The organism is Desulfogranum japonicum DSM 18378 (assembly GCF_000429945.1).
GTDB lineage: Bacteria > Desulfobacterota > Desulfobulbia > Desulfobulbales > Desulfobulbaceae > Desulfogranum > Desulfogranum japonicum.
On the sequence record NZ_KE386993.1, the window covers coordinates 129,614 to 187,284 of the forward strand.

Genomic DNA, 57,671 nt, shown 5'->3' on the forward strand with positions numbered 1-57,671 from the left:
ATAATTACCTCTTGATCGATACGGCAGGGATACGTAGGAAAGGAAAAACAACAGATAAAATAGAAAAATTTTCTATCTTAAAGGCGTTAAAATCTCTGAGCCGTTGTGACATAGCTCTGGTGTTGATCGATGCGGAAGAGGGGATAACGGAGCAGGATACCAAAATTATCGGTTATACCCAGGACCAGGGAAAAGCTCTGATTATACTGATAAACAAATGGGATCTTCTGTCCGGAGATAAAAAAAGACAAAATTTTCTTCTTGAAGAAGTGCAACGTGCAACCAATTTTATTCCCTTTGCTCCTGTATTCCGCGTCTCTGCGCTGACCGGGACCGGGATTAAACGTCTTTTTCCAGAAATAGGCAAGGTGTATCGTCAGTTTCATGAACGATTTCCAACCAGTGCTTTGAATCGCCTTCTTGAAGCAGCTGTTTCTCATCATGAGCCGCCCATGTATAGGGGAAGAAGACTGAAAATGTATTATACCACCCAGTTGGGAAGTTGCCCGCCAACCTTTGTTATTGTTACCAATGCCCCAAAGGGTATCCATTTTTCCTATCAACGATACCTGACAAATCGTTTTCGGGAAGGTCTGGAACTGGATCGTGTACCGGTCAGATTGTTTTTCAGGGAACGAAGCGGGCGAAAAAAGTAGTAATCACATAGCTGGTCAAGGAGCACGAGCGGCAAGGTGGTCTGGGGGCCTGCAGTGAAAAAAAATTATTATTCGTAATAGGAATTTCGCCCCGGAGCCCAATTATCATGCGATGATCTATCTATCATGCGATGATCTATCGTTGCGTCCATAAAGAATGGTACGCATCGCATGTATGCGAACATGACACCCATGGCCGGAATCTGCTCACAGGTAGGTTCCGGCTTTTTTAGTGATGGCTCAGTTGATTGCTGAGAGGGTGATTTCCGATTGAAAAGGTGTAGAAAATAGCGCAAAATCCAGCGAGAACTAGAGTCATTTCATTGTTGACATGATATTTTCGCTGGGCTGTATTTCCTGCACGGCAATTTCTTCCGGATTCCACTGGTTATAAGGATGTTGATGGAGACAGGCGTTGTAATAGCGAGGAATACCGGTAACTTCGGTGCCTATCCATTCAGGCTTGTTAAAACTCTGGTTTTCGTGGGACAATTCTATTTCGGCTATTACAAGTCCTTCGTTTTCATCTAAAAACTGATCGACTTCCCATGTAAACCCGGCAACATAAATGTGATAACGCTTTTTTACTATAATGGGTTTTTCACAGAGTTCTTCCAGCATTTCAAGCGCATCATCAAGAGGAATGGGGTATTCGTATTCACTGCGAGAAATACCTTGGGTTGCGCCTTTAATCGTTAGAATACCTTTGTTCTCAACCACACGGACGCGGACCGTCTGCCCTTTTCCTGAGCAGATATATCCCTGACGATAATGGATTCCTCTGGCAAGATGTTGCCACCCATCACTTGCCACCAGAAATTTTCGTTCAATTTCTTTTGCCATACTTCCCCCTCAAAAGAAAAGATTCATGAATAACGTTGTGATTTGAGTAGGTTTACAAATTTTATTTTGCCTTGAAAAGGAATATTTTTAATGAAATGCGATAAATAGTCTCTTTCTCTAAGAGAGAAAGATTGACTTTCGCCAAAGCCTTGACTAGCTTCAACGCCTTATGCTCTGCATATTACAGAAGCATGGAGAATGGTGTCCCTGTGATGCTATGCTGATCGGTTGTCTCCGTAAACTCTTTTTCAGGTCGGGGAATTACACACTATGCGAATATGATTGTATATTGTATGTAGCATATGGGATGGCAAACACAGCAAGTGCCTCCTGAACAAGCACGGGTGAGACAACCCATACTATCAACATTTCATTATTGACGTTAAACAAGGTCCGTACTACTTATATCTTGTATATTTCCCGTCAGTCAAAGTCCGTTGGTGAAATACTGCACCGCATCATCGGAAAAAGCTGGTGCCATTGAAAGGACCGGCTGGTTTCCCGAATTCCGACCAGGGGGACGTTATGGAACGATGTAAAAGTACCAATTTTCAAGGTGTTGGTGTGGAAATGATATCCTCTTGACAGGCTGGGTTCAGCTTGTTATCTGATGGGATATAGAGAACATTCACTCCTCTTATGGTGAGCCATGTTTGCAAATAAAATTTCGTCGTTGGCAGTTATTACTGCATGCATTCTGACAACTCCACTGCTGGTCAGGGCTGATGATACGGTCCTGAAGACGATTGATGAGGCTGTAAAACAATATAAGGCCGGTGACTATGCTGAAGCCGCTTCGAATCTTGATTATGCTTCGCAACTTGTCAGGCAGCAGAAAAGTGAAAATATGAAAAAGTTGCTGCCTCCTCCTTTGTCTGGATGGAAAGCGGGTGAGACAAACGCACAGGCCATCGGATCTGCTGTTTTGGGTGGTGGGGTGACTGTCAGTCGTGATTATTATAAGGGAAATTCAAAACTCAGCCTTGAAATCGTATCCGATTCTCCAGTATTACAGTCAGTGTTGATGATGATCAACAATCCCATGTTTGCCGGTGCAGGTGGTGGAAAGCTTGAGACTCTTAATGGCCAGCGATCCATCATCAAATATGACTCGGTTAAACGCAGCGGTGATATCTATGTTGTCGTAGCAAGTAGATTTATGGTGACTGTTAAAGGCGATGGGATTGATCGAACCGATTTGATCAATCTTGCCAAGGCCGTAGATTATAAACAGCTCAGTGAAAATTGACCTGTGAACATCACAAACAGTTATGATTGATCTCCCGGGAAGTGCTTGGCAGGTTTTTTCCGTGTGAGACAGAAGACCCCTGTTGCTTCTGGTAAAGAATTGGCCTTCTTCCCGGTAACAGGGGTTTTTTTATGATCCGGTAAAGAGGTGTACAGTGAGTAATCAAGGAAAACAGCAGCAGGAGTCATTCAACAGACCCGTTACAGATGAGGCTATTTTTAAAGCAGCTAAAGAAGTGGTGGTGAAATTTATAGAGATGGGGCGGCTGACACCTGGCAACTTTGATGAGACTTTTGCAACTGTGTATAAAAGTATGCAGCGTTCGGTGCGTGATAAATGAATGACAACACAACACTTGATCCTTCATTGAACGTATGTCCTGATGAGGTGAATCATATTCATCTCATAGGTATTTGTGGAACAGGTATGGCAGCCCTGGCAGGAATGTTACACACCAGGGGGTATACTGTGACAGGTTCAGATCAGAATGTGTATCCGCCTATGTCCGACTTCCTTGCTTCGCTTAAGATACCTGTGTGCGAGGGATTTCACGCTGACAATTTATCTCCGGCTCCCGACTTGGTTATAGTCGGTAATGTTGTCCGGGCGGTCAATCCTGAAGCTGTTGCTCTTGGAGAATTGAAAATCCCCTATCTCTCCATGCCCCAAGCCGTAGCACAATTTTTTCTCACCGGAAGAAAATCAATGGTTGTTGCAGGTACCCATGGGAAAACAACAACTTCTTCTCTGCTTGCAACCACCCTCCATCGACTCGGGGATACACCGGGGTTTCTTATCGGCGGGTTGGTGGAAGCCTTTCAAAGCAATTTCAATGTCAGTGAAAGTGAATATTTTGTGATTGAAGGAGATGAATACGACACGGCTTTTTTCAATAAAGTGTCAAAATTTCATCATTATATGCCGAGGTATGTGCTGTTGACATCGGTAGAATTTGATCACGCGGATATTTTCCCTGACTTGCAGGCAATTGTTGATTCTTTTGCTCGATTTATCCAACAAATCCCTTCAGATGGTGCATTGGTAGCATGCATAGACGATCCAGTAATAAGAGACTTGATACGGGATGCTCCGTGCCCGGTTATCAGTTACGGACAAAGACCGGAGGCTACCTGGAGAATTGAAAATATCCAGATAAAGGGGCACAATACGCAGGTAAGGGTAACGTATAGGCAGGAACAAGACCATTCTTTTTCACTCCCCATGCCCGGAGCGCACAATGCAGCAAATGCCACCGGAGTTATGGCTTTGCTCTCACATCTGGGATGGTCCCCTGAATCTGTTGGAAAGGCTCTTTCGACTTTTGAAGGGGTAAAAAGACGCCAGCAGATTCGTGGTAAAGTAAGCGGCGTTACTGTGATTGATGATTTTGCCCATCATCCCACAGCAGTCCGGGAAACTGTCAAGGCATTACGGCAGGCCTGGAGTGAAAACCGGCTTCTTATTGTCTTTGAACCCAGAACAAATACCAGTAGAAGAAAAGTATTTCAGCAAGATTATATGAGTGCGTTTCAGGGAGCGGATTATGTCCTGGTTCGTGAGCACGTTCCATTGGCCGATATACCTGAAAGTGAACAATTCTCTTCAAGAAAACTTGTTGAGGATATGCAGCGTCAAGGGCAGGATGCCATGTATTTCCCGGATACTGAGGCTATTTTGGCAGCACTGCATGAAATATCACGTTCAGGTGACGTTATTGTAATTCTCTCCAATGGTGGATTTGATAATATTCATGAACGATTATTGACTCAACTTGGCAGTATTTCTGAGCATATTGACAAAAGGTAATCTTTTTCCATTCCAGCTAGAGGAGTTTTATATGAGGTTAGTGGTGATGAAAGAAGTCCATCCTGGGGAAACCCGTGTTCCTCTTGTACCAACGTCAGTAGCCAAACTGGTAAAACTTGGCGCTGATGTGGTTGTCGAAAGCGGAACAGGAGCAACCCTGGGCATTGAGGACTCAGAATACGCAGAGACCGGAGCTACTATCGGTACGAATAGAGAAGAAATGCTACAGACAGCCGATATCATTCTTCGGTTGCGCAAGCCACCAGCAGACGAAATCAAGTTGATGAAGCGTGGCGCAATTCACGTAAGCTATCTTGATCCGTTTAATGAAAAACAACTTGTTGATGAGTTAGCTCAGGCAGGCGTCAATGCTTTTAGTCTCGAAATGCTTCCCAGAACGACCATTGCACAAAAAATGGATGTCCTCAGTTCCCAGGCTAATCTCGGCGGGTATGTTGCGGTAATTATAGCCGCAGAACAACTTGATCGCATTTTACCCATGATGACCACCCCGGCTGGAACAATAAAACCTGCCAGGGTTTTTATTATTGGTGTTGGCGTTGCCGGGCTGCAGGCAATAGCCACTGCAAAACGGCTGGGTGCCAGAGTTGAAGCCTTTGATACAAGGCCTGTGGTTGAAGAGCAGGTAAAGTCGTTGGGAGCCAAATTTGTCAAAGTGGATCTGGGTGAAACGGGACAAACCAAAGATGGATACGCGGTTCAACTCACGCCGGAACAATTGGAATTGCAAAAACAGGGGATGGCAAAAGCCTGTGCCCAGGCTGATATTGTTATTACTACAGCCCAGCTTTTTGGTCGACCTGCCCCTAGAATTATTGATCAGTCCATTCTTGACCAGATGCAACCTGGATCAATCGTAGTGGATATGGCTGTGGAAACCGGAGGCAATGTTGAAGGTTCCGAGCTTGACAAAGTCATTAACAGCAATGGCGTAACCATCATGGGCATGGGCAACCTTCCTGGACGAGTGGCACGCACAGCCAGTGAGATGTATTCTTCCAATATCTATAATTTTGTGGAACATTTTTGGGATAAAGAAGCTCAACGTTTTACGTTGAAACTCGAGGATGATCTTGTGAAAGGTGCATTGATCACCCATGAAGGTGAGATCTTCAGCACAATGTACAAATCCATAATGAACAAGTGAGGAATCCGATGGAAGCTGTATATTTAACCTTTGTTTTCGTCCTGGCAATATTTCTTGGATTTGAACTGATCTCCAAGGTTCCTTCAACATTGCATACCCCGTTGATGTCCGGTTCAAATGCCATTTCCGGCATCACCTTGATTGGCGCCCTGGCTTCTTTGAAAATGGAAAATCCTGGTTTTGCCACTGTTCTTGGTACTCTTGCGGTCATATTTGCCACCATTAACGTGGTTGGCGGGTACGCCGTGACAAACAGGATGCTTGAGATGTTCAAGAAAAAAGACCAGGGGGAGGGTAAATAGAAATGGGTGCGCTTGGTATAAATTTTTCCTATGTCATTTCTGCCGGATTATTCATTTTCGGCTTAAAAATGCTGAGTTCTCCTGCAACTGCGCGCAAGGGGAATTTGTTATCAGCATTGGGAATGTTGATAGCTATAGTTGCAACCCTGCTTGCAACTGGTCTTGATTACAGATGGATTCTTCTGGGAATAGTTATTGGTACTGCCATCGGGTTATTTGCAGCCTATAAGGTTGAGATGACTTCTATGCCTGAGATGGTCGCGCTCTTTAATGGCTTTGGCGGGATTTCGAGCTTATTGCTGGCGTGGAGTGAGTATCACCAGCAAGGAGAAATATCCTCTTTTTTAGCGGGCGTTACCTTTCTATCCGCCTTTATAGGAGGCGTGACGTTTACTGGTTCAATGGTGGCTTTTGGTAAACTCAGCGGAAAGGTACCGCAAAAGGCTGTGGTTTTTTCCGGACAACATCTCATCAATGGAGCCATATTACTTTCGGCACTGATTGCAGCAGCCCTGTTCTGTGTTTTTCCCGGTTCATGGTTGGGGTATGTATTCTTTATCATTATTGTTCTGGTTGCCCTGGGATTTGGTGTTACTTCAACCATACCCATCGGTGGCGCCGATATGCCTGTTGTCATTTCGCTGCTGAACAGCTACTCCGGTCTTGCAGCCTGTGCCGCTGGTTTTGTCATCTCAAATAATATTCTTATTGTTGCAGGAGCACTCGTTGGTGCCAGCGGAATCATCTTGACCAATATTATGTGTAAAGCAATGAACCGTTCGTTGGCTAATGTGCTTTTTTCAGGATTTGGGACCAAGACAGCATCAAGTGGTGCTGAAGATGGACCACAGGGTGAAGTCAGGCCAGCGACGGCTGAAGATGTATACTATATTCTTGAAGCCGCTGATAGCGTTGCGATTGTTCCTGGGTACGGGTTGGCTGTTGCCCAGGCTCAGCATGTAGTGCGGGAACTCGGAGATTTGCTGGAGGCAAATGATACAGAGGTGATGTATGCTATTCATCCCGTTGCCGGACGTATGCCCGGCCATATGAACGTATTGTTAGCCGAGGCAAATGTGCCATACGATCAACTGGTTGAAATGGACGATATCAACCCACGCATGGACTCGGTGGATGTCTGCGTAGTCATAGGTGCCAACGATGTCGTCAATCCTGCGGCTGCGGAAGATGAGAATAGCCCCATTTATGGAATGCCCATCATCGAAACGTTCAGGGCCAAGACGGTCATCGTCCTGAAACGGTCATTAAATCCAGGTTTTGCCGGAATACAAAACGCCCTGTTTTTCAGGGAAAATACCCGTATGTATTTTGGTGATGCCAAAGTGGCTATCCAGGCTTTGATTGCCGAGTTTAAAGAGGCCAAGTAATAAACAATAATACTTGTCGTATCTCCACGCTGTAAGGCGTGAGGAATACATGAGAACTCTTGTTCAGGAAGGGTGCTGGAAGAGATTTTTTCATCCAGCACCGCCGAGATGTTTTTCTTTGGCGTACTTATAACAAGAGCACAATTCAGGAAATGAATAATGGCAAAAAAAGGAAAAATACGGACTTATTTTTCAGCAGGGGTTGCCTTGCTTGTTTTTTGTGTGTGGCTGGTAATAAACATTCGTGTGGAAGCTGGATTTGCCGGTCCGCTAGAACGGGCCTTTGATGGGTTGGTTGCGGGAATTTTTTTGCTAGTGATCGTTTTTACCGGCTTATGTTATTTTACATTGCCTCCACGATCGTAACCGTTCATCGCTATGTAATAATGCCTGCAAAATCCCAAATCAGTAAACGCTTTCATTGCATATATTCAAAGTTGGCGACCGGATTAGTCTAAACCTGTCCATGAAGCACAGCTGTCTACCTGTGTTCACAGATGTATGACTGCGGGGCCGGATGCCGTGGGATGGTGAAAGAGTATCAACTCATCTCTGGCAAAGGGAAATAATACATTTTATATCAGGTGAAAAGCAGAATCGTCTGGGTTAGTTCTTCAATGGTTTCCTGGTAGTTATATTCATGGTTTCCTGATTTACTGTTCTGTTCGATTGTGTACGCAACATCTGCCAGGTCTGTAAGCCCGAGATTCAGCAATGCACCTTTGACCTTATGGCTGCTTTTGCCAAGAGTTTGCAGGTCTCCTCGGGAATGGATCGGCTGTAGTTCTAGCACCTGGTTGCGAAGAGAACTGAGAAAATTAGGCATGAGTTGTTCTGATTTCTCTTCACTTAGCATATAGGCGGTCCGTATATGCTGCATTATGCGATCTTGGTATGCTGATTTGTCCATTATTAATGGGATGGGATGTAGGGTTCTTGTAAGCCAGCGCCTGTCAGGGAATCGGGAGGGCATATGAAGAATTGTTTTTTTACTATGCATATGCCGTTGCAGGACCAGCTCTGTTTCTATCTAGGGGCCTATCTGTAACTAACTGTTTTTGTTCAGGTTTAAAGCGTGTGGTGAGCTTTGCCACAGCCATATACTTGATATTTGAGAACAAAATTTTGAGTATAAAGCAAAAATTGCGCAAAAAGACCATTTACCGACAGGCACTATCTAGGCGCCTTCATTGTTCTTGTAAATATTTGAGAAAAATTCGAGTCAGCATTTCTTGTTGTCAGCATATCCTATTTTTATAAACGAAGCAAATTTGCCTTTATATTACCTCAGGTGGCTAAGCAGTTGCCTAGTAATTCCTGAAAAATTCGGAGTCATGAGCTGATTTGATGTTATTCCTCATCTGGTGTTATATATATGCATCCTTTGGAACGGAACATAGGACAATTTTTTCATAGACAAGGTCTCCCCGCCGTGGGTGACGGAATTGTTGTTGGGGTATCAGCCGGTTCAGATTCAATAGCCCTTTTAAGTGTACTGGCAGCGTTGGTCGGGCAAATGGAATTGCGTTTATTGGCGGTTTATGTTGACCATGGTCTGCGACCGAAAGAGACTGCAGCAGAATGGTTACATGTTTTTCAGGTTGCCAGCCGGTTTGGAGTTCCTGCAGAACGAGTGTGTGTACAGACAAAAGAGTATGCTGCAGCAAAAAAATATTCTCTTGAGAAAGCTGCCAGACTTTTAAGATATCAGGCTTTTGATGAATGCAGATGTTCTTTTCAGGGGCGGTGGATCGCTGTTGCCCATACAGCGGATGACCAGGCAGAAGAGGTCTTGATACGTCTTTTACGCGGCAGTAGCCGAAAAGCGCTTTCCGGCATGCGATGGAAAAAGGACAATATTATACGTCCGTTTCTGAGTTTGACAAAAAAAGACCTGCAGATATACCTGAATGAAAAAGGAATCTCCTGGTGTCACGATTCCAGTAATGATGATACCTATTTTTTACGTAATCGCATCCGACACGAACTGTTACCCCAATTGGAACGTGAATATGATTCCGGTATACGCAGGGCTTTATGTAAGACGGCCGAAAATCTTGCTGAGGATGAAGCTCTCTTGGAAGAACTCACCAGTGATATGTGGCATGTGCTCCTTCCCATGAATCAAGGGCAAAAAGAGGTGTCTTTACCCTTAACGATTGAACGAAAAATTTTTCTTCAGTATCATTTGTCACTCCAACGGAGATTTATTGAACAGCTTCTTTGGGCACTTGGTACTACCGCCAAATATGAATATATTGTAAAAATTGTAGATGCTTTTCGCCATGGCAGGTCTGGCTCGGAATTACATTTCCAAAAAGGGTTGAGGCTCCAGGTAACCCGTGAGGTTATACTATTTTTATATCCTAAAGGTAGAGTTTCCTGGAGAGGAAGTATCCGCAATAAAGAATAACCGGCATTTTTATCCGCAGAGCGTGCCGATGATAGTTTACCTGCACGCTCTACAATAGTTTTACATTTGAGGGTAAGCAACTCCATGGATAATTTCAAAAAGTGCGTGGGGATCTGAGTTGTTGGCAGCCGCGATTTCTTTCAGGGTCTGAGCAGGAACTACAGTGATATGTTGTTGTTCAAATGCCCGGAGCACATCTTCCTGATTCAAGCCGTAGGTCTGACAAAGATCAGCTAAAACTGTACGGCCCAGTCCGGGAAAGGGTGCTTCCGGAAAAGTGAGCGTCTCACCCGGGGCAAGCTTTGGTGCTTCAGGCTTTATGGTATCGTATACTTGCCTGGGAGTGAGATTGTTCGCCTGGGCAATGTCAAGCAAGGTTTGTTTGGTGTCACTGTAGTTAATGTGTGCCTGGTTGAGTTTGTCTTGAACTTTTTGCAGATCGTACCCCATACGCTTACAGAACATGGTCAAAGAGGAAAGTTCAGCGTGCCCGTAGGGCGGTTCTCCGTATTTAATGGAGGCAGCATCTTTAAAGCCTTCACCAAATTCTAAAATGGTGCTGAATGGCTGAACGTTCAGTAGGGTGCCCACTGTAACAGCCAGTGTGATAATTATGGCCAGGTTGAAGCTGGCAGTGAAAATTTTTAATTCCCTGGCTTTATTTTTGAGATAGGCAAGGATTTGTTTCCAATTGAGAAAAATGTGCAGCAGGCTCGCAAAGAGAAAGAGAAAACCAATATTGATGTGCACATTTCCCCACTGGCGTTTATTAAGCCACATGAGGTGCCAGTCAGACCAGTAGGCGACTCGGCCTTCAGGCTCAATGTACAGGATAACACTGGTCAGCGTCAGGACCAAGAAGGAAAGCAACATGGTTAAAGATGTTATTTTGCGCAGACTCATAGTGAATACTCCTTATGTAGAAATGGAATAACGTAACGTATGCAGGATTTGCGAATGTCATGCAATGGCATTATAACCCGCAGATAACATGTGCATATCTGAAACAAGGGCGAACCTGTACCATGCCTTGCCTTGTTGAACTGGCGGAGGTAACGCAGGGTATTTAATCTCATTACTCTGAGATAAAAACTTGAAAGCGTTGTACATCCCTGACTCTACTGAGGATAGTATTCACCTAAAATAGCCAGTGTCGGTATTCATGTCGAGGTCAAAGTTGTAGATAGTATGAAAAGACAGTGAAAATTGGTATAAGGAAGAAAGAATATTGAAGAATACTTCGAGGTACCTATGGAAAGTGAATTTATTAATCTGTCAGTGCAGCAGACACGCAAATTTATAAAAGAGCACCTTGAACAGGAGTACTTGCTCATTGATGTGCGCCAGCCACATGAATACACCAAGGGGCATATTCCAGGAGCACTCCTCCTGCCTCTGTCAGAGTTATCTGCACGTATGGGCGAGCTTGCAGCAGACAGGGACCTCTTGTTTTATTGTCGATCCGGCCACAGATCCCAGGCTGCCGCAATTTTTGCCGCCAATCAGGCTGGAGCGGAAGGACGCAAAGTCTATAATATGGAAGGGGGAATTCTTGCGTGGGACGGGGTAACTGCAACCAATGTTCCAAATCTGAATGCCTTCGATATGATTGGTCCGCCTTCACAACTGCTTTTTCAGGCAATGGAAATGGAACGTGGGGCTGAGCGTTTGTATCAGGAATTGATGAAACGGTTTCAGCAGCCAATTCTTCAACAGTTGCTGGATGTTCTCGTGCGAGCTGAAGAAGGGCATGCCCGCGCAGTGTACCGCTATTGGGCTGAACAGGAAGATAGCCCTGCACCTTTTGAACTCGTTTACAGGCAGCTGAAAGGTGATATTCTCGAAGGTGGTATCGAGGTTTCCCATGCTCTGGATAGTGTGGAGAAGCAGGCTGAGAGTCCCTGTCGGGTTGTCTTTGAATTGGCATTGGCGGTAGAGTTTGCCGCGTATGACCTTTATCGCAGCCTGGCTCATTATTTTGCAGGGCAAAAGCTTGAAAAAACTTTTCTTGCCATTGCCCAGGCAGAAAAGGAACATATGAGAATTGTAGCTGAAGCCATTGGAAGTTGCGATAACTGACAGCCATTATCCTGTATTGATACACAGAAGAGAGCATGCACAGCCGAACGCGTCTGGAACAGATAAAAACACATGTCGATGTTGAGCAACTTGAGCAGATACTGTATCTGGCTGAAGAGGCGGGCCGCTATTCATTATATGAGCATGAGGCTTACGCTTTTCTCAAAGCATTGGGGTCGGAAACTGTTCCCCGGAGCCTGTTTTTGCCAGTTACTGAAAAACCAAGCCCTGAGCAGTTACAGAGTTTTTCCGGTGAAAAAGTTGTCTTGAAGATTGTTTCACCAACCATTTTTCACAAAACAGAACTCAAGGGAGTTCGTATTGTTGAAAATACCCCCGAGAGTATTCTTGCAACCTGGAGACGTATGATCTATCAGGTTCCTGAAGAATATGCCAGGAATCTGGAAGCTGACATTCTGCCCAGACCCCATGAGTATGAGGGACTGCATGGGGACAGGCTGCTTGAGCAGATATCGGCAGATATTCGGGGGATACTCCTGGTTGAATTCATGCCCCCTGACTCAGAGGCTTTTGGAAATGAATTGATTGTCGGCCTGCGTAATACAAGGGAGTTCGGTATGGTTTTGAGCGCCGGCCTCGGCGGAACCGACACCGAGCTTTATGCTAAATTTTTTCGTAAAAATAGGGCCATAGTTACTGCTGCAACAGCCATGACAAGTGGTTTGGAATTTTTTGATCTCTTTCGTCGGACTGTTTCCTATACAAAGCTTATAGGCCTTTCCCGAGGACAAAAAAGGATTGTTACCGATGAGCAGCTTGTTGAGTGCTTTGCTGCTTTAATAGAAGTCGGCAATCATTTTTCCCATAATAACCCCAGCGCCTGTCTACATATTCAGGAATTTGAAGTCAATCCCTTCGCTTTTACAGATTTTCGTATGGTGCCACTTGATGGTCTGTTACATTTTTGCAGGCCAAAAGTGCTGGTCCCAAATCGCCCGATAGAGAAACTTGATAATTTGTTGCATCCTGATACCATCGGTATTGTCGGTGTGTCTCCGCATCGTATGAATTTTGGCAGAATTATTGTTCGAAATATCCTGCGGCAGGGATTTCCCAAAGACAATCTTCTGATAATCAGGAGAGGGGTACAGGAAATAGACGGTATACGTTGCCTTGACACTCTGGCGGATCTGCGACATCCCCTGGACCTTTTTGTTGTGGCTGTCGGATCTGAAAGTGTCCCAACGCTCATGGACGACGTCTTGCAAAATGGGCATGCAAAAACCATCCTGCTTATTCCTGGCGGACTCGGAGAAACTGATGACAGTCATGAGCGAGCTGAGCTGCTTAAAGAGGCCATTCATGCCTCACGATCACAGGCAAACAGAGGTCCTTTGATCCTTGGCGCCAATTCAATGGGAGTGGTCTCCCGACCCGGGCGCTATGATACCTGGTTTCTGCCAGAGGAAAAGCTCCCAATGCACTCAACCAACCGGCCTTTGCGACGGATTGCCTTCGTAAGCCAGAGTGGAGGATTCATGGGGACCAGATTAAGTAGATTTCCTGATCTTAATCCGCTTTATCTTGTTTCCATCGGCAACCAGACCGATTTGACCCTTGGTGATTTCCTTCATTACTTCAGCAGATCCTCGCAGGTAGATGTTATTGGCGTGTATGCAGAGGGGTTTAATGACCTGGATGGAGCAGCCTTTGCCGAGGCTGTTCAACATGCTGTGTCAGCAGGCAAGGAGGTGGTTTTATATAAGGCAGGAAGAACCCCGGAGGGCCAGGCTGCGACTTCGGGTCATACCGCCTCCCTTGCAGGGGATTATGCTGTATGCGAGGCCTGTATGAGGCAGTCCGGTGCTATTGTGGCCCAAACCTTTGAACAGTTTACTGATTTACTGAAATTGACCTCTATGCTGCATGACGTGCCTGTCCAAGGGAAAAGGATTGGTGGTTTTTCCAGCGCAGGATTTGAGACCGTTGGCTTGGCCGACTATATTCACACAGACGATTACTCCATGGAGCTGGCGCAGTTATCAGAGGAAACAGTACGTAAGCTGGATGCTTTGATGGCCCGTCATGGACTAAGCAATTTAGTAACTGTACAAAATCCGCTGGATATCAATCCTGGAGCTGATGATTCAGTTTTCGCAGAAGTAGCCCGCCTTATGGCAGAAGACGATAATATTGATGGACTTATAGCAGGGCTCATACCCATAACCCCTGCTATGCATAGCCTGCCCGATGGCAGTGAAGCCTACAAAACGGGAATATATCATCATATAGGCTCATTGCGGTCACATCTCACTAAACCTTTGGTTCTTGTGGTGGACGGGGGGACCGAGTTTGATCCTTTTGTTGATGACCTGCAGGGCATCGGGTTTCCGGTTTTTCGAAGCATGGACAGGGCTGTTACGGCCTTGTCTCTGTATCTGGAAATTACATTGAGCCATGGCTGAGAACAATGCCTGTGGCAGGCATGGTCAGCGTGAGGGAGTTCTCCTTTTGCATGGGTTGATGCGAACCTCGCTTTCCATGTATCCTGTTGCCAGACATCTGCAAAAATCTGGCTATGTGGTTGCAAATATTAATTACCCATCAAGAACTGCACCAATTGAAGAACTGGCTAGAAAAGCGATTTCCCCTGCGCTTAACAGGCTCAGGGAGCAACGCGTCAGCAAGATTCACGCTGTCACCCATTCCATGGGTGGTATTCTCCTTCGTAGCTATATGGAAATGGAGGATATTCAGGACTTTGGCAGGGCAGTTATGCTGTGTCCGCCCAACCGCGGAAGCGAATTGATGGATGTTTTCGGGCGATTTTTCTGGTTTCGCAAAGTGTTTGGACCGGCCAGCCTGGAATTGAGCACCAGGGAATGGAGTTTTGTCAACAGACTGCCCAGCCTCGACTATCCTGTGGGCGTTCTTACCGGTAATAGGCCGGCCACCCCTTTGTTCTCAAGGTATTTCAGTGGTGAGAATGATGGTAAAGTGGCTGTAGACCGGGCATATGTTCGAGGTGTGAAAGCATTTCTCATACTTCCCTATGGGCATTCTTTTATTATGTTTCACAGGTCTGTGCATAATCAGGTCAGACATTATTTACAGAACGGATGCTTTTTTCCTGTTTCCTGAATGCGTGATCGCCTGGGGGGAAGCTATCTTTTTCGCAGTTGTCGTTTATCCCCAACGCGAATGGTAAGCTTGATTTTATCAAAGTACTCCAGCAGTGGAATCGAAAATTTACGTGTTAATCCTGTGAGGTCTTTGAACTGCGGAGGGGCGATCTCTCTTTCTTTCAGTAGGAAAGCTTCCAGTTGGTTGTGCAGTTTTGTAATAACTTGTTGATGGTAATACAGCGATTCTGTGATTTTGATCAGGATCTCCTTTTGCAGTAAAAGAGAGATGATCTGCATGATTTGTTGTTCTTTGAAATCTGTAAACTCAGCAAGCACATCTTTCAGGTTTGGCGGCGTAAGACCGGCTGTGAGATACAGTTCAGATATTCTTTCCTGCATATCCTGCTCGTCGACCTGAAGGGTAATGGAATACCCAGCCAGTTTGACCTCGGCTCCGCTCTGCTCTATTTTGCTTTTTTTCTCCAACCCGTTCAGTGCGTATTGGAATAACTTCGCATCTACGAGTGGCTTCAGCTGTGAGCGAAGTTCTTCCTTGGCAGCTGTTTCCTTTAAAGGGTTATCTTTGTGAAACGTCTGGAGATAAGCGAGGATTTGTTCCTGTAATCGAGTCATCACCGGTGCAGCGAGCATGCGTCTGCTTTCAGAATCGACCACTGTGATATCGCCTGCTGAAATGGGTTGCTGGAGCAGTTTGGTCATTTTTTTGCCAAAAATTCCCATGCGTGCATGTAGTTCGGCGCCGGTCAGCCCTTTATATCCGCTTTCCTTAAGAATATGTAAAATCGTACCTGCCGGATCTTCTTGCCTGAACAGGGAAAAAATTTCCGCATTGTGAGCCTGAATCTCAGATGTAGCGCGCTTTCTTTTTGGAGGGGCAACATTAAAAACAACACCTCCCCCAATGGTCGTGACCGGTGAATAGCTTCGCAGGACGTATCGGTCACCTGGCCAGGCGACAACCGGTTCCTGAAGTAAAATCTGGACATCTGTTTCTTCACCAGGAGCCACTTCATCGCTCCGCATGAGCAATACCGTACCAAAGATTTCCCTGGTGCCGATGTGTACGCGTACCCTGGTCCTGTTTTTCAGATTTTTATTGCGGGTGTCAAGATAGGTAAGGCTGCAGTCAAGCAGGGTGGTAACAATCATACTGCCTGGTGAGGCAATCACATCGCCGCGCTGAATATCATCTTTTTCAATACCCTGCAGGTTTATGGCTGTTCGGTGCCCGGCTTCGACAAGTTCGACATCCTTACCATGTACCTGGATACCACGTATCCTTGCGTTGATGGACCGTGGGTAAGCCATAACCTCGGCACCGACTTCAATTCTTCCGGACAGGGATGTTCCGGTGATGACAGTGCCAAAGCCTTTCATAGTAAATACACGGTCAACGGCCAGGCGAAAGGGGCCAAATTCTTCCTGGAATTGAATTGCTTTTACCTTATTATCCAACTCTGATATGACCTGGTCAATTCCCTCTCCTGTTGTTGAAGAGACAGCAAGCACAGGAGCATCTTCAAGGAAACTGTCACTGAAATATTCCCGAACTTCTTCTTCAACCATCTCAAGCCAGTCAGGCTCCACCATGTCTTTTTTCGTGAGAATAATGAGACCATCCTGAACGCCAAGCAGCCTGCAGATATCAAAATGCTCTTTTGTTTGAGGCATGATACCTTCGTCTGCGGCAATAATAAAGGCAACCAGGTCCATTCCCGCTGCTCCGGCAACCATGTTTCGGATGAATTTTTCATGACCGGGCACATCAATAATACCCAGCCTGTGCCCACAGGGCAAATCCAGGTGGGCAAAGCCAAGGACTATGGTTATACCTCGTTGCTTTTCTTCTTTAAGGCGATCAGTATCAACACCTGTTAAGGCTCGGATGAAACTGGTTTTACCATGGTCAACATGACCGGCTGTGCCAAGGATAATTTCACGCATGATCAGAACGATGGATGGAAGAAGAGGTAAACGCCCCACAAAGGAGGCGTTTGGACTTGGAAATAAAAAAATGCATCAAAAGTAGGGGTTGGTCCGTTTTTCTCTGTCAAGAGTTGACTGGGATCCACCATATCCATGTCCTGGCCAGACAATGGTTTCACCGGGAAGTTGCAGTATTTTATTTTGAATTGACTGGGTTAGCTCAGCCATGGAGCATTGCGGAAAGTCTGTTCGGCCCACAGCTCCGACAAACAGAGTGTCTCCGGTAAACAGATTTGGTGCGCTGTAATAACAGACCCCGCCTGGAGAATGTCCAGGGGTATGAATGACCTCAAGGGTTTCCTCTCCAATGGTTATGGTGTCTCCATCTTCAATGATGATATCTGCGGGAGGGGATTCCGGTAGGCCAAGAGCGCTGAAGTACTGCTTGAGTTGCGGATCACTGAAATATTCCACATCAGCCCTGTGCATAACTATCTGGGCACCCGTAGCATCTTTTATCGGGCCATTTCCACACACATGATCAGGGTGTCCGTGGGTGTTGAGGATATATTTGACTTGAAGTTCCTCTTGTTTACAGTAATCCAGAATACGGTCTTCATCACCACCTGGATCAATGATTGCTGCGTGTCTGCTTTTTTCACAAAAAATGATATACGTGCAGACACCCATCATGCCGACAGTGAGTTGGTGCACATGCATAGTTGACTTCCCCCTGATGCTGAGCTGTTTTCATGCAAGAGTTCAAAGACGTTCGTTTGGGTACAGGTGTGGTTGCCTCGCATTGGAGACTGTTTCCACCGGCCTGTAAAAGATTTTCCGTCAAAATCTATTAATGCCACTGCTTGAAAAGGCGGTTTTTCGATGATTCCCAGCCTGCATGGCAGCTGCTATTAGATTCAGGCGTCAGCCGGAGAAAGCTGTTTTCCGACTGACGTCTTGGGTAAAGCAGGACAACCTGTTATTTTTGGCTTCCACATCCGCCGGAACTGCAGGCACAACCCCCTGTATTCAGGGTGTTCAGGGTAACACCTTTTGCGGGCAGACGATTTTCAACGGCTGTAACAACCTTGTCAAAAGCCTCGGTGGCCGGTGTTTTTTCGTCACCGGAAAGATATGGGGTGCCACTGTCACCTGCTGTAACTACTCTGGGATCCATTGGAACCTTGCCAAGGAAAGGCAGATCAAAATCACGGGCAGTCTGTTCCCCTCCACCAGAACTGAATATGTCAACGGTCTGCTCACAATGCGGGCAGATAAACCCTGACATGTTTTCTACAACACCCACAATGGGCATTTTCATGGTTTTACAGAAGTTAATCGATTTGCGTACATCGGCCAGAGCTACTGCCTGGGGTGTTGTTACGACTACAGCATGTACATTGGGAATGGTTTGAGCCACAGACAGAGGCTCATCACCCGTACCTGGAGGGGCATCAACCACCAGATAGTCAAGCTCTCCCCAGTCCATATCGGCAACAAACTGACGGATGGCCTGAATTTTCAACGGACCTCGCCAGATGATCGCCTCATCCCTGTCTTTCATCATGTACTCGAGGGAAACGACTTTCAGGTTGTCGTTATAGCTCAGAGGAGGAATGAGACCGTTGGGATCCTCGGGGGCGGTCAGAGAGCCTGTAAGATTGAGCATGCGGCAGATATCAGGTCCGTGCAGATCCACGTCCATGAGACCGACCTTGTACCCTTTTTTGGCAAGGCTCAAGGCGAGGTTGACGGCCACTGTAGATTTGCCGACTCCTCCCTTGCCACTCATGACCAGGATTTTGTTTTTGATTCTTCCAAGAGATTTGTTAATTGCAATATCCTGTTGCGCGAGATGGGCATCTGCTGAATTGCAGCTGCCAGTTTGTTCTCCACTTCCACAGGATCCTCCACAGGAACTACTCATATTTGCCTCCACTTAGGTTCAAAACAAAAAAATCAGAGTCTCTCTATCTCTTTCGGGCATGTTATCCGTGATGACATACCGATGAATTGTCATTGTTAACAACGCTTTTCCTTTCGTCACAGATAGAACACGATACGAATGGAGAATTGTGTTTCTAGACAAGAATATGCTATATACTCACTTCCCTGCAAACTTCCAGGAATTTTTGGAATAACTCTTTCATTAGAAGGGAAAGGGAGCACTGCATTTCTTTCAAACGCTATAACCTGTACGGATTTCACGTCACCAAATGTTGTGCATTTTAATCTGCTAATGTAATGCCGGAAGCATGAAAAGCAATGAAAAACGCTAACCTTTCGAACTGGTATTCCGGGTGGCTGTTTGAAAAAATATGTCGGTGGTGTACCTGTCGGTTTATCGGGAGCGTGTAGCTGTTACCGCCACTCGAACTGGCAAAAATGATCTTTTCAGAAAACAATATGAAAAACGAGGTTGCGGGTATGACAGCGTTTTTCTTGATTTCTAATTGTCAGAATAGTTATAGTGATTACTTATTGTTCAATTCCTGGTTTGCTTTAGGGAAAGCTTGAATAGCGTATAATCGGTGAATGATGGTTCATATTTTTTAGTTAAGCTATCTTTACTTGCGCACTATACCACTTGTCTCTAGGGAAGCCTCCCGGGAGGCTGTCAGAGAATGCCAGGTAAGACTAGCTTCAGAAGCGATGAGTGTGGAGGAATTATGGATCCGTTGAAAAAGAAACTCCTGAAAGAAATGGGGTTCATGCAGGAGCAGACCGGGCGCATGTTGCGTAACATGTCTATTGCGCGCATGATGCCGATGTCGTCGGCACGGTGGCAGCCGCCCGTTGATATTTACGAGGCTGAGCAATTTGTATATGTATATGTTGATGTTGCTGGTGTTGAGCAGACAGACCTCCAGGTAACGGTCGACGACAGGCGCGTTTATATATGGGGCAAGCGCCAATTACCTTTTCTTGGAACCATTGCCTGCGTTCATCAATTGGAAATTGAACTGGGTGACTTTGAATTGAGCGTTGATTTGCCTGTAGTGGTTGATGTTGACAAGGTGGAATCCAGGTACAGCAACGGTATTCTTATCGTCACCTTGCCTAAACGTCAGAAAGCTGGGAAAGTGAACATAGCAATTACACCTGGAGCGTAATATGGATAATGAGCAAAAGCATGAGCACGTCCTGGACAAAAAAGTAGATCCGACACAACTTGCGGTGCCAGAGATCCTTCCTATTCTTCCGCTGCAGGGATTTGTATTTTATCCTGGTATGGGATTTCCTCTGCAGGTAGCCAGTGAATCTTCTAAACAACTTATCGACGACGTCCTTCTCGGAGACAGGATGTTCGGAATGGTTCCCAGCAAAAGCGAAAATCCCGAACAGGCTGGAAATCCTGAAGGCAGCGACTTATACAAAGTCGGAGTTATCGGGTACCTGCACAAGCTTACCAAGTCACCCCAGGGCTATTATCAGGTGCTGATCAGTGGTACCAGAAAAATCAGAATTAATGAGTATACAGCACATGAACCCTACCTGCAGGCCAGGGTCAGTGAAATTCCCATGGAGTTGACACAGGGAAAAACCATCGAAGCCCTGCTGTTCAATATCCGGGGCCAGTTTCAAAAGCTTGTATCAGCGGCTTCATTGCCTCAGGAACTTGTAGCAACGGTAAATACGTTGGAGAATCCATTTTACGTAGCTTATCTGGTGACCTCTCAACTGAGTTTGAAGATCGAGCAGGAGCAGGAAATCCTTGAGATTGAACCCATGGATGAACTGTTGCACAGGGTTGCCAAGGAACTCAGCGATAGAATGGAAACCGTTGAAATGAGCAATCAGTTGCAGCAGTCCATGAAAAAAGATATGGACGAGCGGCAACGTGAGTTTTTTCTGCGGCAGCAGTTGCAGGCTATTCGTAAAGAACTCGGGGAAGGAGATGAAGATAAGGTCGAAATCAAGGAACTGAAGCAAAGGGTTGAAGAAAAACAGTTAAGTGAAGCTGCACGGGGAGTGGCTGATAAGGAAATCAACCGACTGGAACGGATCTCCCCTTCATCACCTGAGTACACTGTTTCCCGGAATTATATCGATTGGATACTGGATTTGCCCTGGATGGACTCCACCGATGATACCCTGGACCTGGACAAGGCTGAACAAGATCTGGAGCGGGATCATTATGGGTTGAAAAAAATTAAAAAGCGGATCCTGGAATTTCTTGCCGTACGTAAACTCAAAGAAGACATCCATGGGCCTATTCTTTGCCTCAGTGGGCCTCCGGGTGTTGGTAAAACATCTTTGGGACAGTCCATTGCACGTACCATGGGCCGGAAATTTGTTCGCATTGCACTTGGCGGTGTCAGGGATGAGGCGGAGATACGTGGGCATCGTCGTACCTACATTGGAGCCCTGCCTGGTCGTATCATACAAAGTTTAAAAAGAGCAGAGGCCAACAATCCTGTCTTTTTGCTGGATGAGATTGATAAACTGGGCAATGATTTTCGCGGCGACCCATCGTCAGCACTTTTGGAAGTCTTGGATCCTGAACAGAATTCAACTTTTACAGATCATTACCTGGATATTGAGTTTGATTTGTCCAAGGTGTTTTTCATTGCCACCGCAAATGTTTTGGATACCATTCCTGGTCCTTTGCGGGATCGCATGGAGGTTGTAGAGCTTTCAGGGTACACCCAACAGGAAAAAACAGCTATTGCCATCCGGCATCTGATTCCAAAGCAACTGGAAGCCCATGCCTTGACGTCGGATAATCTGGAAATCCCGGAAAGTACTGTAGAGCAATTGATATCGTCATACACACGTGAGGCTGGTGTCCGTAATCTTGAGAGGGAGATAGCTTCTATTTGCCGAGGAGTTGCTGCACGTATCGCTCGTGGACAATTAGAGAAAGTTGTTATTGGCCCGGATGACCTTTATGTATATCTTGGCCCTCTGCGTTTTTTTCCTGAAATGAAGGCAAGAACCTGGGGACCAGGGCTCGCCACAGGTTTGGCGTGGACTCCGGTAGGAGGGCAGATTCTGTTTATTGAAACCTCAAAAATGAAAGGGCGAGGTGGCCTGACACTTACCGGCAAGCTTGGAGATGTGATGAAAGAGTCTGCTACAGCTGCCCTGACCTATATTAAATCCCATGCTGATTCATTGGGGATTGAAGAAGAGCTATTCGCTGAAATTGATCTGCATGTCCACGTCCCTGAAGGCGCTATTCCAAAAGATGGTCCTTCTGCTGGTGTGGCCATGGTCTCTGCATTGGTTTCAGTGTTAACAGACAAGCCGACCCGTCCGGATATTGCAATGACCGGGGAGATTACGCTTCGTGGTGATGTCCTGCCGGTTGGCGGCATACAGGAAAAGGTTTTGGCCGCATTGCGAGCAGGAATCAGGGAATTGATTCTGCCTGTGCTGAATGAAAAAGATGTTTTGGAAATTCCTGAAGATATCAGGGAAGGGGTGATCTTTCATTATCCCAATACTATTAGCGAGGTACTTGCAATAGCCTTAGAGCAAGGAAAATAATACGTATGCTTGGTTGGTTTAAGAAGAAATTTAACAAAAAAGAGCAGGAACAGCCTAGAGATACACTTTCTGAGAGCGTAGATCTGTTCGAAGAAGAACAACAAGTTCCCGCCAGTGTGAAGACTGGTAAACCTTCAATGGAAGTTACAGATGATGTCATTGAAGGGGCAGGACATGACAGTTCCCAGGAATCTCCTGAAGCTTTGCCTTTAGATGCGGCTGAAGGGGGAGTTTCGGAGTCCCACGAGTCTAAGGACTCTGCTTTGATGGAGCAGGAACTTGCCGATGTTTTGGCGGATAAAGGAGAATTTACACCGGTATCTGGTAAGATAACCGAAATTGCCGAACAAGAGACATCTTCGCTTGAGGATGTTGCAGTCGATGCTGAAGAGCCAGGCACTGAAGATGAACAGTCTGCTGATTTTAATCAACCCGCGGAGTTTGAACAGCTACCCAAAAAAGGAGAAGACCATACAGTTTCTGCACCTGGCAGTGAGGAAGAGCACGCTTCGCTTGACATGGAATCTATAACTGAACAGTCTTCACCAGAACCAGAACCAGAACCAGAACCAGAACCAGAACCAGAACCAGAACCAGAACCAGAACCAGAACCAGAACCAGAACCCAGTGTGACCGAAAAAAATCCCGAGAAGTCACAGTCCTTTTTTAAAAGGCTGCAAGAACGCTTGGGAAAAACCAGAGATTCCTTTGTTTATCGGCTGGATACTCTGTTTCTTGGCCGGAAAGAGATTAATCAGGAATTGTTTGATGAGCTTGAAGAAGTTTTAATCACAGCTGATCTCGGTGTGGATACATCCATGGATTTACTTGAGCATGCACGTAAAACTATTAAGCGTGATAAGCTCAGTGATCCCCAGGCATTGAAAGGAATAATTCAGGATAGAATTCTGTCCTATATCACATCCTCTGATCAGGCGGCTGAACTGGTGCTGCCAGACAAGGGGCCGTTTGTCATCATGGTAGTAGGGGTCAATGGCGTTGGCAAAACCACCACCATAGGTAAGATGGCTGCCAAGTTTGTGCGTGCCGGACAGTCGGTACTACTGGTGGCGGGCGATACCTTCAGAGCTGCAGCGATTGACCAGCTTAAAATATGGGGTGAAAGGGTAGGGGTAGAAGTCTCTTCCCAGAAACCCGGTGCAGATCCTTCGTCTGTTGTTTTTGACGGATTGGAGTATGGCGTTGCCCGCAAATTTGATGTAATCATCGTGGATACGGCAGGGCGTTTGCACACCAGTGTTAATCTTATGGAGGAGTTGAAAAAAATTAAACGGGTTATTGGAAAAAAATTACCTGGTGCTCCCCATGAAGTCATGCTGGTTCTCGATGCAACGACAGGTCAGAATGGCATTCCCCAGGCACAACTTTTTGATGCTGCTGTTGATGTTACCGGTTTGACCTTAACGAAGTTGGATGGTACCGCCAAGGGTGGCATCGTTGCCAATATCTGCAGGGAAATGCAGATTCCCGTGCGTTTCATTGGTATTGGCGAACAGATGGATGACTTGAGAGATTTTGATTCACGTGAGTTTGTTGAGGCATTGTTCTCTACAAAACTTGAGGACGCATAAGCGCAAGCTGTTCGTTTATGCGTAATATTTTAGAAAAAAAGCTACGTTTCAATGGAATATCGACAACATAATCAGCCAGGTTGTGGCGGCTGTCTGCTCATAATTGCGCTGGTGGCTCTTGTAACCGGTGGTGCACCTGCACTGCTTAATTTTTTAGGATTTCTCTTTTTTTCAGGAATATTAAGCGTTCTGGTCCTGGTAGCTTTATTTTGGGGATTTACCTATTATATCCAGCGCAAGGTTTCGACTTACGAAGCTTCGCAAACCGAAACGCATAAACGCTTTGTGTATTTGCTGGTGCATATTCTGGTAAAAATAGCCCAGTCAGATGGGCATTTCACCAGAGCTGAGTTAAATACCATCCTCAATTTTTTCCAGTACAATCTCCGTTATAATCAGGATCAGATGTACTGGGTCAAACAGCTTATCAAAGATGCTCGCGATGCAGACGTGAGCATGGAACAGCTGCTTGAAGAATTCCGCACGTCCTTTGCCTATGAACCTCGGCTGATTTTGCTGGAACTGATTTATCAGATCATATACACAAAACAGCCTCCAGATCAAAGTGAACTGCAGCAAGCCAGAAATATTGCGGAATTCCTGCAAATTTCCAGCTATGACCAGCGTACCTTTGAAGCCAAATACACGTATCGGCAGAACAGGAGTACTGCAAACGGTACGGCAGATGAAGCACAATACTATGGCGTGCTCGGTCTTGAGCCTGGAGCTGAATTTTCCGAGATTAAAAAGGCATACCGTAAGCTGTCTATGCAATATCATCCTGATAAAGTATCCCACCTCGGAGATGAATTCAAAGCTGTGGCAGAAGAGAAAATGAAAGAAATCAACGTGGCATATGATTATTTTCGTAAAAAATTCGGACAATAAGCAGATGCGCACCATAATGAAACCGTGCCTGTCTGGAAAGAGTTCTTTATCATGCAGACTTTCCGGGCAAAAACTACATTGACCGTAGTTTTTGCATTTTTCTCAATTGATAAAAGCTATATTGCTGGATAGACACCAACCAATGAAAAGAGGCAAAGGGTCACATGACGATATCTAAAAAGATGAGAGGGTTTGCGGAAAATTCTTCCTGGATTCGCAAAATGTTTGAAGAGGGAGCCAAAATGAAGGCCGAATTTGGCGAAGACCAGGTCTGTGATTTCAGTATTGGCAATCCAGATGTACCGCCTCCAGCCAAATTTTCCGCAGTATTGAAAGAACTCATCAACGATGAACAGCCAGGCATGCATGGGTATATGCCCAATGGTGGTTATCCCTTTGTACGAGAAGCCCTGGCTGAGAGGCTTTCCCAAGAGCAGGAAGTGAATCTTGAACAGGGAGACATCATCATGACCTGCGGTGCTGCAGGCGCCCTGAATGTTATTTTCAAAGCATTATTGGACCCGGGTGATGAGGTTATTGTCCTACGACCTTTCTTTGTGGATTATCATTTTTATGTAGATAACCATGGCGGCGTAGTAAAAGTAGTGGATACAGACGAGCATTTTAACCTTGACCTCAAGGCCATTGAAGAGGCTCTAACAGAAAAGACCAAGGTTATTCTCATAAACAGTCCACACAATCCAACAGGACAGATTTATTCCGCAGAGTCTTTACAGAAATTGGGTACCCTGCTTGATGAGACAAGTGCAAAATACCTTTCCTCCATTTACCTTGTATCAGATGAACCATACCGCAATATAGTGTTTGATGGTCATAAGGTACCGGCATTAATGACAGCCACAACCAATTCCATTGTTGCCAGTTCATACTCCAAGGAACTTTCGGTTCCTGGTGAACGTATAGGCTATATTGCAGTAAACCCTGATATGGCAGAGAAAGGAGAAATGCTCAATGCCATGACCATGGCTAACCGTATCCTTGGTTTTATAAACGCTCCGGCAATGATGCAGCGTGCAGTTGCTCAATTACAGGATCAATCGGTAGATAGCTCTATCTATGCTCGTAGGCTTGATGCTTTCTGCAAAGTGCTTGATAATGCAGGGTTGGAGTATGAAAGGCCAAAAGGTGCGTTTTATCTTTTCCCAAAATCACCCATTGATGATGTCGAGTTCTGCAGCCTTCTTCAGCAGGAAAAAATTCTTGCCGTTCCTGGTCGTGGGTTTGGCATACCCAACTATATTCGACTTGCATTTTGTGTTGATGAGCAGGTCATTAATAAATCAGCCGAAGGATTTAAACGGGCAGTGGAAGCTGCAAAAAAGTAGATCTTCCGGTGTAAACGCTCACCGCGAATTCGGTTTTTATCCGCAAGCCTGGTTATCTGAAAAGCCACTGCAGACTGTTGACTGGAGTGGCTTTTTGCAGTTGTAGACTTCTACTCGTTCATCCGGGCTAATGCTTCCCCCTGGTATCTCTTACAGAACATAATTGTTCGAAATCCGGGTTGCCGGCTATATCCTGTCAGCTCTGCGAATTACATCGCACAGTTCCAGTGCAAGTTGTTGAATCATATTTTCATCTTCGCCCTCAGCCATAACCCGGATAACAGGTTCCGTACCTGACGGGCGTACAAGAATGCGTCCCGCGTTGCCTAACTGCTGCTCAGCCTCCTGCAGCGCCTCAGGAAATCCGGGGATATCATCGGGCGCAACTTTGGAGGACATACGGACATTTTCGAGAATTTGCGGATAAGAGGTCATAAACCCGGCAAGTTCTGAAAGAGGCTTTTTCTTTTTAATCATAATGGAAAGAAGTTGGAGGCCCGCTAGGATACCGTCACCAGTTGTATTATGATCTAGAAAAACCAGATGTCCGGACTGTTCTCCGCCAAAGTTGTAGCCCTTTGCACGCATGCTTTCAACTACATATCGGTCACCTACCTGGCATCGGACCATGTGTCCGCCCATATCTTTCATGGCGTGTTCAAGGCCCATGTTACTCATGACTGTAGCCACCAGTGTTTTTTTCTTCAATTTACGGCGTGCCATGAGTTCTTGAGCACATATGGCCATGATGTGGTCGCCATCAACAATAGTACCTTTTTCGTCACAGACAATCAGGCGATCTCCGTCACCGTCAAGGGCAAGACCTATATCAGCACCAAGTTGCTTTACCTTTTCTGCCATAAGTTCCGGATGAAGAGCTCCACATTTGTGATTGATGTTTTTTCCATCTGGAGCTATTCCCAATGTGGTGACACGTGCACCGAGTTCCTCAAAAACGTATGGTGCAACTTTATATGTGGCACCATTGGCGCAATCCAATACAATGTGAAAATCATCGAGCGTGTATTGTTTTGGAAAGGTATTTTTCAGATAGACGATATATCTGCCCGCTGCATCATCAATGCGAGAAGCCTTGCCCACTTCATCTGCAACAGGACGGAGAGCTGCCATTTTCTGTGAAAAAATGAGATCCTCAATATCTGCTTCCAGTTCATCGGGTAGTTTATACCCGTCGCTGGAAAAGATTTTGATTCCATTATCCTGAAATGGATTATGGGATGCCGATATAACCACACCGGCATCAGCACGCATTGAAGTCGTGATGAAGGCGATTCCGGGCGTAGGCAGAGGACCGACAAGTTGTACATTAACCCCCATACTACAGATACCTGCTGCCAGTGCGTTTTCAAGCATATAGCCAGACAGACGGGTATCCTTTCCTATTACGATGCTATTTCCCTTGTTTTTGCTTTTGACCAGAAAGGCTATTGCACGTCCGATCTGCATGGCTATTTCAGATGTCATGGGGTAGACATTGGCGACCCCGCGTACGCCATCGGTTCCAAATAGTTTTCTCATGATATGTGTATTAGATTTTATAATTTAATTATCAGGTAGTTAAACGTATGATGGGAGTTGTTCAACTAGCAGGAGAAGGTTTGCTCAGTATTACTATTTCTATTCATCATGAGCAAGGGGTTCTTCGGATGATACAAGGCGAACTTTATCCGGAATAACGTTGAGTACAGTTATTGGGGCATGCCCGGGAACCTCTATTCCGGTGACTTTTACTGAAATCAGGCCAAAAGGGGTTTGTTCATCTGCCGCATCGACTGAAGCTCTGAATAACATTGCCAGTTCAGGTGTATCTCTTATGAGGTCCTCAGGGATTCCTGCCTCCACACTGACCATGGCAGGTTCCGTATGCACGGTTCTAACAGTATTGCGAACGTTAATGGGGATACCACGTACGGTTTTATTAAGGATGTTTTCCCGAATTTCGATGTGAGCGGTAACCACGACTTCACCGATCAGCTTCAACATATGTTCATCAAGATCCAGGTGAACCTGTTTCTTGATTGATGTTTTTAGATTATCCAGAGAGATTATTGAGGTCCTCAATGCCGGTTGATTCCCCAGCAGTGATTTGGGCCCATTAACGGACAGGGTATTCGGTTCCAGTACGATATTTTCCAGTGTATAGCCGATATTTGGGACTCCCTCCGTCACTGGATTAATAGGTAGATCTTTTTGAACCAGTTCGTCAACCAACAGTGTTATATTTGTCGGCTGCAGTCTCAGTACGGTAATACCATCCGGAAATGGGATGGAGTCGGAGTTATTGGTAATAACCACTGCACCGGGCTCGACCCGCGCAAGATCAATAGGCCGGGAAACATTTTGTTGACGAACTTCCTGAATAATGCGTCGCGGCGCTCTGATGGAGGCCTCTATATCCTTCTTATACTGATTGGCAATAACCAGGTTGGCTGGTAAATTATGCACTTCAATGGGTACTGTGATGGTTGTGTCTATCTGATCTTCTCCGACAACGAAGTACCAGAGACTTACACCGATAACCAGGGAAAGCAATTTAAGCATCCAGTGTTTGGTAACTATATCGAATGGAGAGGATGTGGTCATTTGGCTACCGGTGGTTTCTGGCTTGAAAACCATCTTCTCCAGGTACTGGCGGCAGGTGGTTTTCTACGCAAAATAGATTGAAGTGCTGAGTGCAGAGCCTTTTCGTCGTGTAAAGTGGCAATTCGTCCCTGGCGAACCAGGGAGATTTCCTGCGTTTCTTCTGAAACCACAATGATAACAGCATCGGTTTCTTCTGAGAGTCCCAGCGCTGCTCTATGCCGCGTTCCATATTTCTTGTCAATGCGTGTGTTGCGCGAGAGTGGCAGTAAGCAGCCTGCTGAATGGATTCGTCCTTTGTGGATAATGACTCCGCCATCATGCATGGGGGAGGAGGGGAGAAAGATGGCAACCAGGAGTTCGTTACGAAGTTGGGCATCAACACGCTGACCCGATTCGATATAATCGCGTAGCCCTGTTTCGCGCTCAATCACCATAAGGGCTCCGATTCGTCGTTTAGCCATGTATGTCGAGGCGCGAACAATTTCTTCAATATCCTGATGAGCCACATCTCCTGATTTTTGAAATGGCGTCCTACCCATTTGAATCAGGGCTCTTCGGATATCCGCTTGAAAAACAATGATGATGACGATAAGAATCGAGCTGAGAAAATTTTTCAGCAACCAGTGAAGTGTAAGGAGATCCAGTTTTCCGGAAATAAAATATATAACAATTATCACCGCGATACCGGCAAGCATCTGGACCGCTCGCGTACCGCGGATGAGCAGCATCACTCTATAAATAATGAATGAGACAATGAGTATGTCTACAATATCCTGCCAGCGCAGTGATATGGGCGTATCGAACATGTATGTAACAAAGAATCTGATTTTACTTGGATTATAAAAAATTTATCATGTTGGTCTTCGAATGAACAGGAAAAACAAGGTAACTGAACAAATAGTCTGTGAAAAATACCATTGGTCCGATCATTCAATATACAGGGTACCAGATAAAACGGTTTCCATGTACAAGCAGAGGGTAGGTGGCATTTTCGAAATCTGACGACAATTACCCTGGTTTTGTCATATAAAAGGAGTTACGAGCACATCTTTACTTATGAATGTTTATAATTATATTGAAATATTAGCTGCTTTTTCCCTTTGTACCTTTGTAGGCAGTCTCGTTGCGATTCCCTTGCTTGTAAATAGAATGCCTGTGAATTATTTTGTTCGTCACTGGCAGGATAAAGAAACCAAAAGACAGCAACATCCCCTGGTAACTGCTGTTATCTATGCGGTGCGCAATATTGTGGGCATAGTGTTAGCTGTTGCTGGAATTGCCATGCTTCTTCTTCCCGGTCAGGGAATTGTGACAATCATTATAGGACTCTGTGTAATGGATTTTCCTTCAAAAACACGATTTATCAGGATGTTGGTCGGTAATGAGCGTGTACAACGTACCCTGAACTGGATAAGGCGAAAAGGTAAAAAATCTCCATTTATTTTCATGAATGACGGAAAAACGATTTGAGTCAGTTTTTCCGTGAAAAAGGTCTGTATAACGGATCACCAATTAAAACCATTTGCCAGGAAAGATAAGGAAGGCTGATCAAGTACGTTTCAGCCAGGCTGAGATGGCCTTCGTGTAAGACGGGAAAGAATATTTCCGGCATCGGGAAAGCCTGGACATAGGGTTCATATACAGGGCCAATGGTGGCGGCAACTCCTTTTTCAAGCATTTTTTTGCACCACCCCTCAAAATGAGAATGTTTGAGCGTTGCGCATTCACCACTGGCTATGTGATATCCTATAGCTCCTTTTTGCCAGTGAAATGCATCTATGTACTGGGATAAGCTGTACCAGCCGCAGTACAGAGCTGCAGAGAAGCAACTGTCGACCGGAAACAAATTGCTTTGTTCATCCAGAATAACAGGCAGTTTTTGTTCTTTGAGGCTTTGTGCTGCCTTATGAAGAGAAGCATCGTAGAGTGCGTAACCACTGAGTTGCTTCAATGTGTCTGGCCGTTTCCAGCGGGCATCAAAATAGGCTGTTCCTGTCAACCCTGTCTGTTCTATCGCAATGCTGTCATTTATGATTCGACGGACGATGGATGGTGTTGGCGCATCAAGGCGGCTTACCATGAGAACATTATCTTTATCGATATGACTCTTTTTTCTTTGAAACCCGATGAAATATGGGTTAGGTACCCAGCCATCCAAGGGGTAATCCGGGATGAGAACCAGCGAAAGTTCAGAATCTACCGCAGCCCTGGTATTGGACTTTTTCAATGCTTGGATTTTGTTTTGAATACGCGAAATTTCTTTTTGGAGGGCAGCTTTATGCTGTTTTTGTGCAGTCTTCAGTTCATCTTGTATGATGTCAATTTTTTCTTCCAGTAAATTCAGCTCTTGCGTTTCACTGGTTGTAAGCGGTGGAGCATCTATTTTTAACGGTACACCATAAACAGTCACCAGGCATCGAACTCTCTTTTTTTGAAGAAGTTGTTTTACAGCTGTTGCGACAGGTTTTTCTATTTCTTCGGTATACACGGAACGTGAGCACTTTTCTTCCCAGGTCGTTGCGATAACTATTAGATTTTCTTTTGGAATACTACGTTGCTGCATATAGTATTCAGCTAGATCAAGGCTGTGGTCGGCTTTTCTATTCGCAATGACAACAGTCTCGTCAGCGGTTAGTGCAAAAGCTGCAGGTGTTGACAAAACGAGGCAGGTAAGCAGGATATGCCTGAAAATATGTGACATGAGATGTAGCATTGGTTTGTATTTGGTTATAGGTTGGTAGCGAGGTGATATACATGCACTGTACTTGGGATAGCGCTGAAGTTCAAATTATCCAGGAAATACTTCTAGGTTGGTTTGCAGATGAACAACGGGAGTTGCCCTGGCGAAAAGAGTATGATCCATATCATGTCTGGATTTCGGAAATTATGGGCCAGCAAACCCAGATGGAGAGAGTGGTTCAGTACTTTAATCGTTGGATCGACGTATTTCCAGATGTTTATGCTGTGGCTGATGCCAATGAACAGCAAATTCTCAAAGCCTGGGAAGGTCTGGGGTACTATTCCCGCGCGCGTAATTTACACAAAACCGCTAAAATATTAGTTGAACAATTTGACGGATTGGTTCCTGATGACAGGCAGACACTGCTTCGCTTGCCAGGAATCGGTCCATACACAAGTGCAGCAATCCTGTCCATCGGCTATAATCAAAAAGTTACATTGATTGATGCCAACGTGGAAAGAGTATTTGCCCGGTTATTTGACCTTGATCAACCCGTAAAAGAGAGCAGAAGCAGGAAAAAACTGCAGGAAATGGCAGACCGGTTTTTTTTGACCCATACCCCCCGTATGTGGAATCAGGCACTGATGGAGTTCGGGGCTCTTCAATGCCTGCCGAAGAATCCAGGATGTCTGGATTGCTGTCTGGCCGAACATTGTCGTGCGTTGCAGAATGGCACTGTGGATCAGCGGCCTATAACCGTACCAGGCAAAAAACAAATTCACATCGAAATGGCTTGTGCTATATTACGCAGAGGGAATCTGTATTTTTTGCAGCAGCGCCTGAAAGATGATATCTGGGGGGGGCTTTGGGAATTTCCAGGGGGAAGTCTCGAGCCTGGAGAATCGCCAGACCAGGCTGCAGTCCGAGAAGTGTATGAAGAGTTGGAGTGGAAGGTTTCTGATCCTGTGTTCTTTTCCCAGGTAACTCATTATTATACCCGTTACAAAGTGTCATTGTCTGCGTTTTTCTGTACCCTTGTCGAAAAAACTCGGCCTCCTGTCCTGCATGCTGCCAGCACGTATGCCTGGGTGCCGAAGGAAAACCTACTGGACTACCCTTTCCCGGCAGGACATAGGCAACTTGTCAGAATTATTCTTGAAAAATCTTGATAAGTACGGTCAATACCTGTAGGCTTTTCAACTTTTGTTATGAGCACGGTTCGTTAAAGAATACTTTTTTTCGATAATTCGGAAAAAAAATTGTGAAAACTGAAAAACAATGCTACTTTTTTTTAACTTCGTTTCCAAGATCTTATTGCTTCTTTGCAAGGGGTGACGTTTGTCCAAACAAAATTTGAACATTGAGAATTTTCAGGGAGAAATTGATCGCCTCTCCACCAACTGGCGCACTCTACTTGATGCCATGCCGGAGATGGTCTTTCTTTTAGGAGATCAGAACCGCGTTGAATACATGAATCAAAGCGCTGTGCTTTTTTTTGGTAAAAAGTGTTCTCCGCAAGTTGCTTCGGACCTCAAAGCCATTGGCGAAAAGACAGGTATGCAGCGTGAAGGAGAGGCTGATCAGGGAAACAGCAAAGTCTGCGAGGCTGTGGTTGGTGGTACACCTGTAGAGTACTCCTCTGTCCCCTTTGTCGGATACACCGGTGAACAACTGCTCATGCTGGTGATGCGAAACATTACCACGCGAAAAGCCCATGAACAGGAACTGCATCTTTTCAATACGAATATAGAAGTCATTCTGCAGCAGAAGATTACCGAGCTGAAAGAAAGTGAAGAAACGCGCAAACGTCTCTCTCGCCAGGTAAACAGCTTGAAAAGTCAGCTAGGGCACCACCATGAGGCTGACAAAATGGTGGGCTCCAGCAGGAAAATGCGAGAGCTGAGGGAAATGGTGCACCAGGTCGCTCATTCCGATGCCACTATCCTCATTACCGGAGAGTCTGGTACTGGCAAGGAACTGGTTGCAAACCTCATCAAAGCAACCAGCAGTCGTGATGATCAGGCCTTTTTGAAAATCAATTGCAACGCAATTAATGATTCCATATTGGAATCTGATCTGTTCGGTTATGAAAAAGGGGCGTTTACTGGTGCTGCAGCTCGTAAAATCGGTAAATTTGAGGTGGTTGACGGTGGAACCATTTTTCTCGATGAGATTGGTGATATCAGTCCACGGATGCAAGCCTCACTTCTCCGTGTTCTGCAAAACGGAGAAATAGTCCGGGTTGGCGGAACTGAACCTGTTAAGGTAGACGTACGTGTAATTGCCGCCACCAATGTCGACCTTGCTAAAGCTGTAAAAGAGAAAAAATTTCGGCTGGATCTTTATTACCGGCTCAATATAATCAACATAGAAATGCCGCCATTACGGGAACGCAAAGAAGATATCGTCGAGTTGGTATCTCATTTTGTTAATCATTACCGAAAGGCTTTTAAAAAGGATATAGACTTTGTCCCCAAATCCATCATCAGTAAGCTGTTGATGCATGATTGGCCGGGCAACGTCCGTGAACTTGAAAATCTCATTCAGCGTGCCGTTCTCATGGCTAAAGGCCGGATGATAGTTGATAAAGACTTGTTGTTTGATCAAAATTTGAGTGATGAGCAACCTGTTGGAACTGGCGGGATTAATGTGGCTGAAAAATTCGGGCACTCCTCGTTAAAGCAAATACTTGCCGAATTCGAAAGTGACATTATTGTACAGGCCCTGAAGAAGTATGACGGCAATGTGGCTGACGCTGCAACAAAGCTCAAAGTGGGCAAGACAGCACTGTATGACAAAATGAAACGGTATAATATTTCCGCAAAACAGATAAAAAAGGGCGGATGAACTGCAAACTGTAGAAAACGGGCAACATTGTCTTTGTGGTGAGAAACTTTTGCCCTAAACACATGGTATCTGATTATTGAAGTCTTGTCTGCATGTTATCAGTGGTGGCATACGCGTATCACTGGGTGTGTAAATTAAGGGAAGGTACATAGGTATGTGGTGCAAAATTTGCATTACTACAACTATGAGTACCAAAGATTTTAATAAACAAAATTTTCCCAGACGGGAAAATCATCAAAAGTGCGAAACTGACAGTTGTCCGTTTTTCTCCGTTGACAGTCCCTGTTGTCCGGTCGTGCATGATGGATTGTTTATCCCTGGCGATGATCACCGGATTCATTATTGCCAGACCTGTTTTCATACGTCATGTAGTCACTACAGACGACATCTTCAGCAGTTCCATCTCAACGAATATCCTTCTTCTTTTTCCACCCCTTTGATCAAAAAGAAAAGCAAAGAGTAAGAGTTGGTTATACTACTCGTGTCTTTGCTCTAATGCTCTTTCCGTATTGGTGAGAAAGTTTGTTTTCGTCGCATTTTTGCGAACAAATTGTCGGCGTTTGCCTATCCGATTTTTCTCGCATTCCTAATGAATGTGTAAAAATATGATTACATGTGTTTATCGGAGTGGCCGTAACTGATGCGTTTTGCTCAAGTTTAGGGTCGCGGAAAATAATAAATATCCAACAACTGCGTAGGATATCGATTTGCTAACGTCGTAGCGTCAATGGTCCCATACTGTTCGTATTGAGCCATTTGCGCAACGACGTTAGCGAGTTGAAAGACAAGCAGGATTGAATAATTTATTGTTTCCGTAATCCTTAGGTAAGGGCCCCCTCTGAGGGGGCGTGCGATACATTGTACCGCAGATATAATGTTCGATATCGGAGTCTTCGCTTACCTTCGAGGAATAAATATTAAGCATCACCGCATTTACCAATTCACCAGTTCCCAGGGCACAAGAGGAAATCATTGGCCGATTATGTAAGTGTATTACCACTGGAGATTTTCATTTCCTGTGAGAGCCCGTTCGCATTTGATCTTTCCTGATTCTCGTTCCTTGCTTACCTTTCTAATTGTCGCGTGATGACTCTTAATGTACGGGCAAGGGAGCTGGCGAAATGACACATGGTGGTAATCGCCCAAAGCTGCATAACATGCTCATGATCTTTGAGTGCAATAAATATGAGGAAGATAAGCGGTACATTTTTCCTGTTTTAAGGAAAAACGAGTTGTTTCCGTAGAAATGAAAGGTGATAGTTACTACCTAACTATTTTTCTCCAGATTATCGCCACAAGAAAAGGTGTTGTGGTATCAACATCTTCAATGTGGCGAAATAATCATTGGGACAGAGTCCTTTTCAGTCAGCATTGACTTCGCATGATGCAAATTTTTCAATATCCTCAGTATGTTTTCCAACCTCAGATTATTGCAGAAAGAGAATTTGCCCCTGGTAAGTTTATCGATTAACGAGCAGCTTTTCCGGAAACAAGGAAGTTTTGTTTGTTCTTAAATGCTTGTTTTTAATGTATTTTTTTCTATTTTCTGCGAAAATTCTGAATATGTGAATGGGAAAGAGAGGTTTGAATACGCTATAGACGTGGAAACCTCTCTATGGTGCAGACTTTTTAGATATAAAAAAATACTAATTATCAAGTAGTTGTGCGGTGATTGATTATTTTACGCTCGTTTATTTTGTTTTGGCACGAAAGATGTATAGTGATGTATGTGTGAAGAAAAGTTTGTTGTTATACAACACGCAAATACATTAGGAGGGTAAGATGAAAAAGAGTTTAATAAAAAGTTCAGTTATGGCTTTAGTTGGTGTAGGGTTGATGTGTTCAGCAAGTTATGCTAGTTCATTTAACTTTGCAGGTCCTGATTACACCATTTCTCAAAGCGGTGGTCAATATTCATTGACGTTCAACTCCAATTTGTTAGTAGGTTCTGCAGTTGGTGATGCTTCTTTGGATAGTCTGTTCAACGATGCTGGTGCAGAGTACGTAACTGTCGCTACTCTTGAGTTTGATGAGACTGATGCAACAAATCCATTCAGTTTTTCACCCACTCTGTATACAGACGGTTTTACTCTGTATGATGATGATGGCAGTGTATTGTTCTCTGCAGATATGGAGGTTAAAGAGTTTACTGTTGGTAACAGTACAGCAACAATTAACGACGCTCTGTCTGTGAACCTGTTGAATGCGACTGCGGGTGCTGGCTATACACTCGGTACATCTACTATCGTTGATAATTTTTTGGCGTGGCCAGGTGTAGTAAACTTCTCATTCAATTCAAACACAGGTAGCATCGCTGATGCGATTAATGCATTAATCAACGGTGGACCATCTGTGACCGGTTCCGTTTCCGGTTCAGCATCTACTGTACCTGAGCCAACCACCATGCTGCTTTTTGGTGCTGGACTTGCTGGTTTAGCTGGTGTTGCACGACGGAAAAAAGCTGACAAATAATTCAGCCTATTGATGTTTCGTTGTTTAAACCCGTCGACTTGTGTCGACGGGTTTTTTTTTTATTTTTTTTAAAAAATTGGGTAAGGTAGGAGAAAAATCAAATCTTACCCATGCAGAAAACCACTCTTCAATATATCTTTTCTCCCCGCATGCTCACCGCCTTTCTCATGGGGTTTGCGTGTGGTGTCCCCCTGTTACTCACCCTTTCGGTACTCCAGGCCTGGATGAGTGAAGAGGGTGTTGACCTTGGAACCATAGGGCTGTTTGCTCTGGTCGGGTTACCTTATACCCTTAAATTTCTCTGGGCCCCTCTATTTGATCGATTCATCCCTTCTTTTCTTGGCCGAAGAAGAGGGTGGCTGATTATAATGCAGCTGGCATTAATGGTTGCTCTATTTCTTCTGGGTTGTAGTGAACCACAACAAAATCCTTTTGGCGTTGCTTTGGCTGCCCTGCTGGTAACATTTTTTTCAGCCTCCCAGGATATAGTTGTTGATGCCTACCGTCGTGAAGATCTGTCTGATATAGAATTAGGGCTTGGTAGTTCTCTTTATGTGAACGGATACAGGGTAGGTATGTTACTTGCCGGCAGCGGTGGACTGATACTGGCCGATCATATTGCTTTTGGTAAAGTATATTGGATTATGGCTCTGTGTATGTGTGTTGGTCTCATTACAACACTTTTGGCAAGGGAGCCAGATATTGAGGCAGGAACGCCAGAGAATTTTGATGAGGCAATAATTGATCCGTTTGTTGAATATTTTCAAAGACACGGTGCTGTACTTATTCTTCTTTTTATATTGTTTTATAAAGTCGGTGACCAGATGGCTTCCACTATGACCATGCCTTTTTATCTGGATCTGGGATTTACCAACACAGAAGTAGCTTTAGTATCCAAGTTTTTCGGTTTTTGGGCAACCATTTTAGGGGGACTTGCTGGCGGTATTATTATTCTGCATATCGGCATTATGCGCAGTCTTTGGATTTTCGGAATTTTACAGGCCGTATCCACTGCCGGATTTTCTCTTTTGGCATGGTGGGGAAAGATCTTATCTGTTCTCGCTGTGGTAATAGGATTTGAAAACTTAGCCGGTGGCATGGGAACAGCAGCGTATGTCGCTTATATGGCATCTTTGACAAATAAAAAGTTTACAGCTACCCAATATGCATTACTTTCAAGTTTAATGGGTGTGCCCAGGGTTTTTATGGCTGCCCCGACAGGATACATGGCCCAAGGAATGGGATGGTTTAATTTTTATCTTTTTTGCACCATAATTGCGCTCCCAGGACTTTTCTTGTTATATTGGGTTGGCAGATTGAAAAAGTAACTGCCTCTGGAGCACATGAAATCGTTTGCAGTCTCTATATGAGAGCGCGTGACTTAGGGTTACTAAAAAAAATATCCAATCTTGCCTGTCTCTCAACTCGGTAACGTCGTCGCGTCAATGGCTCAATACGGCCAATATGAAACCATTGACGCGACAATGTTACCAGACCGATATCTAGGCAATTTTTGGACATGTATTATTTTCCGCGACCCTTATATTTCGTGTAAACCCTGAGTTGCATCGACGTATACAAACATTCCAGCATTACAACATCATACGAAACGTTTTTTATGACTGTTCAAATATATAACACACTTACTAGAAAGAAAGAGCCATTACGCCCTCTTGAAGAGAATCACGTCAAACTGTACGTGTGCGGCATAACCTCATATGATTACTGCCATATAGGGCACGCCAGATCCTCTTTAGTGTTTGATATGGTGGTTCGTTATTTGCGTTACCGGGGATATAAAGTTACCTTTGTTCGGAATTTTACTGACATTGATGATAAAATAATCGCCCGGGCCAATGAACGTGGTGAAGATCCCTCTGCTCTTGCTCTGCGTTTTATCGATGAATTCTATACAGACATGGATGCACTTGGTACGCTTCGGCCGGATATTGAACCCAAGGCAACTGAGCATATCCAGGAGATGATAGCCCTCATTCAGAACCTGGTGGATAAGGGCCTTGCTTATCCTGCTCATGGCGATGTCTATTTTCGTGTAACTGGTTTGGATAATTATGGTCGCTTATCTGGTCGCAGTCTTGATGATATGCAGGCGGGCGCCAGAATTGAAGTCAATGCCGCCAAAGAAAATCCCATGGATTTTGTACTTTGGAAAGGGGCAAAACCTGGAGAACCAAAGTGGGAGAGTCCCTGGGGCGAGGGCAGGCCAGGATGGCATATTGAATGTTCTGCAATGAGTAAAAAGTATCTTGGCGATACTTTTGATATCCATGGAGGAGGTAAAGATTTAATTTTTCCCCACCATGAAAATGAGATCGCTCAAAGTTGCGGAGCAAGCGGTAAAGAATTTGCCAATGTATGGATGCACCATGGTTTTGTCACCATTAAAGACGAAAAGATGTCCAAATCCTTGGGGAATTTTCTTACCATTCGAGATGTGTTGAATACCTATGATGCTGAAACCCTGCGACTGTTCATTTTTTCTACGCAGTACAGAAACCCTTTGGATTTTTCTGAAGAAGCGTTGCGGGATGCGGGTTCAGGATTAGATAGAATCTATACAACCCTGGCAGAGATTGAGGCCTTATCGCCAACCGCTGAAACAGAGAGCAAAATTGGGAAAAAAGACAGGGCTAAATTAGAATCCCTGCAAGAACGCTTTCAGCAGGGTATGGATAATGATTTCAATACTGCCCAGGCCATTGGCGTGCTTTTTGATTGTGTGAAAGTGTTGAGTAAGCTGGTACGGGTGCATGGAGCCAACCTACCCCAACCAGACTATGATCTGTTGAACCATGTTGCAGGCATCATGAAGGAACTCGGCAATATTCTTGGCGTGTTGACAAGAAATCCTTCGACTGTGGTGGCTGAGAAACAGCAGAGACTTCGTGCTCAGTTGACTATCACTGAGCAGGAAATTGAAGAGTTGATCTCCAGGCGAAATACAGCAAGGGCTGAAAAAAACTGGGCTACCAGTGACGAAGTGCGAGATACCTTGCTTGAGCATAATATTGTTTTGCAGGACGGTCCTGAAGGCACAACCTGGAACATCGTTGACAGGTAAGAGCAGGCCATCCTTGAAGGCGAACAAATTGGGTGCTGTTTATCATTCCATACATGTGGGGTAATGGGATATACTGAAACCAGTACAGGAGTGTGATTCTGTTGTGACAAGTATATCGAGCACCCAATTTTGTCAGGGAGGTAACGATGCAACGTCAACCCGTAGCTGCAGGTCGTTTTTATCCCGGAACTCAGACCGGAATTAATGACACGCTGAACCTTTTTCAGCAAAGTGTTCCATCGGTAACACCTCATAAAGCTGTTGCTGTCATCGTCCCCCATGCCGGTTATATATATTCAGGTGCCACGGCATTTAAAACCCTTGGCCAGGTCACCATACCCGATACCGTTGTACTCATCGGTCCCAATCATCACGGCCAGGGTGCCAGGGTAGCTGTTGCTGCAAAGGACTGGCAAATGCCCTGGGGTACTGTTACCCTCAACACCCCACTTGTAGAGGCTCTGCCGCAGACATCGCCTTTATTTGAACTCAACGATCTTGCCCATGAGTTCGAACATTCTCTTGAGGTGCAATTACCACTACTGCATCATTTCAGGCCCGATGTAGAAATCGTTCCTATAGCTGTATTCCCCCTTTCTTTTGCGGAATGTGAACAGGCCGCCAACACATTGGCCGATGTCATTACACAGCAGCAGGAACAGGTACTACTTCTTGCATCAACAGACATGACCCATTACAAATCACGTGCAGATGCTACAAAATCTGATATCCAGGCCATTGAGCAGATGCTGGCATTTAACCCCAAAGGGCTTTATGATGTGGTAAAAAAGAAGAATATCAGTATGTGTGGCATGGTTCCCACGGTGATAATCATGTTGACCGCCAGACAACTTGGTGCAGATTCTGTTGAACTGGTGGAATATACTGATTCTGGTGAAGCCAGTGGGGATACTTCCCAGGTGGTGGGATATGCAGGATTAGTTGTTTCTTGAAAAAAGTTATATTCCAAATTAATTATTCTTGACGAGCTACTAAGATTCAATTATAATTGCGCCACCTTATCTTGCTGGGGGATGGTCTAACGGCAAGACAGCGGACTCTGACTCCGCTTATCGGGGTTCGAATCCCTGTCCCCCAGCCATCTTGTTGTAATCTCTAAATATTTTTCGACCTTAACGATTTTATAGCGCGCAGGATTTCAATAGTGTCACACAGAGGTGTCACACAAAATGAAATCGCATGTGCCTTCCTACGTTTTCAAGAACCGTTTTGGCGTCTTCCATTTTCGTGCTAGAATTCCCAAAGATATTCGCGAAAAATATCACATCAAAAAAGAAGTAATTCAAAAATCACTCCGTACAAAAGATCAACGCACTGCTATGAATTTGGCAAGGGTGCTGTGGGTAAAAATGAGCGAAAATAATTGGCTTGATGAAATTGAGGATAAGTGCGCCCAAGACGAACAGGAGCTTGCTAAAGGGCGTCGTTTATATCATGAGTTGAACAAGATCGCGAACCGTACTGATTCGCTCCAGAGCGATGTCGAGGAGTATATGAACACTCTGGCCAGTTCAGAGGAGCAATCTCTCAAGAAGTTTGCGGAATACGCTAATGAGCGGGAAGTTGAAAAAGAGACTCAAGAAACATGCAGACCTGTTCAGCAAGTGACTCCTGCCGTTGTCGAACCTGTAGAAACTCCCCAAGAAACAATAATTCTATCGAAAGCATATGAGCAGTTTGTAGATTGGAAAAAGAACGACTGGAGACCTGAGACGACCAAGAAATCTGCTGCCGCAGTTGAGCAACTCATTACCATTGTTGGCGATATTCCTTGCAACAGGCTGACTCTGGACCATATGAAAACGTTCAGGGATATGTTGATGAAACTGCCTTCAAGGGTCGATTTACCACCCTACAAAGGTAAGACGTACGATGAAATCTTGAAAATGGAGATTCCTGATACGAAAAAGCCTGCTGACAAGACCTTGAAAAATAAGTTCGGTTATGTGCTTTCCTTCTTAGATTATTGCTCAAGTGACGGTTATTCCGTTATTGATCATAGGAAAGTGTTCGAGCAGTTCAAAAAGAAAAAGAAGGTGTCTAAAGTTCGAATGCCTTTCGCTCCTGATGAACTGAAACGACTTTTTGAGAGCAAGGAATATCAAACTTGCACTCACAATACGATAGCACATCACTGGATACCGTTGATTGCGCTATTTACAGGGGCAAGGCTGAATGAGATTTGTCAGTTGGCGAAGAGCAATATCAAGCGGGATGAAGAGTCGTCAATCTGGTATTTCGATATTAATGCAGAAGAAGGGAGAAGTCTCAAGACTGCGGCAGCTATCAGGTATGTGCCTATTCATGATCAGTTGATAGAGCTTGGTTTCTTGGAATATGTCGATTCTGTGAGTGATGGTGGGCGATTGTTCCCAATGCTGAGTAAAAACAGTAAAGGAGAGTATGGTGCCCAAATATCGAAGTGGTTTAACCGAACGTACAAGAGTGAAAAACACTGCAATATTGAGATAGGGCAGGGCGAAATGAAAGATTTTCACTCATTCCGTAATACCTTGATAAACACTCTCAAGCAAAAAGGGGTGCCAGTTGCATCAGCTAAAGAGATTGTCGGTCATGAGGACGATGATATTACGTTTGGTAGATATGCTAATCCTCTCGATTTGCCGAACAAAAAGAAGATTCTCGATATGGTAGAGTATCCAAGTATTGATTTTGGGAAAATCAAATATAATATATGATTTCAAACTGTTATCTGGTATTATGAAGTTTGAAAAAATCAAGTACGAAGACCTGAACGCTAAAGCGAAAGAGATGTACAATTTCCAGAAAGTCTCTGCTCGATTAGCTGATTACGGCTATACTACGTTGTGGCTTAATAATGACTGGAAAGGGGCTGACTTTATAGCTGTACACGTTGATGGTGTTACAGATATAAAGGTTCAGCTAAAAGCCCGATTGACGTTTGATAAGAAATATATCGGGAAAAATGTCTATATCTGTTTTCGGGATGGTGATGATTACTACCTGTATCCTCACGATGAAATATTGGAACAAATTGAGTATAGGATTTCAGATAAAAAGTGGGTCGATTCAGGGAATTATAGTTCAGGTAAATTGTCAAAAAATAATAAAGAATTATTAAAGGCTTATAAGATCTGAATATGAAATATTACAAATATTGGGATGAATTGCTAGATATATATCGACAGACAACTAGAGTTAACATTATGCGGTGTAATGATGATATAATATTTTTTTATGTATCTTTTTCAATTTATCTTGTTGTTTGTTTGTTAGTATTATTTTTATGCATTTTGAATCAAAAGGTTTTCTATGTAGTGCTTCCTGTTATTCCTATAGCAGCTACGAGGATCAGTAATATGTTATCTCGAAGAATAATAGGATATTACGATGTTGGGTTTAATTTTTTTGGTCAAAATAGAGGAGAAGCTGCTGTTAGGTATCACTTTTTTAAAAAACTCTATGAGAAAAATGAATTATTGCATAAAATCGATTTAAAAAAGATGATACAATGGATTGAAGTTAACGAAAAAAAGAAGGATAGTAATAGACTTAAGGAAAGTTCTATGTTTAAAATATTTGTTCCTGCGTTGTTTGGTATATTTGCAAATATTTTTATTTATAAGCATAATATAGATAATGTGAATTTTAATCAATTTAATATATATGTTATAAATTTTTTTATATTTGTTACAGTTTTGCTTGTCATTTGGGTTTTCTATAATGCATTTGATTAAATTTATGGTAGAGATAGCAGGGAAAATTTTGAAATTATTAAATATCTGGAAATGCTATCGTTTGAATAATTCTATTGGTGTATTTAGGGCTATCGATTGCTCGATAGCCCTATTTGGAGCCTATGAAGGATTGAGTCAGTTACGTTTGCTTAACGACTCAATTATATTTATAAGGGCTTTTGTGAGGTCGAATTCTTTTATCACATCGCCTATTTTTACCAAAATGAGCTTGGCTAATATCGTGATTCCGTTCAAGCCGATGTAGCCTACGAAACTTGCCCCTAGCATTTTATATGTGTCTGACCAGTTCTTTTCTTGAACAAGGCAAAAATAATTAATCCCGATAAAGATTGATACAGAGAGTACAATCAGAAATTCTCGTCTTGTCTTTATCTTGTTAAATTCACTCGCAAAACCACCGAAAACACAAAAGAAGATATAGGTCAGGGCTTTTTTTAGTAATGCAAAGTTTTCCATTCTCTACACATGGTCTCAGCGTATCAGATCAGCTAATTCTTTGATCATTTGCCTTTTGTAATTGTTTATTTCTCCGAGCGTTGCTTCGTCTGCTTCATCAAGGTCAACTTGGAGCACCCCTATCTTTCGATAGAGGGTTAGTGTGTCTTCTAAGTCTTTGAGCAATACTCGGCAATCTGCCGATTCGTCATCGTATGGATTGGTAACGGAGATAGACGAGTCGTGATTGCCGGTATATGCATAGAAAGCGTCAAGCATTCTGAGGCAGTAAAATCTGACTATCGATTCCGCTGTCTCTGGCTCTAAGGAATAATGCACAAGGACCGTAATCAGACTGCTTGGTAAATTGACATCTTCCTTAGTGATCATGAATGCTCCCCCTCAGAATGTTCGCAATGACATCAGATATGGGGTCATGTTTCTGGTATCTCTGCTTGTGCTCTTGCTGGAGGAGCAAATCTTGTCTGCGTATTTCTGCGAATGCTTCAGCGATCGTCGGCTTCTTGATCTCTTTTTTTGCTTCTTCGATCACTTGCACCCATTCATCATTCTGACAGATCCACTCAGCGCCTTCGTAGATGCCATTTACAAATGCTTCTGGTGCTGAAGGGTCGGTAACAATATCAATTGTGCGGAGCTGATAATCTTCATCAACCATGTATGCACTTTCAGTCTTTGTCATTGAGCCGACGCCTCTTGAAGAGACAGCAAGCTGAACGCCATCGTTGATTAGTCCTTTGACGATTGTTCCCATAGGTGTTGAAAGTATTTTTGCACATCCATACCAGTTGTCTCCTTCGCGTTGCAGATCAGTAATGAGGTGCGATGCTCTCTCTGGATTGATTGCAGGTGTATCTGGGTGATTCAATTCACCTAGGGAACGTTTCGTTTTAACATACGTGCTGACGTATTCATTAACGGCTTTGTCGAGAACAGAGGCAGGGTAAAATCTGCCATTTCTGTTCTTGATGTTGCCTTGTAAGAATATGCCGTGAATGCAAAGATCGCCGTCTTGTTCGTCGATTGTTGATTCTGTAAATAGGTCTTGGTGTTTATCTATTAATAACTTCATGGTTGTCTACTTCTCTTTTTTGTTTCTTTTATCAGGTAGATAGGGTGATAGTCTGAGTCGCGAGCAGTTGTATTCATATTGTGCTAACGCGACTTGCTGGAAACAGAATGACATCAACTCTCTCCACATTTCTTCCCTTGAAATAACAGCATATCCGGCTGTTGCAGTCTTCCATCGATCTATGATGCCTTTGTCCATGAAATAGCGCTCTTTGACAGACATTCCTGGGAAGAAGTCTTCTGTCTCTGGATGATTCAAAGACCATTCAGGGGTCCAGCTTCTAGGGCGATCAATATGCTTGAGCACGTATTTCCATGTTTCTATGGTCTTCTTTATATTTTTCAGGTCGTTAGGATATGTAAAGCAATTCGGCTCTCGCTCAACAGCGGCAAACTTATTGATTGCTTGGTAAATTATCGAATACAAAAGCGAGATACGATCTTCGAGTATTGCACCTTGTTCACGTGTGAGCGCTGAACGTACGGCAGTTGTTTTGAAAAACATATGTACAGGGAAAGAAAACATTCTCTGCTTAATGAATCTGTCGTGCGATCTTCCTAAGGCAGTATCTCTTTCAACGATGTCATGCGCCATAGCCGCATCGTAATATGCAAGAGCAAGCTGTCTGTAGTAAAGCTGGAGTATTACATTGAAGATCTCTCTTCGCTTTAATACTTGAAGTCGGTGGTTTTTAACTTCAAACAGGTCGATAATACCGGTCTCAACAAACTTCTGCTCTCCGTCTGTGGCTTTGTTCAGGAACAGGGAGATAGCAGATGCAGAAGCGCCTTTTTGAGAGTCGAAATATCCTGAAGATTCGATTTTGCCAGGGCGATGACTCGGACTCCACGCTTTCAGGTTATTGATGTTTGACGCGAACATGAACTCGGCTTGCTTGGCTTGCATCTGTGCTTTGTCGCCGTTACAATCAGCATAGTATTTTTTAGGATTCTGCTCTATCTGGTCAACTCTCTGCATGAGATCAAAGATATCTTGGTACAGAATTGCTAGGCGATCTTCGCCGATATATTTTGAAACGCCGGAGCATTTGCTAGACGTTTCAATAAAGGGCTGTGGATCTAATTCTATAATTCTGGTAGATGCAAATTTTTCTCGGCTATCTGTAATATCAATCATTATTCGCCCTCGCCTTTTGCAGTTATGTACTCGTGAGCGAATTCGATATAATCAGGTCCAGCAATGAGTTTCAGGAGCTTCATGATATCGAATGCACACTCAAGACAGAAATTGTCAGGTTTAACTTCGGCATTAATAGCATTTAGGTATTTTGCGTAGATAACGCCGGAAAGAAACTCCTTGTTTCTGTCATTGAGTAATTCAATCAATTCTTCTATTGTGTTCGAACGGAATGTATCTACAAATTTTGTTTCAAAAATTTCTTGGTCTAATTCTGCTGATAATTCTTTAAATGTCTTCTTCATTTTTTCTCCTCTTGGTTTTATTTCTAATATTTATGCCGATTTTTTTCGGTGTGGGTGGATCGCAGTCGGAATATTCATCAATGAATCTTATATGAATACAGCTTTTTTATCAGTATTTTGATTGCAAAAAAATCCGATTCGAGATCGTTGCATGTATAAATATATTTATACATATAAAAATTAAGGAGAAAGCTAATGGCAGAAAATAGACATAGAATGAAAGGGTGGAGCAAAAGATATGCGAAAGTTATGATTTCGTCATACATCGATCAATCTACAAAATCAGATATGAAAGAGGTAATTAAAATCTTAGGAATTAGTCAATCTGATTATATCAGGAGTGTTCTTGATAGAGCTAACAGGAAAGTATTAGACGAAGGGAAGATGTGAAGAAATAAAAGCGAAGTGGACACGGAGAAAGTTAAATGTAACGGTGTGTCCACTTCTTCCCAAAAAGAGTATGCACTGTAAAAGTTCCGAAACAGTACATAAAATCTAAGAAAACACGAAAACGAATGCAGAATTTTAAAACTCACAAAAAAACTCTACTTTCTGATTTCTTATCTCTTGCTAGTATTTATACGGTAATCAGAGATCAGGAATTTGATGAAGCAATACAGAAAATACGATCAACGGAAGACGATAATCAAAGACAGGAATTGAAATACGAACTTCCCGTATATTATCCATGTATCTCTTTTGACGGCGTTAATGCATCAATTGAAAAGTGCAAAGAGGTACAAAGTACCGGCGTCGTTCAGTTCGATATTGATAATATCCATGGCGATGAAGCAGAGCAATTCAAGCAAGAGCTAATAGAAAAGGTTCAAGAATTGATATATGCGTTTATTTCTCCTTCGGGTGGTCTGAAATTTGGTATCAAAACAGATTTCGTTTCATCGGAGAAGAATGTCAACGACGTTTTCAGGTTCGTCTATGATGCTATTGAGGCAAGGCTACAAAAGAAATTTCCTGAAATGAAAGCAGACAGGCAATGCAGAAGTATTGTTCTTCCGTTTTTCCTGTCATCTGATTCAAAGGCATATTTCAACGATGCTTGTGAGACTGTAGCAGTCAAAAAGGATGCTGAGGCTCAATATCTGAAATGGAGTGAACAGAAAAAACAGGCTGAAGAAAGCAACAAACAGGTGTCTTCTGACTACTCAGACACCATGGTCTTGGAAGCTCTGGACGCTATTCCTAGCGTACTTCCGTATCATGATAGGTATTACATCAATGTGGCTCTAATCAACGGTATAGGGGCGCATAACGCTATTCCACTACTTGCTGATCACTGGCAACACGAGAAAGGTCGTGATCACATTTTGAGTCAACTCCAAGAGCAGGCAAAAACAGCTTCGAAATGTAATAATGATCTGAGATACTTTTTCAGCGTTGCAAAAAAGAACGGCTACAAGAGCAGATACGGTGGCAATCGTCGGAGGTTAATCGAGACTCGAAGTAGTGGTTCATATAGGGGCAACAAGAACTACTCAATTGATGAGGCTGATAAGGCACTGGAACTGAAACTTGATAGGTTCTTCACAGAAAAGCAGGATCAGGCGTTAATGATCGAGGCTGGATTCGGCAAAACTACATCTGTTCTGAAGTACATCGTTAAACATGGAGCGCAAAAGAAGAATATTGCTTATTTCGTACCGGAAAAGAAGCTCGGCGCTGAACTGAATGACGCAATCAAAGGGCTGAACAAAGGCAAGAAATTCGATATATTCAGAGAGCACTTGTTCAATCAAATTAGAGGATTGGAAGACACATGCGAAAAGAACAAAGTCAACAAGGCAGGTTTCAAATTCTACAGCAAGGACAGGTGCAAAAACTGCTTTTATCATCCTGGCAATGACACAGGCTTTTCATGTGAATATTTTGATCAGTTCAACAGGAGCTGGCGTGGCGTTCGCTTTTATTCTCATGCTCATCTGTTTACTCCGGCAAGCGTAGACTACGGGTGGAAGGCGGATTTCATTGTCATCGATGAAGATATTTTGAACACGATGATTGAAACTTCATGGGTGCGGAAATGTGAGTTCACAGTCAAACTCGCAAGAAGCGTGGCTGGATACATTAAAGCAGGCAAAAGCATCGAATACGGGCTTGCAGATAACAGCGACAAAATACGGGAAGAGCTGAAGAAAGTAGAAAAGCAACTCAAGTCAGATATTCCAGAAAATGAACGAGCTGTGTTCATGAGATACAAGGATGATCTTGAAAGCATGGTGAAGCGAGAAAACGCTTTTATCGAATTGAAAAGTATGGCGGGCAGCAATGAAGATCAGTTCAAGATTACAAAGAAGCGTCAAATAGACGAACGATGGGAAGGAATTCCGATTCTGTTACTCGATGCTTCGGGAAAGCAGGAAGTCATCGAAAGGCTGTTCGAGCGTGAGTTTGAATTTTCAGAAATAGCAGTCAATTATCAGGATAACGTGGAAGTGATTCAGGTAAAAGATAAGTGGGCTTCTAAAAAATGGGTCGGTGATAATCTTGAAGCTGTAAACGAGCTGATTGATATTTTTGAAGACGATGACACGGCTGTGATCTCTTACAAGGCAATGATTGAAGATAGGCAAGATGCAATGTGGTTCGGGGGTCTTCGTGGCAAAGACGGATTCTCTAATAAAAAGCGTCTTCTTGTAGTTGGCAGACAGATGATTCCGTCAACTGATCTTCTCGCATATTCTCAGGTTATTTTCGACAGGGATATAGAGCGAACAGGCGATATGGAGCAGGTTGATAAAATCGTCACGATGAAAGATGGCAACAATCAGCTTTTCAAAGGGCTGTACGATTACACAGATCACGAATTGAGGCTCTTGAATGAACATGTAAATCTGGCAGAAACTTATCAAGCGATTCATAGGCTCAGACTGATTCATGGCAATGAGAAAAAACAAGTGGTGCTATTCAGTCGTGAAGTTCTTCCGGTGACAGTGAACAGGTTGGTAGATTCAAGCGAGATTGGTTTTACAGATATTAGGCTGAAGTTCTTGAAGGCAGTTAAAAGTCAAAGAGTTTTGCCAGTGAAAGACAATAAGCTGATTATAGATCTTACTGGCTTGATAGTGAAACAGATTAAAAATTTCAAGGAACGCGAAAGCGGCTGGATAGATGACAATATGCATTTCAAGACTGTTTCGGCAGTCTGCAAGAAGGGTCGTGGCAGAAAACAAAGTCGCGACTTCTATGTTTGGGGCAATGTTTCAAAGAAAGAATTCATTCAGGTTTTAAATGATCAATATGGCTTCACGGTTTATTCCGATGCAAACAACTAGATCGTGGCAGAGTGCAACAAAACTCGCATTTGGATAAGAGAGTTATTGAAAGAATGAATACTGTACGATGCTGGAAGCATCGTGTATGCGATCTCTGGCAAGATCGCAACGATCTATTCGAGGTCTTGGTAATGATTCTTTTTGATAATTTCGTCTGCTGTAAACATCTGAATCAGTCCAATGTGCAACAAAAGTCTTTTTTGGATATATAAAATAAGGGCTCTTTATATTATATACGCAAAAGAGACTTTTGTTGCACTCTGTATTTTATATAAGCAAAAAAGACTTTTGTTGCATTCTATATTTTTCTAAAACTAATTGGGGGGGGGCACTCAGCACAGCAAGCGCGGCAGACGCGGCTGAAATCGCGTCACGCGCAAATCAGAATCATGCTATCTCACTGATCATATATAAAAATAAAAACTTCAGGAGGAATTTATATGAACCAACAGTTAAGTGATAGCTTGATGAAAAAAATCAATCGGAAATATTCTACAGTAAAGATGAACAGACCACTTGCTTACTTGCTAAGTGAAGCAGTTGAAGAAAAAGGTCTGGATAAGTTCTATGTTGTAAACGAGGCAATTGTAATGTGGCTCAAAGCAAATGGTTACGGCAACCTCATCGATTTCCATATTCCTGTAAATAGAACTTTCAAAGATGAAATGGAATATTGCAAATATCCTTTCGGTGAAAAGCCTAACATCAAATAAAAAGGAGCGGCTTTGACCGCTACCCGTTGTTTCTGAGCGCCAGCGATGAAATGACGTATTCCCATAGATTTAAGACCTCTTTTTGACTGCATAAGTATTATAAAAACAGTCACAAAGGGGTCTCAAATGTCTGCCACAACAACATCACAAATAAAATCAGAAATCAGCCAGTTTCTTTCAAATGTAATTGACGGAATGGTTGGCTATCAGAATCAGGTGCAATCGGAGATTGAATCTCGTTTCGTTGCACTTCAAAGCAGATCATTAGACCAGACTTTATCACCTGAATTTCGCGATCAATATGAGCAGTTGAACACATGGCGAAAAGATCATGTGGAACAACAAACTTCTATAGACAAAGAGCTTCTGAAAGAACTCAAGTCGATCAATAAATCCATCAAGAACAACAACGCGCTGAATCAGGAAGAGAAGAAAATTCTATTATCACTGAACGATGCAACACGAGACTCGATAGAGAACAAATCAACGTCTGGAAGTTCAATCACGGAACTGCTCAAGCAGACATGGAATTCAGCTCTCCAGCCGATTTCTGGCATCACACGTATGCTAGATGTCAAGCAACGGTTTCCTGCTCTCCAGCGGCTATCTGACATGGTCTATGAAGCTGAAAAGATATCACTTTCACTGGTTGAAGATACCGAGCCGAACAGGATAGACCAAGGGCAAGAATTGGTACGAATCGATGATGAAAAGCCTTCTCTGGTTCGTATGGAGTCTGGAGAAAACCTGCTCAAGAAAATTGATGAAAACACCAGAGAGACAAATGACCTGTTGTACCGATCCCAGAAAGGCAGTCTTGAGAGATCGCGAGAAGATGCACGAGCAGACAACCGGAAAGAAAGGGTTCTAAACCAGATCAACACTTCATTGGCATCTTTTTCAAGTTCAACTGGCGAGAGTGGCGATCTACGGGATGAATACAAATCTATCAAGAAGCGATATGAAAAGACAAAAGAGCGAATCGAGTCGTTTTCTTCATTTGCAAAAAAGGCAGTAAAAACGATGTTGTCAATGGTTCGAAGTTTTGCAAAAGGTGTGATTCGGATCTCCAAGTCTCTCATGTCAGGTAGCAGACTCACAAGCACAATGAAAATGGGTGAAAAAATTATTCCTCAACTGGCTCGTGCAGGTAAGTTGCTTGGCAGATTTTCAGTTCCACTGACAATAGCAATTACAACGATTGAAGGGGTTATCGGCTCATTCAAAAACATCAGCAATGCGGATGAAATCTTAGGTCGAACATCTACACTCACAGATAAAATTATTCTCGGCATCGGTGGCTTTGTTGAAGGGTTAGCGTCAGGTGTCGATTCAATCTTGTCATTGGTAGGCATCAGTACGGATCTTTCTGGTTTCATTAAAGAAAAGTTAACTGTTCCTGTTGCCAACTGGTTCAATGATAACTTTTCAGGAGACATGATCGTCAAAGGGCTTGAATTTGTCTCTCCTATTCATTGGGCAAAGATGCTAGGCACAGAATTGATGGAGTTGAGTCACAACATATTCAGTCAAGAACTGCCTAAACTGGATATCAAATCTGTTGCTGTCAATCTGGCAAAATCTATTACAAGTTGGTTGCCTGATAGTGTTCGAACTCCGATTCTCAGATCATTGGGAGTAGATCTTTCTGAAGAAACACGTGTCATGCATAAGGACGATGGAGAAAATCTTGTTAAAAACCTTGAAAAGCAAGGTGTTATTGATCATTATTTCTCTGGAGAATCTGATATCAACAATTGGAGAGAAATTGAAAAGCTGCCTCAGTCTGATCTGGCTAATCTAATCGCTTTCTGTGATTGGGATAGCGAGACAATGAACAGGTTGCAGGACATCTTGAACACGAAGCAAAACGGTTCACCTGGCATCAACTTCTCAGAAACAAGAGGATCGTCTTTGACGTTAATTCCTGCCGATTCACAGCCACTCGCTATTGCGAAGAATGAACGAATGCAAACCCTCATGGCAGACAAAGTGGAATACGACAAAGCAATGGAACAATGGAATCTCGATAATGCTGTTGTGACAACCGTCAACAACAACAGGAGAGTCGTCAATTCTTCTGGTGGTTCATCAAGAGTTAATTTAGTCGTACCGCCTCATGAAACAGATCCAAAGATGGCAGCTCTTGCGATGTCGTTTTATTGATCCAAAGGGCAAGTCCATTTCAAATAATAATTATAATATTACAAAAGTTGTGTATTGAATTATAGAGGGAACAAATGTATATAATTAAATTACTATTTGTAACAATTGTTATTTCAATATTGACGCCAATTTATACCATTGAAAACAATATTGGCAACGACGCAGGCGCAAATAATGAATCATTAAACCAATTGATTGATGAAAATTTAGATATAAAGATAAGTAATAATGCTGTAGATAATAAAAATATACCTAACAATAAAGAGCATGAAGAACATTTTTGGAAAAATTTAAAGTTCATCGCTGATTTCTGTGCAAGTATAGCGGCTATAATAGGTATCTCTTATCCATTAATATCATGGTGGCTAGAAAAAAGAGATGCAATAAAGATTCATAATGTGACTATAACTAAAAATGATACTACAGGAAAAGGTTCAATTAGACTTACACTTGAAAATATAAAAACTGCACCTGTTACTATCTATCAAACAAATTTTTACCTTAAAAGATTTTACTTGGTAACAGATGATGGAGAAAAATCAGTAGCATTTGCTGGACCTGGTTTTATTTCTAGTGATAAAATTATAGAATACAATACTCATCATACCATCATATCTAAAGGTAGAATTATTTTAACTATTCCATATAATAAAATTGATGAATTCAAAAAAATTTATATTAATATGGAAACTTCACATGGATACCAAACAGTCAAATGTAAAAAAATTGACTTTAGGATAACTGGAAAGTTCGAAACTTACGATCACATGTTCGATATTGAAAATTATATTAAAGCAAGATTGGTTTATTATGGTTTGAAAATTCCATTTCGCTGGACAAGAGAAAAGACTATAAATTACGCTGAAAAAATTAATAATAAATAAACATTCAACTGCGAGGTTGTTCCGAGTTTATCAGCCAGTATTGTCTCATTACGGCTTTACCTGAAAAGTTTCTATAGGCAACTTGTTGTACTCAATCACTGAGTTCAGCCGTATCCAGTATTTGTAGTCAGGCGGTTTCTCCATGATCAAACCGATCGCTGCCTTCTTGTTCGTCTGCAAAGCGTAGTATAGCGCTTGAAAACCAGACTCAGCCCACTTCTGGGCAAAATCAAACTCAACAGCATAGTTGTCTGTCAGGCAATCAACTCGTGATCGATCTGGCAAAACAAATTCAATCTGTCCATTTCTGGCGTTGCACCACCTCTCTTGATACCAAGACTCTTTGTGCAGATGCTTTGCGTAGGATAAGGAAGGGAGAAAGGTTAAGGCTAATGGAAATATTAATAATGCTTGCTTCACTTTAAGTCGTCATTTAATTTTTGAGATGTTTTCAACTCATCTTCTATAAGTTGGCGTAAATGTATGCCTGTATCGCTATTCAAAAAATCTTCGGTTTCTTTTAATTGTTCAATTAATAGCTTTTTGTAATCAGAGTCGTTCAGCTTGTTCAGTTCAGATAAAGCTATACCTACTGCTTCAGGGTTATCAAACTTGCGTAGTTCTTTTAACCCTATAGTATCATCAATACTGGCTCTAAGGTTACCAGATATATTTGGCAAAACTCCATTAAGCGTTCCTCTAATACCTTCAACCTCCTTTTTTAAATTACTTTTAATAGCTTCATCACTTATACCTTCTATTTCTTGATCGCTTTTTGCTCTATCGATTAATTCTTGTTCTAAAATCCTATTTTTTTCTATGCGCAATTTATTTTCTTTATTTCTTTCATCTTCTAACTCGTTACTTCTTTTTTGTACCAAGTGCTCAGCTTCTATTTGCATCTTATTTTTGAGAACAGTTGGTAAGGTGCATAACTTGATAAACAATAAATTTACCCAAGGATAAGCTAATGTCCAGCCTATAGAAAAAGATACCGGAACAGCAAAGAATGTAACCCACGAAGTATGTAAATGAAAATATTCAATCCTAAACATAACTTTATCGTTTGACCAAAAGAGAAAATATAAAGGTTCCCAATTACAAGCAACGAATGCAAGCAAGAAGTAACCGCATAGGGGGCTTCTAATTCTAAGGGCAAGAGCTTCAAAAATTTCTTTCATGGTATCTTACCTGTATTATCGAGGGCAAGAGGCTATGGGTTTGAATGGTTAGGATATAATTGGATAAAACCATTGTAAAGATAGCCTAAATTCAGATTGATGTCACTCCCTCTGCAATCTATTTTGACAAGTAAAACACCGTCACAAAAGTATACGTTCGTGACACTCTGGAAAACAGTGTCACAAAGGTCTATATTGAATGTGACACTTCAATTACATTCATTCACGGCACTCAGAGGGCAGATGATGGCACCAAACGTAGGATACATTCGAGTCAGTACAAGCGAACAGAACACCGATAGACAGCTCGACGGGATTAATATTGATAAGATGTTTGAGGAAAAGGTTTCTGGCAAGGATATGAAGCGTCCGCAACTTCAAGATTTGCTGAATTATGTTCGGGAAGGTGATCATGTTCATGTCCACGAGTTATCACGGTTAGGACGCTCTGTGATCGACCTACACAAGATCGTGAACGAATTGTTGGATAGAGGCGTCACCGTAACCTTTCACAAAGAGAATATGACTTTTGTTCCTGGCAAACAAGCAGATCCGATTCAGGAACTCATGTTCGGAATGTTGGCAAACTTTGCTCAGTTTGAGCGGTCACTGATCAAGCAACGGCAAAGAGAAGGCATAGAGGCTGCAAAAGCTCGTGGCAAACATCTTGGTCGTCCACGTTCAATGACCAAAGAGCAAGAAGCAGAAATCAAACAGAAGAAATCAGAAGGTGCAACGCCGACGCAACTTGCGAAAGAATATGGATGCAGTCGAGCACTGATTTATAAAATCATAAAATAATTAAGTAGTAGAGCACAGAAGACGCCACCACTTCCCGTCAGAATCGGTAGGCGTTGATTCCAGCGCATTTTACCAGGTATGAGTAGGTAGCTTCGCACCTCCACAAAACCAGCTCCAATATGCTTCTGAAACTCCCTTTTTTCTTTCTTTTTTTCTGAAAATCACGTTTCCCCTCTGCACGACCTTTTTCTCCCAATATAAATAATTCGTAAGAACAACTAGAATAGGGAGAGGTTTTATGGATCGATGGAAAGACAAAAACAATATGGTAATGGTCAATTTTTATCTGCCACAAGAATCGTTTGAACAGCTACTCAGTATTTCTGAGATGCTAGGATATTCACGTTCTCATGTGCTCAGAACAGCAACAATGAATGAGCTTGACCGACTGGCAACAACCTATAATGAACGAGCAGAGAAACGAAAAGAGATGATGGCAAATATTGACCGATGCATTGAGCAGTCAGAGCCTATGCCGGGGTTTGGTGACGATGAAGACGGCGAAGAATGGGAGTGGTGAAATGCTGAATATCTTCAAAGCTATCCTGACAGTCCTTTTATACATCGTATTTTTTTGGGGAGAGATAGCGCCTCTGGTGTTTACGGTGACTGTGGTTGCTGGCGCGGTGATCGGGGCAAAGGTGGGCTTTAAAGAGCACCTGCAACTGATAAAAGATTAATTACTGATACTATGTCCAGAGGCTAGACAGAAGTGTGCTCGGTGGTGCGGAGAGCTTCAGCGAGTCTAGTCTTTGTTCTTTTCACTTAAATCATAAAAAAGTTATGTGATTCTCCCTGCCTGTTCAATAAGCTTTGGATAATGTGACAGGTGGTGATTTAGAGTTGTGTCTGATGGATAAGAATTTGGCATTTCACCTCGAAGAGATGACTCTATGGAACGAATTATATCTCTTTTGAGATCTCCGCGATTCCAACTTTCAAAAATCGCATTTAGGCTTGTTCCAGAAAGTCTGATATATTCATTTATTACCTCAGAAACCCTAATCGTTGAGAGAGTGCTGCCGTGACGATCTTTAGGCGCATATGTAGCTATTGTCTTGCTTAAACTTGGGTTAAGTTTAGGAATCTCATCCTTAGAAATACCTACCCCTCCTGCAATCAAATCATATAAATCTTTTCTGGTATCTTTTAGCCATGTGAGAAAAATTAGGTAAACAAGGTGAACAGGAGCTTCGGTAAAGGTTAAACATACTGAATCGATTATGACACAATATTGAATCATATCTCTAAGACCAATATTCAAAGCGTCTGACATGATGGCAAACGCCTCTACCTTTATATTTTTCCCTTCAAACAATTTCTGGTCAAGAGGGCTAAAAAGGTTTTGTCTTGTATCTAACTTGTACTGATAAAATAAATATTCAGCAAATTTTTTTCTATCTGGTTCCTTTAAGCTGTATGTCTGGTCAAAAAATCTTTTAATATATCTAGAACTATCAAAGTCTTGACCATAAATCTTTTTTATTGAATGGCAAAGCTGTTCTGACGCAGTTGCTACAATGAAATATACTCCAGGTACACCAAATAGGTGTTTTATATTTTCTAATAATTCAATAGCATAATTTGGGCGACAACGGTCTAGTTCATCGACAAATATAAATATTGGTATATTGATTGATTTTAAAGTATTTAAATGATGTGTTAAATTCTCTAAGCTTACTTTGAAATCTGCAATAGTTTTCTTTGTAGAATTGTGTGAAGCTAAGAGACTCGCAGCAGCCTTAGAAACGACAGTTGATACTGTATTTTCTACTTCCTTTTTTAGCTCTTTATTCTCCTTATCTAGTTCAGTGGAAGTTTCTTCGTCTATTTCTTCATCAAAAAGCTCACCTATTTGCTCAATAGACATTCCTGCTAATTTTTTCGCTGCAATGCTCCAGAGGAAAGGTGAAGATGGGCTTGCAAGTTTTTTACCTTTATTATACCACTCTGACAATAAATGC

Annotated in this window: 53 protein-coding genes and 1 tRNA gene (2 of these 54 running past the window's edge); 36 read left to right on the forward strand and 18 right to left on the reverse strand. The window is 43.2% G+C overall.

Annotated features, from left to right (window positions below; translation table 11 throughout):
- On the forward strand, positions 1 to 656 hold the 3' end of the coding sequence (der, locus tag G493_RS0123390) for a ribosome biogenesis GTPase Der (protein ID WP_028582287.1). It extends 682 nt beyond the left edge of the window; 656 of the gene's 1,338 nt are visible here — the last part of the coding sequence; the start codon falls outside the window, past its left edge; the stop codon is at positions 654 to 656.
- Positions 657 to 971: 315 nt separating this feature from the next.
- Here der and G493_RS31025 read toward each other — a convergent pair whose 3' ends face one another.
- Complete coding sequence (locus G493_RS31025; protein WP_051309855.1) at positions 972 to 1,499, reverse strand: CYTH domain-containing protein; 528 nt, start codon at positions 1,497 to 1,499, stop codon at positions 972 to 974.
- Between the two features lie 649 nt (positions 1,500 to 2,148).
- Here G493_RS31025 and G493_RS0123400 point away from each other — a divergent pair.
- The 7 genes from G493_RS0123400 (at position 2,149) to G493_RS0123430 (ending at position 7,778) form a co-directional block, all read left to right on the forward strand.
- Positions 2,149 to 2,748 (forward strand): hypothetical protein, encoded by a 600-nt coding sequence (locus G493_RS0123400; RefSeq protein ID WP_028582288.1) that lies wholly within the window; start codon positions 2,149 to 2,151, stop codon positions 2,746 to 2,748.
- A 154-nt stretch (positions 2,749 to 2,902) separates the two neighbouring features.
- A complete protein-coding gene (locus tag G493_RS33895; RefSeq protein ID WP_051309857.1) occupies positions 2,903 to 3,088 on the forward strand; it encodes a hypothetical protein in 186 nt (61 codons plus the stop codon).
- Positions 3,085 to 4,554: a UDP-N-acetylmuramate--L-alanine ligase gene (gene murC / locus G493_RS0123410; protein ID WP_028582289.1), complete on the forward strand. Its 1,470-nt coding sequence runs from the start codon at positions 3,085 to 3,087 to the stop codon at positions 4,552 to 4,554. Before G493_RS33895 ends, murC begins: the two co-directional genes overlap by 4 nt.
- 31 nt (positions 4,555 to 4,585) lie before the next feature.
- Positions 4,586 to 5,722, forward strand: a complete 1,137-nt coding sequence (locus tag G493_RS0123415) for a Re/Si-specific NAD(P)(+) transhydrogenase subunit alpha (RefSeq protein ID WP_028582290.1) — start codon at positions 4,586 to 4,588, stop codon at positions 5,720 to 5,722.
- A gap of 8 nt (positions 5,723 to 5,730) precedes the next feature.
- Positions 5,731 to 6,024, forward strand: coding sequence for an NAD(P) transhydrogenase subunit alpha (locus tag G493_RS0123420; RefSeq protein ID WP_028582291.1), 294 nt, complete (start codon positions 5,731 to 5,733; stop codon positions 6,022 to 6,024).
- A 2-nt stretch (positions 6,025 to 6,026) separates the two neighbouring features.
- Positions 6,027 to 7,412, forward strand: coding sequence for an NAD(P)(+) transhydrogenase (Re/Si-specific) subunit beta (locus G493_RS0123425; RefSeq protein ID WP_028582292.1), 1,386 nt, complete (start codon positions 6,027 to 6,029; stop codon positions 7,410 to 7,412).
- A 159-nt stretch (positions 7,413 to 7,571) separates the two neighbouring features.
- Positions 7,572 to 7,778, forward strand: coding sequence for a hypothetical protein (locus tag G493_RS0123430; protein WP_028582293.1), 207 nt, complete (start codon positions 7,572 to 7,574; stop codon positions 7,776 to 7,778).
- A 214-nt stretch (positions 7,779 to 7,992) separates the two neighbouring features.
- Here G493_RS0123430 and G493_RS0123435 read toward each other — a convergent pair whose 3' ends face one another.
- Positions 7,993 to 8,292, reverse strand: a complete 300-nt coding sequence (locus tag G493_RS0123435; protein ID WP_161629885.1) for an Hpt domain-containing protein — start codon at positions 8,290 to 8,292, stop codon at positions 7,993 to 7,995.
- Between the two features lie 495 nt (positions 8,293 to 8,787).
- On the opposite strand from G493_RS0123435, the gene tilS reads away from it, so the two are divergent.
- Entirely contained in the window at positions 8,788 to 9,825 is a 1,038-nt protein-coding gene (tilS, locus tag G493_RS32720; RefSeq protein WP_051309859.1) for a tRNA lysidine(34) synthetase TilS, read from the forward strand.
- A 60-nt stretch (positions 9,826 to 9,885) separates the two neighbouring features.
- On the opposite strand, the gene G493_RS0123450 is transcribed toward tilS, so the two are convergent.
- Complete coding sequence (locus tag G493_RS0123450) at positions 9,886 to 10,728, reverse strand: DUF4405 domain-containing protein (protein ID WP_035275795.1); 843 nt, start codon at positions 10,726 to 10,728, stop codon at positions 9,886 to 9,888.
- A 348-nt stretch (positions 10,729 to 11,076) separates the two neighbouring features.
- Here G493_RS0123450 and G493_RS0123460 point away from each other — a divergent pair, with 348 nt between their 5' ends.
- The 3 genes from G493_RS0123460 to G493_RS31040 are packed head-to-tail and all read left to right on the forward strand — an operon-like array spanning position 11,077 to position 15,006.
- Positions 11,077 to 11,904: a rhodanese-like domain-containing protein gene (locus tag G493_RS0123460; RefSeq protein WP_028582296.1), complete on the forward strand. Its 828-nt coding sequence runs from the start codon at positions 11,077 to 11,079 to the stop codon at positions 11,902 to 11,904.
- Positions 11,905 to 11,939: 35 nt separating this feature from the next.
- Complete coding sequence (locus G493_RS0123465; protein ID WP_051309861.1) at positions 11,940 to 14,330, forward strand: acetate--CoA ligase family protein; 2,391 nt, start codon at positions 11,940 to 11,942, stop codon at positions 14,328 to 14,330.
- On the forward strand, positions 14,323 to 15,006 hold the full coding sequence (locus G493_RS31040) for an esterase/lipase family protein (protein ID WP_051309862.1): 684 nt from the start codon (positions 14,323 to 14,325) through the stop codon (positions 15,004 to 15,006). The genes G493_RS0123465 and G493_RS31040 overlap by 8 nt, the downstream gene beginning before the upstream one ends.
- 23 nt (positions 15,007 to 15,029) lie before the next feature.
- On the opposite strand, the gene selB is transcribed toward G493_RS31040, so the two are convergent.
- The 3 genes from selB to G493_RS0123490 all read right to left on the reverse strand — a co-directional run bounded on the left by selB (position 15,030) and on the right by G493_RS0123490 (position 18,864).
- Positions 15,030 to 16,955, reverse strand: a complete 1,926-nt coding sequence (selB, locus tag G493_RS0123475; RefSeq protein ID WP_028582298.1) for a selenocysteine-specific translation elongation factor — start codon at positions 16,953 to 16,955, stop codon at positions 15,030 to 15,032.
- 75 nt (positions 16,956 to 17,030) lie between these two features.
- Positions 17,031 to 17,657 carry an MBL fold metallo-hydrolase gene (locus tag G493_RS0123485; protein ID WP_028582299.1) on the reverse strand — a complete coding sequence of 209 codons (627 nt, stop codon included), beginning with the start codon at positions 17,655 to 17,657 and terminating at the stop codon, positions 17,031 to 17,033.
- A gap of 259 nt (positions 17,658 to 17,916) precedes the next feature.
- Complete coding sequence (locus G493_RS0123490) at positions 17,917 to 18,864, reverse strand: Mrp/NBP35 family ATP-binding protein (protein ID WP_028582300.1); 948 nt, start codon at positions 18,862 to 18,864, stop codon at positions 17,917 to 17,919.
- A gap of 742 nt (positions 18,865 to 19,606) precedes the next feature.
- Between G493_RS0123490 and G493_RS0123500 the strand changes: the two genes are divergently transcribed.
- The 5 genes from G493_RS0123500 (at position 19,607) to G493_RS0123520 (ending at position 26,256) form a co-directional block, all read left to right on the forward strand.
- Entirely contained in the window at positions 19,607 to 20,050 is a 444-nt protein-coding gene (locus G493_RS0123500) for an Hsp20/alpha crystallin family protein (RefSeq protein WP_028582301.1), read from the forward strand.
- A 1-nt stretch (position 20,051) separates the two neighbouring features.
- Entirely contained in the window at positions 20,052 to 22,430 is a 2,379-nt protein-coding gene (gene lon / locus G493_RS0123505) for an endopeptidase La (RefSeq protein WP_051309863.1), read from the forward strand.
- A gap of 5 nt (positions 22,431 to 22,435) precedes the next feature.
- Entirely contained in the window at positions 22,436 to 24,022 is a 1,587-nt protein-coding gene (ftsY, locus tag G493_RS31045; protein WP_035275797.1) for a signal recognition particle-docking protein FtsY, read from the forward strand.
- 51 nt (positions 24,023 to 24,073) lie between these two features.
- Positions 24,074 to 24,910, forward strand: a complete 837-nt coding sequence (locus G493_RS34715; RefSeq protein WP_028582303.1) for a DnaJ domain-containing protein — start codon at positions 24,074 to 24,076, stop codon at positions 24,908 to 24,910.
- 164 nt (positions 24,911 to 25,074) lie between these two features.
- Positions 25,075 to 26,256, forward strand: a complete 1,182-nt coding sequence (locus G493_RS0123520) for a pyridoxal phosphate-dependent aminotransferase (RefSeq protein ID WP_028582304.1) — start codon at positions 25,075 to 25,077, stop codon at positions 26,254 to 26,256.
- 186 nt (positions 26,257 to 26,442) lie between these two features.
- Here G493_RS0123520 and glmM read toward each other — a convergent pair whose 3' ends face one another.
- The 3 genes from glmM to cdaA all read right to left on the reverse strand — a co-directional run bounded on the left by glmM (position 26,443) and on the right by cdaA (position 29,666).
- Positions 26,443 to 27,795 (reverse strand): phosphoglucosamine mutase, encoded by a 1,353-nt coding sequence (glmM, locus tag G493_RS0123525; protein WP_028582305.1) that lies wholly within the window; start codon positions 27,793 to 27,795, stop codon positions 26,443 to 26,445.
- A 99-nt stretch (positions 27,796 to 27,894) separates the two neighbouring features.
- A complete protein-coding gene (locus tag G493_RS31050) occupies positions 27,895 to 28,860 on the reverse strand; it encodes a CdaR family protein (protein WP_161629886.1) in 966 nt (321 codons plus the stop codon).
- Positions 28,857 to 29,666 carry a diadenylate cyclase CdaA gene (cdaA, locus tag G493_RS0123535; RefSeq protein ID WP_028582306.1) on the reverse strand — a complete coding sequence of 270 codons (810 nt, stop codon included), beginning with the start codon at positions 29,664 to 29,666 and terminating at the stop codon, positions 28,857 to 28,859. Before cdaA ends, G493_RS31050 begins: the two co-directional genes overlap by 4 nt.
- A 250-nt stretch (positions 29,667 to 29,916) precedes the next feature.
- Between cdaA and G493_RS0123540 the strand changes: the two genes are divergently transcribed.
- Positions 29,917 to 30,330, forward strand: coding sequence for a PGPGW domain-containing protein (locus tag G493_RS0123540; protein ID WP_028582307.1), 414 nt, complete (start codon positions 29,917 to 29,919; stop codon positions 30,328 to 30,330).
- A 1-nt stretch (position 30,331) separates the two neighbouring features.
- Here G493_RS0123540 and G493_RS31055 read toward each other — a convergent pair whose 3' ends face one another.
- Positions 30,332 to 31,561: a TIGR03790 family protein gene (locus tag G493_RS31055; RefSeq protein WP_051309869.1), complete on the reverse strand. Its 1,230-nt coding sequence runs from the start codon at positions 31,559 to 31,561 to the stop codon at positions 30,332 to 30,334.
- Between the two features lie 53 nt (positions 31,562 to 31,614).
- Between G493_RS31055 and mutY the strand changes: the two genes are divergently transcribed.
- From mutY to G493_RS0123600, 10 genes are all read left to right on the forward strand, one after another.
- The gene (gene mutY, locus G493_RS0123550) at positions 31,615 to 32,709 is read left to right on the forward strand and encodes an A/G-specific adenine glycosylase (protein ID WP_035275799.1); all 1,095 of its coding nucleotides are present in this window, start codon (positions 31,615 to 31,617) and stop codon (positions 32,707 to 32,709) included.
- 169 nt (positions 32,710 to 32,878) lie between these two features.
- Complete coding sequence (locus G493_RS32725) at positions 32,879 to 34,387, forward strand: sigma-54 interaction domain-containing protein (RefSeq protein ID WP_051309871.1); 1,509 nt, start codon at positions 32,879 to 32,881, stop codon at positions 34,385 to 34,387.
- A 1,782-nt stretch (positions 34,388 to 36,169) separates the two neighbouring features.
- The gene (locus G493_RS0123565; RefSeq protein WP_028582310.1) at positions 36,170 to 36,859 is read left to right on the forward strand and encodes a PEP-CTERM sorting domain-containing protein; all 690 of its coding nucleotides are present in this window, start codon (positions 36,170 to 36,172) and stop codon (positions 36,857 to 36,859) included.
- 110 nt (positions 36,860 to 36,969) lie between these two features.
- The gene (locus G493_RS0123570; RefSeq protein WP_028582311.1) at positions 36,970 to 38,187 is read left to right on the forward strand and encodes an AmpG family muropeptide MFS transporter; all 1,218 of its coding nucleotides are present in this window, start codon (positions 36,970 to 36,972) and stop codon (positions 38,185 to 38,187) included.
- 290 nt (positions 38,188 to 38,477) lie between these two features.
- Positions 38,478 to 39,941 (forward strand): cysteine--tRNA ligase, encoded by a 1,464-nt coding sequence (gene cysS / locus G493_RS0123575; protein ID WP_028582312.1) that lies wholly within the window; start codon positions 38,478 to 38,480, stop codon positions 39,939 to 39,941.
- A 146-nt stretch (positions 39,942 to 40,087) separates the two neighbouring features.
- On the forward strand, positions 40,088 to 40,894 hold the full coding sequence (amrB, locus tag G493_RS0123580; protein ID WP_028582313.1) for an AmmeMemoRadiSam system protein B: 807 nt from the start codon (positions 40,088 to 40,090) through the stop codon (positions 40,892 to 40,894).
- A gap of 75 nt (positions 40,895 to 40,969) precedes the next feature.
- Positions 40,970 to 41,043: transfer RNA gene (locus tag G493_RS0123585), tRNA-Gln, on the forward strand.
- A gap of 88 nt (positions 41,044 to 41,131) precedes the next feature.
- Complete coding sequence (locus G493_RS0123590) at positions 41,132 to 42,661, forward strand: site-specific integrase (RefSeq protein WP_028582314.1); 1,530 nt, start codon at positions 41,132 to 41,134, stop codon at positions 42,659 to 42,661.
- Between the two features lie 22 nt (positions 42,662 to 42,683).
- A complete protein-coding gene (locus tag G493_RS0123595) occupies positions 42,684 to 43,082 on the forward strand; it encodes a hypothetical protein (RefSeq protein ID WP_028582315.1) in 399 nt (132 codons plus the stop codon).
- Positions 43,083 to 43,084: 2 nt separating this feature from the next.
- Positions 43,085 to 43,681 carry a hypothetical protein gene (locus tag G493_RS0123600; protein ID WP_028582316.1) on the forward strand — a complete coding sequence of 199 codons (597 nt, stop codon included), beginning with the start codon at positions 43,085 to 43,087 and terminating at the stop codon, positions 43,679 to 43,681.
- 135 nt (positions 43,682 to 43,816) lie between these two features.
- On the opposite strand, the gene G493_RS0123605 is transcribed toward G493_RS0123600, so the two are convergent.
- Genes G493_RS0123605 through G493_RS0123625 form a run of 5 tightly spaced genes read right to left on the reverse strand, consistent with a single transcriptional unit; the run spans position 43,817 to position 46,672 of the window.
- Positions 43,817 to 44,158, reverse strand: coding sequence for a phage holin family protein (locus tag G493_RS0123605; protein ID WP_028582317.1), 342 nt, complete (start codon positions 44,156 to 44,158; stop codon positions 43,817 to 43,819).
- A gap of 15 nt (positions 44,159 to 44,173) precedes the next feature.
- Entirely contained in the window at positions 44,174 to 44,527 is a 354-nt protein-coding gene (locus G493_RS0123610; protein ID WP_028582318.1) for a hypothetical protein, read from the reverse strand.
- On the reverse strand, positions 44,517 to 45,230 hold the full coding sequence (locus tag G493_RS31065) for a hypothetical protein (RefSeq protein WP_051309873.1): 714 nt from the start codon (positions 45,228 to 45,230) through the stop codon (positions 44,517 to 44,519). Before G493_RS31065 ends, G493_RS0123610 begins: the two co-directional genes overlap by 11 nt.
- A 6-nt stretch (positions 45,231 to 45,236) precedes the next feature.
- Positions 45,237 to 46,367 carry a hypothetical protein gene (locus G493_RS0123620; RefSeq protein ID WP_028582319.1) on the reverse strand — a complete coding sequence of 377 codons (1,131 nt, stop codon included), beginning with the start codon at positions 46,365 to 46,367 and terminating at the stop codon, positions 45,237 to 45,239.
- Positions 46,367 to 46,672: a hypothetical protein gene (locus tag G493_RS0123625; protein ID WP_028582320.1), complete on the reverse strand. Its 306-nt coding sequence runs from the start codon at positions 46,670 to 46,672 to the stop codon at positions 46,367 to 46,369. The genes G493_RS0123620 and G493_RS0123625 overlap by 1 nt, the downstream gene beginning before the upstream one ends.
- A 195-nt stretch (positions 46,673 to 46,867) precedes the next feature.
- Between G493_RS0123625 and G493_RS0123630 the strand changes: the two genes are divergently transcribed.
- From G493_RS0123630 to G493_RS0123650, 5 genes are all read left to right on the forward strand, one after another.
- Complete coding sequence (locus tag G493_RS0123630; protein ID WP_028582321.1) at positions 46,868 to 47,062, forward strand: hypothetical protein; 195 nt, start codon at positions 46,868 to 46,870, stop codon at positions 47,060 to 47,062.
- Between the two features lie 125 nt (positions 47,063 to 47,187).
- Positions 47,188 to 49,962, forward strand: coding sequence for a BT4734/BF3469 family protein (locus G493_RS0123635; protein WP_028582322.1), 2,775 nt, complete (start codon positions 47,188 to 47,190; stop codon positions 49,960 to 49,962).
- Positions 49,963 to 50,402: 440 nt separating this feature from the next.
- On the forward strand, positions 50,403 to 50,675 hold the full coding sequence (locus tag G493_RS0123640; protein ID WP_028582323.1) for a hypothetical protein: 273 nt from the start codon (positions 50,403 to 50,405) through the stop codon (positions 50,673 to 50,675).
- 126 nt (positions 50,676 to 50,801) lie between these two features.
- Positions 50,802 to 52,841: a hypothetical protein gene (locus tag G493_RS0123645; RefSeq protein ID WP_028582324.1), complete on the forward strand. Its 2,040-nt coding sequence runs from the start codon at positions 50,802 to 50,804 to the stop codon at positions 52,839 to 52,841.
- Positions 52,842 to 52,915: 74 nt separating this feature from the next.
- Positions 52,916 to 53,725 (forward strand): hypothetical protein, encoded by an 810-nt coding sequence (locus tag G493_RS0123650; protein ID WP_028582325.1) that lies wholly within the window; start codon positions 52,916 to 52,918, stop codon positions 53,723 to 53,725.
- 48 nt (positions 53,726 to 53,773) lie between these two features.
- On the opposite strand, the gene G493_RS0123655 is transcribed toward G493_RS0123650, so the two are convergent.
- The gene (locus tag G493_RS0123655) at positions 53,774 to 54,145 is read right to left on the reverse strand and encodes a hypothetical protein (RefSeq protein ID WP_028582326.1); all 372 of its coding nucleotides are present in this window, start codon (positions 54,143 to 54,145) and stop codon (positions 53,774 to 53,776) included.
- The gene (locus G493_RS0123660; RefSeq protein WP_028582327.1) at positions 54,142 to 54,906 is read right to left on the reverse strand and encodes a hypothetical protein; all 765 of its coding nucleotides are present in this window, start codon (positions 54,904 to 54,906) and stop codon (positions 54,142 to 54,144) included. Before G493_RS0123660 ends, G493_RS0123655 begins: the two co-directional genes overlap by 4 nt.
- A 243-nt stretch (positions 54,907 to 55,149) precedes the next feature.
- Between G493_RS0123660 and G493_RS0123665 the strand changes: the two genes are divergently transcribed.
- From G493_RS0123665 to G493_RS33640, 3 genes are all read left to right on the forward strand, one after another.
- Positions 55,150 to 55,707: a recombinase family protein gene (locus G493_RS0123665; RefSeq protein ID WP_028582328.1), complete on the forward strand. Its 558-nt coding sequence runs from the start codon at positions 55,150 to 55,152 to the stop codon at positions 55,705 to 55,707.
- 238 nt (positions 55,708 to 55,945) lie between these two features.
- A complete protein-coding gene (locus G493_RS0123670; RefSeq protein ID WP_028582329.1) occupies positions 55,946 to 56,227 on the forward strand; it encodes a hypothetical protein in 282 nt (93 codons plus the stop codon).
- 1 nt (position 56,228) lies between these two features.
- A complete protein-coding gene (locus G493_RS33640) occupies positions 56,229 to 56,387 on the forward strand; it encodes a hypothetical protein (protein WP_153306657.1) in 159 nt (52 codons plus the stop codon).
- A gap of 101 nt (positions 56,388 to 56,488) precedes the next feature.
- On the opposite strand, the gene G493_RS0123680 is transcribed toward G493_RS33640, so the two are convergent.
- A protein-coding gene (locus G493_RS0123680) for a KAP family P-loop NTPase fold protein (protein WP_028582330.1) crosses the window boundary here: on the reverse strand, positions 56,489 to 57,671 show its 3' portion. Its footprint extends 350 nt past the window's final position; only the last 1,183 of its 1,533 coding nucleotides appear in the window; its start codon lies beyond the right edge, outside the window; the stop codon is at positions 56,489 to 56,491.

What these genes read in the sequence shown, in the direction of transcription:
- G493_RS31025 (WP_051309855.1), bottom strand. Translation starts at nt 1,499, where the DNA reads ATGGCAAAAGAAATTGAACGAAAATTTCTGGTGGCAAGTGATGGGTGG.
- G493_RS0123400 (WP_028582288.1), top strand. Translation starts at nt 2,149, where the DNA reads ATGTTTGCAAATAAAATTTCGTCGTTGGCAGTTATTACTGCATGCATT.
- murC (WP_028582289.1), top strand. Translation starts at nt 3,085, where the DNA reads ATGAATGACAACACAACACTTGATCCTTCATTGAACGTATGTCCTGAT.
- G493_RS0123415 (WP_028582290.1), top strand. Translation starts at nt 4,586, where the DNA reads ATGAGGTTAGTGGTGATGAAAGAAGTCCATCCTGGGGAAACCCGTGTT.
- G493_RS0123420 (WP_028582291.1), top strand. Translation starts at nt 5,731, where the DNA reads ATGGAAGCTGTATATTTAACCTTTGTTTTCGTCCTGGCAATATTTCTT.
- G493_RS0123425 (WP_028582292.1), top strand. Translation starts at nt 6,027, where the DNA reads ATGGGTGCGCTTGGTATAAATTTTTCCTATGTCATTTCTGCCGGATTA.
- G493_RS0123430 (WP_028582293.1), top strand. Translation starts at nt 7,572, where the DNA reads ATGGCAAAAAAAGGAAAAATACGGACTTATTTTTCAGCAGGGGTTGCC.
- G493_RS0123435 (WP_161629885.1), bottom strand. Translation starts at nt 8,292, where the DNA reads ATGCAGCATATACGGACCGCCTATATGCTAAGTGAAGAGAAATCAGAA.
- tilS (WP_051309859.1), top strand. Translation starts at nt 8,788, where the DNA reads ATGCATCCTTTGGAACGGAACATAGGACAATTTTTTCATAGACAAGGT.
- G493_RS0123450 (WP_035275795.1), bottom strand. Translation starts at nt 10,728, where the DNA reads ATGAGTCTGCGCAAAATAACATCTTTAACCATGTTGCTTTCCTTCTTG.
- G493_RS0123460 (WP_028582296.1), top strand. Translation starts at nt 11,077, where the DNA reads ATGGAAAGTGAATTTATTAATCTGTCAGTGCAGCAGACACGCAAATTT.
- G493_RS0123465 (WP_051309861.1), top strand. Translation starts at nt 11,940, where the DNA reads ATGCACAGCCGAACGCGTCTGGAACAGATAAAAACACATGTCGATGTT.
- G493_RS31040 (WP_051309862.1), top strand. Translation starts at nt 14,323, where the DNA reads ATGGCTGAGAACAATGCCTGTGGCAGGCATGGTCAGCGTGAGGGAGTT.
- selB (WP_028582298.1), bottom strand. Translation starts at nt 16,955, where the DNA reads ATGCGTGAAATTATCCTTGGCACAGCCGGTCATGTTGACCATGGTAAA.
- G493_RS0123485 (WP_028582299.1), bottom strand. Translation starts at nt 17,657, where the DNA reads ATGCATGTGCACCAACTCACTGTCGGCATGATGGGTGTCTGCACGTAT.
- G493_RS0123490 (WP_028582300.1), bottom strand. Translation starts at nt 18,864, where the DNA reads ATGAGTAGTTCCTGTGGAGGATCCTGTGGAAGTGGAGAACAAACTGGC.
- G493_RS0123500 (WP_028582301.1), top strand. Translation starts at nt 19,607, where the DNA reads ATGGATCCGTTGAAAAAGAAACTCCTGAAAGAAATGGGGTTCATGCAG.
- lon (WP_051309863.1), top strand. Translation starts at nt 20,052, where the DNA reads ATGGATAATGAGCAAAAGCATGAGCACGTCCTGGACAAAAAAGTAGAT.
- ftsY (WP_035275797.1), top strand. Translation starts at nt 22,436, where the DNA reads ATGCTTGGTTGGTTTAAGAAGAAATTTAACAAAAAAGAGCAGGAACAG.
- G493_RS34715 (WP_028582303.1), top strand. Translation starts at nt 24,074, where the DNA reads ATGGAATATCGACAACATAATCAGCCAGGTTGTGGCGGCTGTCTGCTC.
- G493_RS0123520 (WP_028582304.1), top strand. Translation starts at nt 25,075, where the DNA reads ATGACGATATCTAAAAAGATGAGAGGGTTTGCGGAAAATTCTTCCTGG.
- glmM (WP_028582305.1), bottom strand. Translation starts at nt 27,795, where the DNA reads ATGAGAAAACTATTTGGAACCGATGGCGTACGCGGGGTCGCCAATGTC.
- G493_RS31050 (WP_161629886.1), bottom strand. Translation starts at nt 28,860, where the DNA reads ATGACCACATCCTCTCCATTCGATATAGTTACCAAACACTGGATGCTT.
- cdaA (WP_028582306.1), bottom strand. Translation starts at nt 29,666, where the DNA reads ATGTTCGATACGCCCATATCACTGCGCTGGCAGGATATTGTAGACATA.
- G493_RS0123540 (WP_028582307.1), top strand. Translation starts at nt 29,917, where the DNA reads ATGAATGTTTATAATTATATTGAAATATTAGCTGCTTTTTCCCTTTGT.
- G493_RS31055 (WP_051309869.1), bottom strand. Translation starts at nt 31,561, where the DNA reads ATGTCACATATTTTCAGGCATATCCTGCTTACCTGCCTCGTTTTGTCA.
- mutY (WP_035275799.1), top strand. Translation starts at nt 31,615, where the DNA reads ATGCACTGTACTTGGGATAGCGCTGAAGTTCAAATTATCCAGGAAATA.
- G493_RS0123565 (WP_028582310.1), top strand. Translation starts at nt 36,170, where the DNA reads ATGAAAAAGAGTTTAATAAAAAGTTCAGTTATGGCTTTAGTTGGTGTA.
- G493_RS0123570 (WP_028582311.1), top strand. Translation starts at nt 36,970, where the DNA reads ATGCAGAAAACCACTCTTCAATATATCTTTTCTCCCCGCATGCTCACC.
- cysS (WP_028582312.1), top strand. Translation starts at nt 38,478, where the DNA reads ATGACTGTTCAAATATATAACACACTTACTAGAAAGAAAGAGCCATTA.
- amrB (WP_028582313.1), top strand. Translation starts at nt 40,088, where the DNA reads ATGCAACGTCAACCCGTAGCTGCAGGTCGTTTTTATCCCGGAACTCAG.
- G493_RS0123590 (WP_028582314.1), top strand. Translation starts at nt 41,132, where the DNA reads ATGAAATCGCATGTGCCTTCCTACGTTTTCAAGAACCGTTTTGGCGTC.
- G493_RS0123595 (WP_028582315.1), top strand. Translation starts at nt 42,684, where the DNA reads ATGAAGTTTGAAAAAATCAAGTACGAAGACCTGAACGCTAAAGCGAAA.
- G493_RS0123600 (WP_028582316.1), top strand. Translation starts at nt 43,085, where the DNA reads ATGAAATATTACAAATATTGGGATGAATTGCTAGATATATATCGACAG.
- G493_RS0123605 (WP_028582317.1), bottom strand. Translation starts at nt 44,158, where the DNA reads ATGGAAAACTTTGCATTACTAAAAAAAGCCCTGACCTATATCTTCTTT.
- G493_RS0123610 (WP_028582318.1), bottom strand. Translation starts at nt 44,527, where the DNA reads ATGATCACTAAGGAAGATGTCAATTTACCAAGCAGTCTGATTACGGTC.
- G493_RS31065 (WP_051309873.1), bottom strand. Translation starts at nt 45,230, where the DNA reads ATGAAGTTATTAATAGATAAACACCAAGACCTATTTACAGAATCAACA.
- G493_RS0123620 (WP_028582319.1), bottom strand. Translation starts at nt 46,367, where the DNA reads ATGATTGATATTACAGATAGCCGAGAAAAATTTGCATCTACCAGAATT.
- G493_RS0123625 (WP_028582320.1), bottom strand. Translation starts at nt 46,672, where the DNA reads ATGAAGAAGACATTTAAAGAATTATCAGCAGAATTAGACCAAGAAATT.
- G493_RS0123630 (WP_028582321.1), top strand. Translation starts at nt 46,868, where the DNA reads ATGGCAGAAAATAGACATAGAATGAAAGGGTGGAGCAAAAGATATGCG.
- G493_RS0123635 (WP_028582322.1), top strand. Translation starts at nt 47,188, where the DNA reads ATGCAGAATTTTAAAACTCACAAAAAAACTCTACTTTCTGATTTCTTA.
- G493_RS0123640 (WP_028582323.1), top strand. Translation starts at nt 50,403, where the DNA reads ATGAACCAACAGTTAAGTGATAGCTTGATGAAAAAAATCAATCGGAAA.
- G493_RS0123645 (WP_028582324.1), top strand. Translation starts at nt 50,802, where the DNA reads ATGTCTGCCACAACAACATCACAAATAAAATCAGAAATCAGCCAGTTT.
- G493_RS0123650 (WP_028582325.1), top strand. Translation starts at nt 52,916, where the DNA reads ATGTATATAATTAAATTACTATTTGTAACAATTGTTATTTCAATATTG.
- G493_RS0123660 (WP_028582327.1), bottom strand. Translation starts at nt 54,906, where the DNA reads ATGAAAGAAATTTTTGAAGCTCTTGCCCTTAGAATTAGAAGCCCCCTA.
- G493_RS0123665 (WP_028582328.1), top strand. Translation starts at nt 55,150, where the DNA reads ATGATGGCACCAAACGTAGGATACATTCGAGTCAGTACAAGCGAACAG.
- G493_RS0123670 (WP_028582329.1), top strand. Translation starts at nt 55,946, where the DNA reads ATGGATCGATGGAAAGACAAAAACAATATGGTAATGGTCAATTTTTAT.
- G493_RS33640 (WP_153306657.1), top strand. Translation starts at nt 56,229, where the DNA reads ATGCTGAATATCTTCAAAGCTATCCTGACAGTCCTTTTATACATCGTA.